The 57,671-nt window shown below is 52.1% G+C and carries 31 protein-coding genes and 1 tRNA gene (1 of these 32 running past the window's edge); 12 read left to right on the top strand and 20 right to left on the bottom strand.

Features of this window, described 5'->3' with window-relative positions; translation table 11 throughout:
- Window positions 1–268 precede the first annotated feature (268 nt).
- Together KK078_RS18480 and KK078_RS18485 are read left to right on the top strand one after the other, a co-directional pair.
- Window positions 269–982, top strand: coding sequence for a flavin reductase family protein (locus tag KK078_RS18480; protein WP_254091789.1), 714 nt, complete (start codon window positions 269–271; stop codon window positions 980–982).
- 77 nt (window positions 983–1,059) lie between these two features.
- Complete coding sequence (locus KK078_RS18485) at window positions 1,060–2,862, top strand: ABC transporter ATP-binding protein (protein ID WP_254091790.1); 1,803 nt, start codon at window positions 1,060–1,062, stop codon at window positions 2,860–2,862.
- A gap of 6 nt (window positions 2,863–2,868) precedes the next feature.
- Here KK078_RS18485 and KK078_RS18490 read toward each other — a convergent pair whose 3' ends face one another.
- Window positions 2,869–5,241, bottom strand: a complete 2,373-nt coding sequence (locus KK078_RS18490; RefSeq protein WP_254091791.1) for an ABC transporter permease — start codon at window positions 5,239–5,241, stop codon at window positions 2,869–2,871.
- Between the two features lie 194 nt (window positions 5,242–5,435).
- Complete coding sequence (locus KK078_RS18495) at window positions 5,436–6,524, bottom strand: hypothetical protein (RefSeq protein WP_254091792.1); 1,089 nt, start codon at window positions 6,522–6,524, stop codon at window positions 5,436–5,438.
- Between the two features lie 170 nt (window positions 6,525–6,694).
- Here KK078_RS18495 and KK078_RS18500 point away from each other — a divergent pair, with 170 nt between their 5' ends.
- On the top strand, window positions 6,695–7,141 hold the full coding sequence (locus KK078_RS18500; RefSeq protein WP_254091793.1) for a hypothetical protein: 447 nt from the start codon (window positions 6,695–6,697) through the stop codon (window positions 7,139–7,141).
- Between the two features lie 87 nt (window positions 7,142–7,228).
- On the opposite strand, the gene KK078_RS30510 is transcribed toward KK078_RS18500, so the two are convergent.
- The 4 genes from KK078_RS30510 to KK078_RS18525 form a co-directional block, all read right to left on the bottom strand.
- Window positions 7,229–14,896 (bottom strand): HYR domain-containing protein, encoded by a 7,668-nt coding sequence (locus KK078_RS30510; protein ID WP_262898725.1) that lies wholly within the window; start codon window positions 14,894–14,896, stop codon window positions 7,229–7,231.
- 124 nt (window positions 14,897–15,020) lie between these two features.
- Window positions 15,021–15,650: a response regulator transcription factor gene (locus KK078_RS18515; protein ID WP_254091794.1), complete on the bottom strand. Its 630-nt coding sequence runs from the start codon at window positions 15,648–15,650 to the stop codon at window positions 15,021–15,023.
- Window positions 15,631–17,466, bottom strand: a complete 1,836-nt coding sequence (locus KK078_RS18520) for a sensor histidine kinase (RefSeq protein WP_254091795.1) — start codon at window positions 17,464–17,466, stop codon at window positions 15,631–15,633. Before KK078_RS18520 ends, KK078_RS18515 begins: the two co-directional genes overlap by 20 nt.
- A 185-nt stretch (window positions 17,467–17,651) precedes the next feature.
- Window positions 17,652–17,723 (bottom strand) — tRNA-Arg (locus KK078_RS18525).
- 315 nt (window positions 17,724–18,038) lie between these two features.
- Between KK078_RS18525 and KK078_RS30835 the strand changes: the two genes are divergently transcribed.
- Entirely contained in the window at window positions 18,039–18,113 is a 75-nt protein-coding gene (locus KK078_RS30835; protein WP_394370575.1) for an IS3 family transposase, read from the top strand.
- A gap of 58 nt (window positions 18,114–18,171) precedes the next feature.
- Here KK078_RS30835 and KK078_RS18530 read toward each other — a convergent pair whose 3' ends face one another.
- The 3 genes from KK078_RS18530 to KK078_RS18540 all read right to left on the bottom strand — a co-directional run bounded on the left by KK078_RS18530 (window position 18,172) and on the right by KK078_RS18540 (window position 21,178).
- Window positions 18,172–19,317 (bottom strand): hypothetical protein, encoded by a 1,146-nt coding sequence (locus tag KK078_RS18530; protein WP_254091796.1) that lies wholly within the window; start codon window positions 19,315–19,317, stop codon window positions 18,172–18,174.
- A 531-nt stretch (window positions 19,318–19,848) separates the two neighbouring features.
- The gene (locus tag KK078_RS18535) at window positions 19,849–20,481 is read right to left on the bottom strand and encodes a hypothetical protein (RefSeq protein ID WP_254091797.1); all 633 of its coding nucleotides are present in this window, start codon (window positions 20,479–20,481) and stop codon (window positions 19,849–19,851) included.
- Window positions 20,482–20,695: 214 nt separating this feature from the next.
- Window positions 20,696–21,178: a hypothetical protein gene (locus KK078_RS18540; RefSeq protein WP_254091798.1), complete on the bottom strand. Its 483-nt coding sequence runs from the start codon at window positions 21,176–21,178 to the stop codon at window positions 20,696–20,698.
- A 203-nt stretch (window positions 21,179–21,381) separates the two neighbouring features.
- Between KK078_RS18540 and KK078_RS18545 the strand changes: the two genes are divergently transcribed.
- On the top strand, window positions 21,382–22,227 hold the full coding sequence (locus KK078_RS18545; protein ID WP_254091799.1) for an alpha/beta fold hydrolase: 846 nt from the start codon (window positions 21,382–21,384) through the stop codon (window positions 22,225–22,227).
- A 56-nt stretch (window positions 22,228–22,283) separates the two neighbouring features.
- On the opposite strand, the gene KK078_RS18550 is transcribed toward KK078_RS18545, so the two are convergent.
- Window positions 22,284–23,087, bottom strand: coding sequence for a hypothetical protein (locus KK078_RS18550; protein WP_254091800.1), 804 nt, complete (start codon window positions 23,085–23,087; stop codon window positions 22,284–22,286).
- A gap of 298 nt (window positions 23,088–23,385) precedes the next feature.
- Window positions 23,386–25,830, bottom strand: a complete 2,445-nt coding sequence (locus KK078_RS18555; RefSeq protein WP_254091801.1) for a TonB-dependent receptor — start codon at window positions 25,828–25,830, stop codon at window positions 23,386–23,388.
- A 252-nt stretch (window positions 25,831–26,082) separates the two neighbouring features.
- Between KK078_RS18555 and KK078_RS18560 the strand changes: the two genes are divergently transcribed.
- The gene (locus KK078_RS18560) at window positions 26,083–26,385 is read left to right on the top strand and encodes a hypothetical protein (protein WP_254091802.1); all 303 of its coding nucleotides are present in this window, start codon (window positions 26,083–26,085) and stop codon (window positions 26,383–26,385) included.
- 33 nt (window positions 26,386–26,418) lie between these two features.
- On the opposite strand, the gene KK078_RS18565 is transcribed toward KK078_RS18560, so the two are convergent.
- Complete coding sequence (locus KK078_RS18565) at window positions 26,419–26,985, bottom strand: hypothetical protein (protein WP_254091803.1); 567 nt, start codon at window positions 26,983–26,985, stop codon at window positions 26,419–26,421.
- Window positions 26,986–27,100: 115 nt separating this feature from the next.
- Window positions 27,101–30,535 (bottom strand): HEAT repeat domain-containing protein, encoded by a 3,435-nt coding sequence (locus KK078_RS18570; RefSeq protein WP_254091804.1) that lies wholly within the window; start codon window positions 30,533–30,535, stop codon window positions 27,101–27,103.
- A gap of 281 nt (window positions 30,536–30,816) precedes the next feature.
- Here KK078_RS18570 and KK078_RS18575 point away from each other — a divergent pair, with 281 nt between their 5' ends.
- Entirely contained in the window at window positions 30,817–32,064 is a 1,248-nt protein-coding gene (locus tag KK078_RS18575; protein ID WP_254091805.1) for a hypothetical protein, read from the top strand.
- A 58-nt stretch (window positions 32,065–32,122) separates the two neighbouring features.
- Here the strand turns inward: KK078_RS18575 and KK078_RS18580 are convergent, their stop codons facing one another.
- Window positions 32,123–34,282 (bottom strand): GH92 family glycosyl hydrolase, encoded by a 2,160-nt coding sequence (locus tag KK078_RS18580; protein WP_254091806.1) that lies wholly within the window; start codon window positions 34,280–34,282, stop codon window positions 32,123–32,125.
- A 258-nt stretch (window positions 34,283–34,540) separates the two neighbouring features.
- Between KK078_RS18580 and KK078_RS18585 the strand changes: the two genes are divergently transcribed.
- Window positions 34,541–37,900, top strand: a complete 3,360-nt coding sequence (locus KK078_RS18585; protein WP_254091807.1) for a sensor histidine kinase — start codon at window positions 34,541–34,543, stop codon at window positions 37,898–37,900.
- Window positions 37,901–37,958: 58 nt separating this feature from the next.
- On the opposite strand, the gene KK078_RS18590 is transcribed toward KK078_RS18585, so the two are convergent.
- From KK078_RS18590 to KK078_RS18615, 6 genes are all read right to left on the bottom strand, one after another.
- On the bottom strand, window positions 37,959–41,543 hold the full coding sequence (locus KK078_RS18590) for a family 16 glycoside hydrolase (RefSeq protein WP_254091808.1): 3,585 nt from the start codon (window positions 41,541–41,543) through the stop codon (window positions 37,959–37,961).
- A 580-nt stretch (window positions 41,544–42,123) separates the two neighbouring features.
- Entirely contained in the window at window positions 42,124–43,617 is a 1,494-nt protein-coding gene (locus KK078_RS18595) for a SusE domain-containing protein (RefSeq protein WP_254091809.1), read from the bottom strand.
- A gap of 99 nt (window positions 43,618–43,716) precedes the next feature.
- Window positions 43,717–45,552 carry a RagB/SusD family nutrient uptake outer membrane protein gene (locus tag KK078_RS18600; RefSeq protein ID WP_254091810.1) on the bottom strand — a complete coding sequence of 612 codons (1,836 nt, stop codon included), beginning with the start codon at window positions 45,550–45,552 and terminating at the stop codon, window positions 43,717–43,719.
- 24 nt (window positions 45,553–45,576) lie between these two features.
- Entirely contained in the window at window positions 45,577–48,930 is a 3,354-nt protein-coding gene (locus tag KK078_RS18605; RefSeq protein ID WP_254091811.1) for a SusC/RagA family TonB-linked outer membrane protein, read from the bottom strand.
- Window positions 48,931–49,151: 221 nt separating this feature from the next.
- On the bottom strand, window positions 49,152–50,240 hold the full coding sequence (locus KK078_RS18610; protein WP_254091812.1) for a FecR family protein: 1,089 nt from the start codon (window positions 50,238–50,240) through the stop codon (window positions 49,152–49,154).
- 78 nt (window positions 50,241–50,318) lie between these two features.
- The gene (locus tag KK078_RS18615; RefSeq protein ID WP_254091813.1) at window positions 50,319–50,909 is read right to left on the bottom strand and encodes an RNA polymerase sigma factor; all 591 of its coding nucleotides are present in this window, start codon (window positions 50,907–50,909) and stop codon (window positions 50,319–50,321) included.
- A 164-nt stretch (window positions 50,910–51,073) separates the two neighbouring features.
- Here KK078_RS18615 and KK078_RS18620 point away from each other — a divergent pair, with 164 nt between their 5' ends.
- From KK078_RS18620 to KK078_RS18635, 4 genes are all read left to right on the top strand, one after another.
- On the top strand, window positions 51,074–51,955 hold the full coding sequence (locus KK078_RS18620) for a hypothetical protein (protein ID WP_254091814.1): 882 nt from the start codon (window positions 51,074–51,076) through the stop codon (window positions 51,953–51,955).
- Window positions 51,956–52,117: 162 nt separating this feature from the next.
- Window positions 52,118–54,895: a hybrid sensor histidine kinase/response regulator transcription factor gene (locus KK078_RS18625; protein ID WP_254091815.1), complete on the top strand. Its 2,778-nt coding sequence runs from the start codon at window positions 52,118–52,120 to the stop codon at window positions 54,893–54,895.
- Between the two features lie 209 nt (window positions 54,896–55,104).
- Window positions 55,105–56,472 (top strand): sugar porter family MFS transporter, encoded by a 1,368-nt coding sequence (locus KK078_RS18630; RefSeq protein ID WP_254091816.1) that lies wholly within the window; start codon window positions 55,105–55,107, stop codon window positions 56,470–56,472.
- 25 nt (window positions 56,473–56,497) lie between these two features.
- On the top strand, window positions 56,498–57,671 hold the 5' portion of the coding sequence (locus KK078_RS18635) for a glycoside hydrolase family 32 protein (RefSeq protein ID WP_254091817.1). The gene runs 560 nt beyond the window's last position; 1,174 of the gene's 1,734 nt are visible here — the first part of the coding sequence; its start codon is at window positions 56,498–56,500; its stop codon lies beyond the right edge, outside the window.

A 57,671-nucleotide genomic window follows, 5' to 3' on the forward strand; every position in this document is an offset into this window, starting at 1 on the left:
CCCCCCCCCCCCTTTTTTTTTTATATTCCGCCGCCCCCCCCGTCCTAAACACACCCCCCCGGGGGGCCGCGGCTTTTTTTTTTATAATGAGTTTTTTTTTTGGGGGGCCCCCCCCCCAACGACCCCAGGCATTTTTTGCTCGCTCCGACCGCCTTCCACACCCATCCCTATACCCACACGCATCACCCAATCGCACGGATGTACGAATAGCAAGAAACAGGTTTTATCCTTGTTGTGAGGGCGCCAGCTTTGTATCAAAAAAACAGCTATGCATCACGTCAGCAGTCCTTCCATTTTATACTTCGGTACGCCGGTTGTATTGGTCAGTACGCTCAATGAAGATGGTACTTCGAACCTGGCTCCGATCTCGTCGGTATTCTGGCTTGGGTATCGTTGTATGATTGGTTTGTCGGCGGTGTCGAAGACCACCGAGAACCTTTTGCGTACGCGCGAATGTGTATTGAATCTTCCCTCCGTCGAGCAGGCCGCGGGTGTGGACCGGCTGGCCCTGACGACCGGCTCGGATCCTGTGCCGCCGGGGAAGGCGAAGCGGGGTTATCGGCATGAGCCCGATAAATGGCGCCGGTCGGGTTTTACGCCGTTGCCGTCCAACGTAGTGGATACTCCGCGCATATACGAGTGTCCCGTGCAGCTGGAGGCGTCGCTGGCGGCGATCCATCCGATCGGTGCGGATGCGGGCGCGGCCCATATTCGTATCCTGTCGTTCGAGCTGAAGATCCTGCGGGTTCACCTCCACGAGTCCATCCTCGCCGAGGGTCGACCCGACCACGTCGACCCCGACAAGTGGCGGCCGCTGATCATGAGCTTTCAGCAGTTCTACGGTTTGGGAGAGCGTGTACATTCCTCTACGTTGGCGCAGGTGCCCGAACATTTGTATCGCACAGCAGATACCGAATCGGCCGCTGTTCAACAGGCAGGCGCCGGAAATTTTTCATACCGGGTGAAATCCGCTTCCATGTAATATTCCGGCGCAATAGAAGCGGCTCACGGGGAACGTTTCTCCTGACCTTTGTGTCAACACGCCCAGGAGAAACAACCATGAAAAACCCCTACTTTTCCCTGCTTGCCAAAGCATGGAAATATGCCCGCCAGGAGAAAGGACGCTTCGCGCTGATCTACGGGCTCTTTGTCCTCGCTAACATTACCATTGCCATGAATCCGCTCTTCTACGGCTGGTTCATCGACTCGCTGCAGCAGCAGGGCGCCGACATCCTGAAGCAAGGCTGGATCTATGCCCTGGGCTTTCTCGGCCTGCGGTTGCTGGAGTGGGCTTTTCACGGTCCGGCGCGTGTCATGGAGCGAAAGCTGGCGTTTAACCTGAGCCGTAACTTCATCGACGAGCTTTACCACAAGGTGCTGCACCTGCCCGTGAAGTGGCACCAGGACAACCACAGCGGCTCGACGATCAGCCGGCTGCGCAAGGCGCACGAAGGCCTGCGCGACTTTTTCCAGCACGGCTTTATTTATTTCTATTCCTTCGGAAAGTTCTTCTTTTCGTTTGCCGCCATGTTGTATTTCTCGCCGCTGTTCGGCACCATCGGTGTGCTGATCGGCGTCCTGACGGTCTTTATCATTGTAAAGTTCGACAAACCTTACCTGCACAGCCTGCGCGAAACCAACAGTCGCGAGCACGAGGTGTCTTCCACACTTTTTGACAGCCTCTCCAACATCGTGACGGTGATCACGCTGCGCCTGGAGAAGAGCATGCAGAACAGCTTTATGCAGAAGGTGGCGGCGGTGTTCCCGCCCTTCCGCCGCAATGTGGTCATCAACGAGTGGAAATGGTTCGTGGCGCAGATGATGGTGGGACTGATCTATGCCACCATCACCGTAGGCTACCTGTACCAGCATTGGACTGCCGGCCAGCCGTTCCTCATCGGCGGCCTTGTCGTGCTGCTCGGCTATGTGAACCAGTTCACCAGTGTCTTTAACGACATTGCGGCCCAATACACGCAGATCATCAAATACAACACCGACGTACAGAACGTTGCCGACATCGAGCGCGCGTGGGACGAGAAGCATACACCGGAAGAAAGCACGCTGCCGGCACAATGGAACGAGATCACGATCCGGCAGCTGACTTTCACCCGCGCCAACGACCTGACACTGGGCCGCGCCACGGGGCTGGACAACGTACACCTGCGCATCCCGCGCGGCAAACGCATTGCCCTGATCGGCGAAAGCGGCAGTGGCAAGAGCACCTTGCTGGCTACGTTGCGGGGGCTCTATACACCGGCGCCCGGCGTGCAGACGGTGATCGATCAGACAGAGGCGGTACCGTTCACCAGCCTGGGCGGCACGGTAACGTTGTTCCCGCAAGACCCGGAGATCTTCGAAAACACGATCCGCTATAATATCACGCTGGGGCTACCCTTTAGCGAAGAAGATGTGATGGCGGCCTGCGAGGCGGCCCAGTTTGCCGACGTTGTGCGCACCCTGCCGCACGGGTTGGAAACGAACATCCAGGAAAAAGGTGTGAACCTTTCCGGTGGTCAGAAGCAACGGCTGGCGTTGGCCCGCGGCATCCTGGCCGCCCGTTCCAGCAGCATCATTCTGATGGACGAGCCCACCAGCAGTGTGGACCCTCGCACGGAGAAACGCATCTATAGCGCCCTGTTCCATACCATGCAGGACAAGGCCGTGATCTCGTCGCTGCACCGCTTGCACCTGCTTACGGAGTTTGATTACATCTATATTCTGCGCAATGGCGCCGTGATCGAAGAAGGAACTTTTGAAGAGCTCAAGCGAAGTAGCCTCGTGTTCAACGAGCTGTGGGCGCACCAGGCTACGACGGCCGAGCTGACATCGCCTGCTGTCGATGAAATATCGGCGGCCGGGTAGCTTGTGCTATTCGTCCTTCAATGACTTGGCCGGGTTCGTGAGCGCGGCTTTGATCGACTCATAGCTTACGGTGAACCAGGCGATGAACAGCGCCACGACGAAGGCAAAGGCGAAGATGGTCCAGTCCAGCGAGATGTGGAAGGCAAATCCTTCCAGCCAGCGGGTCATGGCATACCAGCCTATCGGGGCGGCTACGAGCATGGCGATCAGCACCGGTTTGGTGAAGGTGGACAGCAGCAAGTAGACCAGGTGCGAGAGTGACGCGCCCAATACTTTCCGGACACCCAGCTCTTTGGTACGGCGCTCGGCCAGGAAGGCCGACAGGCCGTACAACCCCAGGCACGAGATGAAGATCGCCAGCACGGCAAAGATGTTGAACAACCCACCCAGGCGTTGCTCGGCCCGGTACATGTTGTCGAGGTCCTGGTCGATAAATTTATAGGAGAACGGATACTCCGGGTTCAACGTCTGGCAGATCCGCTCCAGCGCTTTGATGGTATTCTCGGTTTCGCCGGGTGCTGTGCGCACGACGGCGGCGCCGCCCCAGGTGTTCAGCCGAAGGATCAGCGGCTCGATGGGTTGCTGGATCGGTTTGAAATTAAAGTTCTTGACCACGCCGATGATCACACCTTTGTTGCCCCACAGGGTCAACGGCTTGCCTACCGCTGTTTCGACGTCCATGCCCATCGTGCGAAGGGCGGACTCGTTGACCAGGTAGTTGGACGTATCGGCTTTCGCCTCTTTGGAAAACCCGCGGCCGTCGAGCAGGGTGACTTTAAAAACATCGAGGAAGTTTTCGTCGATGGCCATGTTGCAAAAGAGTGGCTGCGAGCTTTTGTCTTTTCCCTCCCACTCTACCGACACGGTACCGTTCACCACGTTCGTGGGCAGGTCCTGCACGACGGTATAATGCTGCGTCAGCGGTTCCTGCTCCAGCGACGTGCGCAGGGTTTGATACTTGGACCACAGGTCGCCCGTCATCGGTACGTAAACCAGGTTCTCTTTATCGTAGCCCAGGTTGCGGCTTTGAATAAACTTCAGCTGCTTATATACTGCCGCCGTGCCCACCAGCAGAATGATCGACACCGAGAACTGCAGCACCACCATGGTGTTCCGGAAAAAGCTGCTGGCTGCGCCTGTCTTCAGATTTCCTTTTAGCACCGTTGCCGGCATAAACGACGACAGGAAGAGCGCGGGATAACTGCCGGCCAGCAGGCCCGTCAGGAAAGTAATGCCCAGCAGGCCGGCCACCAGTTTGACGTTGAGCAGGTCGATGCTCAGTTGTTTTCCCGCCAGGGTATTAAAACCCGGCAGCGACACAAACACGATGAGTACGGCCAGGATCAACGAGACGACCGAGATCAGCGAGGACTCTGCCAGGAACTGCCGGATGAGCTGCGCGCGCATGGCGCCGGCTACTTTGCGCAAGCCCACTTCCTTTGCGCGGCGGGCCGAGCGGGCGGTCGCCAGGTTCATGAAGTTGATACACGCCACCACCAGAATGAAGACGGCCACTACAATGAAGATATATACATACTGTATGTTGCCGTGGCCGGGCAGGTCGGCCAGGAAGCTGGAGCGCAGGTGAATGTCCTTGACCGGCTGGAGGTGAAAGTCTACCTTCAGCTCCTTTTCGTTGGTGCGATAGAGCGTGGTGATCTGTGCTTCCAGTTTCGCCAGCCCTTCGGGGGAGGTGTCGGCCTTGTCGTTCAGTTTGATATAGTTATAGAAATTAAAATTGTCCCAGACCCGTTCTTTCAGGTCGCGGTCTGTGCGGGCCAGGAAGGACATGGGAATGACAAAGTCGAACTGGAGGTGTGAGTTTGACGGAACGTCCGCCAGCACGCCCGCCACGGTAAAGTCGTCTTTATGATTTTGGCGGATGGTCTTGCCCAGGGGCTCTTCGTTTCCAAAGTATTTCCTGGCCATCGACTCGGTAATTAAAATGCTTTCGGGATTCTTAAATGCATCGGCCGGGTCGCCAGCCACGAGCTTAAAAGAAAACATCCGGAGGAAGGTGGAGTCGGCAAAAAAGATCCGCTCTTCTTCAAACATCTTGTCGCCCACCTGCATGAGCTCTTTTCGAAGGCCGTTCAAACGCACCGTTTGCTCGACCACGGGCACCTGCGCCTGCAGGGCTTCGGGAAGGGGCGCAGGCGTCACGGCAGCGTGAACGTCCATTTCCGACAGGCTGGCCGTGAGGCGGTAGAGCCGGTGTACGTCTGTGTGAAACCGGTCGTAGCTCAGCTCATCCCGAACCCACAGCAGGATCAGGATGCTGCATGCCATACCGATCGCAAGACCGGCAATGTTGATCAGCGAGAAGCCCTTGTGCCGACGCAGGCTTCGGAAGGCAATTTTTAGATAGTTATACAGCATAGGTACTCGTATTGTGATTCGACGCCTCAGACGCCGGGAAGGTTACAGGCCTACCCCGGACCCAAAAACCGGGCCGGACGCAGTCTATGCTGTTGAGATGCGAAATTAACGATCAGGGTTGCACGGCCGGTAACATTTCGTACAGGGGCATGTTCGGAAACGAACAACCCGATCAACGCTGGAGGTCCGCTCCGCTAGTTACAACCGGTGTATTCGTAGGTAACGGTTGATGTGCTCTCCACTCCCCCCAGGCTGTTGGTGGTCGTGAGCGTGTAGCCGGTGGGAAAGCCTTTTGCATTATAATCATAGACGTAAAGACTGGAGGACCTGTTTTGAAAGGCTGTTATTTCCGCATTCGGTTCGAGATATGTTGCCCGGGTGATATTGTGCACGTAGATAAAATTCGGCCGGGTACCGGGAATATCGGGGTGGCCCTTCGGTTGCGGATAGGTGTACCGGTTCGGGTTCTCGCGGGTGTCATATTCGTAGATCGTTCCGGACGAAGGCTTGCTGTTGATGTAACGCTCTTCCCTGGCCAGCTGGCCGTCGGAAGTATATTCATAGCGGAACTCGTCGGTGCCTCCACCCCAGGTCTCGATCGATTTGGTCAGCCACCCTTTGTCATTATATTGTAAGAAGGGTGACGAGACGTTTCCGGCGCCATCAGTCTCTGTTATTTTCTGGATGATGTTGCCGTTATAGGTAATGGTCGTCGAGCTGTTGTTATAGGTATTGGAAAATTTGATCAGTTTTCCGGCGGCGTCGTATTCATATTGAAACTGGTAGTTGGTAGGCTTGCCATTATCGATGCTGGCCGTCACTTGTTTGATGAGGCGGCCATTCTCATAGGTGCATTCCTGGTTGGTCGACGAATTCGAAGTCACCCCGTTCTTGTCCTTCGAATTATACTGCCGCACCGTGCGGAGCAGAAAGCCGTCGGCGTCGTACTGCATGCTGGTGCTCGATGTGCTGGTGGGTTTTGCGCCGTCGTTATACGTGTAGTTGTATTGAACGGTGTTCTCTATTTGATTGCCTTTGTCGTCGTACTCATAGGTGAACACCGCCGTGTATGTGTATCCGTCCGGGGACCCGATATTCGCCTGCGTTGTGTTCGTTTCCTTCACAACCCGGCAGGCGGGCTCCTCCACCGAAGGCTCCGCGCCATCATCGTCGCTACACGATGTCGCGACGCCCAGCCCCATGATCAAAAGAACCGAAAAGAACCGCGCAAGGCCTGCGCCAGCGTGGCCCCGAAGAGCCTGTGTAACACCTGCTGTTTTCATAACTCCGTATTTTCCAGCAAAGGTAGCGGGGGGCCGGACGTGGGGCTATAACCTTTTTGGGTAGTGCGGCACAAGTTCCCAACCGACGGTATTACAACTTCTTTTTACTTCCAGGTGTCTAAGGGCAATAAGATCCTGTATTATATTCAACATCCAATCACTATTTTCCTATGAAAAGAATTCTTGTATTCCTCCTTCCCGCCATGGTTGCGATTGCTTGTGAGGAAAAGGCCGGTGGCTATGAAGTTGACAATGGCTGTGGCCTGGAGCTAAAGCTGGTAAAAATGACCTCTTCCTGGACCGGCGACGAGAGCATCGGCGCTAAACTGGAGTGGCAGGAGACGATCGTCCTGTCAAACGACAGCACGTTTTTAAAACGCCGCAACCATGACGGCACGACCTACGAGGCAGCAGGCCGCTATGCCTATGTGACCTATGACGACAGACGATATGTCGAGCTGACCTACGACCCACGCGAAAATAATATCCGCACAAGCTGCCTCCCGAACGAGCTCATCGAGGTGACGTCGTCCAGGCAATACAAAAACATTTCCTGGCAGGCCTGTGATGGGCCGGTGCTGGAATATGAGGCCCATGCTGCCCGTTGCGGTGAGTAAATGACAAGAATCTGTTCGCTTTTAAATCCGTCAATAGTTATCTGTTGATAGTACGATTACTATCAACAGATAACTATTGACGGATACCTACTCCACCTTCACCAGCTTAACGACCGTTGTCCTGTCCTTCTGCTTGATGAGCGCCCAGTATACACCGGCGGGTTGCGCTTCGAGGTGAGCAATATAGACGGACTGATCGGAACGGCTGTTTATCTGTAGTTGCTGCACCGGCTGGCCGAGGGCGTTGATGAAGACGATATCGAGGTCGTAAGACGGTTTGGCGGTGAATTCAAATTGATATTTTCCGGTGCTGGGATTGGGATAGATCCGACATTTCCAGTCTTTACCTTCGCCATCGGTCGAGGTCACGACGACCTGGAGCACGTCGGAGGCTGAAAGGCAACCATTGTTATCCGTGAGCTCCACATAATAACTTCCCGACTCCGGGAACGGGAGCATCTGGCCGGATGCACCGTCGATGGGGAGTCCATCCTTATACCAGGTATACGAGGTCGACGCGACTGCTTCGAGGTAGGTGCCTTTATTGGTAAGCTGGTTATTTTCCATGCGCGGATAGTCCTCTACCCGGATGCTGTCCGCCAGCTCGCAGCCTACACTGTCGGTTACATAAACCTTATATTCCCCGGGTGAGCTTACGGTAATGGTCCGGCCTTGCTCGCCGGTGGACCATACCTGGCTTACATAGTTTCCACTGGCGGTAAGCGTGGCCATGGCGTCTATACATTTGTACAACTGGTCTGTATCGTTGATCAACGCCGGAAGGTTGGCCTGCTTGCTCTCGACGCGGAAGGTATCGACCTTCACACACCCGGATGTATTGCGGAGCTCGACGATATAGCTTCCGCTATCATACACGGTTTTAGTATAGCCGGTGGTGGTATCAAACCACGTAGCGGATGCCAGCTTGCTGTCTACGCTCAGCAGGGCGGGGTCTCCTTTTTTGCAGATCAGCTTAAGCGGGTCGATGATCTCCGGTTTCAATACGGCCATGGCCCGCCATACGGTGTCGATACAGCCTACGGCATTGACCGTCGATACGCCAAACAGCGCGGTGGTGGTAGTATCGTACGCGGCCGGGTTGAACATGTTCTTGTCAATGCCGAATCCGAAATAGTTTTTGCCGTCCGAAACATCCAGGGGTACCAACCCCTGGTCGTAACAGTAGGCGTCGAACGTGAACGGCAAATTATATTCCGAATCGACAACATCCACGGTGGCGCTATCGGTGGATACGCAAATGCCGTCGACCATCTCGTGATATACTTTATGCTCTCCCAGATCGGCGGCGTTCACATTGAAATAGGGTATGTTGTTTTCCACATACACCTTCTCTCCCGACCAGGTACCGCCGGTGGTAACGGCTTCCAGCCTGACGCGTCCTTTGTTGGAACAGATCGCGCCGCCGGTCTGGATGGTGGCATCGGGCACGTTGCCTTGGATGCGTACGGTTTGCGCCGCGGAGTTCACGCAGCCGTCGACGGTAACCGTACGGGTGATGGTATGTGTGCCGGCCTGCGCGAGGGCGGCGTTGAATGTGGCACCGCTTATGCCGGGGCCGGTATACACGCTATGGGTAGCGTCGAGCTTCAGAACAGGGTTGTTGATGCAATAGGCGGTGTCGATAAACGCTTCCACGATCGGCGTTGCGTAAACTTCCGTCGTCAGTGATGCTTTGGCGGGACAGCCGAGCGCATCATCATGATAGACATACGAAAGGGTATGCGCGCCGAGCCCGGCTTTTGAGGGATAAAATTTCCCATCCACAAGCCCATCGCCTACCAACACGCCGCCGGCGGGTGAAAACGTCAAGGGCTTTCCGGAAAGATCATATTCACAATACCCGGCATTCAACCCGGCAAACGTGACCTTGGGTGATGGATTGACCTGGAGGAAAAACTCCCGGCGGAAGATGTCGTTGTTGCAGGGGCTCTTCACGGCATACATGTATTGCCGCTCATCACTCTCCTTTACATGGGGAATCCTGAAAATACTATCCGTCGACAAAACGATCATTTCAAAAGTCGTAGGATCAAAATACGACCATTCATACACATACGGCCCGGTGCCGCTCATGCGTGGGTTGATCTCCACATCCGATCCTTCACAGAATTCCACGCGGTGGCTGAAGCCGTTCAAAGGGCTTTCTTCTTTTCCAACGGTAACCTGGCTGATGCAATAGCCGCGGTTGCCGGAATTATCGATGGCGGTCCACGTGATCTGGGAATATCCTACCGGCAGGAATACTTCGCTGTCTACGGGGCCGATGTCATTGAAGATGGTCTGCAGACCGCTTCCGCCCCAGTCATCCACCTCGGGCACAGGCAGCTTTACCCTGGCGCCACAGATGGCGTCTTCCAGGTCGAACTTGTACGGCTGGCACATCACGTTGGGAGGCATCTTCTCTGCCACAAACACATTGAACCGACAGGTATCTGTTTTTCCGGATGCATCGGTGATCAGGTAGGTCTCCGTCGTTTTTCCTGCGGGGAACGTAGCGCCGCTTCCTTTTCCGGAAATGAGCACGGCGGTTACTCCGGCGCACGATGTACGACCCGGCACGTCGTACCACACTACTTTGGTGAGGTCGTTATCCGACATGACCACCACATCGGGCGGGCAGCTGTAAAACTGTGTTTGCGGGCTGGAGTTTACCACGATATTGAAACGGGTGGTATCGGTGTTGCCGGCGCCGTCTTTGGCGACATATATCTGGGTGGTGATGCCTACGGGAAAGAGATCGCCGCTGTTCAATCCTTTCAGACGGGTAATGGTAAAACACGTGCTGTTGTCTGTAGCGACGGGTGTGGCGAAGCTGATTACCTTACCGCAGATGTCACTGGTCGTTTCGGTGATGTCGGGGACGTCGGTAAATGCCGGGGCCGTATCATCCTGTACGGTGACCGTAAAGGTAACGGCGTCGGTATGGGTGTTATCAAAGGCGATATACTTTTGCACGGTGGTGCCGACCGGAAAAACCGAGCCGCTAGGCAAACCGGCCGTTCGTTGCAAAAAGAAGTTGGTGCAATTATCCATGACGACCGGCTCGGGAAAGGTGACCTCCTTGCCGCAGGCGCCATCGTCCAGGGAAACGACGATGTTGTCGGGCTGGACAATTTTCGGGCCGACGACATCGATGACATTTACGTTGAAGGAGCAGGTGGCGCTTTGGCCCGACACTGTAGCCCGGTAGGTAACGGTGTGGGGACCGGGCACGAATGTATCACCTATGCCTTTGGCCGACTCCAGCGTCCATTGCAGACAGCCATAGAAGTTATTTGCTTCGGGCAGCCGGGTGCTCAGTACCGCGCCGCAAAGCCCGGGTGTGGTATAGATCTCTACATTCGGCGGGCATGTAACGGTAAGCGTGGTATTGTCGATCACGGTTACGTCGAACTCGCAGGTGGCGGTGTTGCCATACGCATCGCGGGTCCTGTATACCTGGTGGGTTACGCCCACGGGGAAGAAGCCGCCGGCGGAGCCGGATACAAATCCCGTTGTAGGTGAAAAGCAACTGTTATCGGTGGCGGCGGGTACCGACAGGGTGATCATCGTGCCGCAGATGGCGGGGTTGATAAACTCGGTACGGCTGGGCGGGCACGCGGTAAACTGCGGCGCTTCGGTATCGGTAACGGTGACATTGAAGCCGCAGGTGGCGATGTTTCCATTGGCGTCTGCGACCTTGAATACCTGCAGCGTCGTTCCCATGGGGAATACTGCGCCGCTGGCCAGGCCCATGACGCGGTACGGTGTATAATAAGAACCGTCGTTGTCATGCGCATCGGCCATGGCAAAATTCACGACGGCGCCGCAAAGCCCCGGATCATTGGCCACGGTTATGTCGGGCGGACAAACGATGGAGGGCGCTTCAAAATCAGAGACGGCTACCGTGATGACGCACGACGCCGAGTTTCCGGATGGATCTTTGGCGACATAGGTCAACGGATAGGTGCCCAGTTTAAAATAGGACCCGCTGCCCTTACCCTCGGCGGCTACGGTTACGCTGCCGCTATTGTCGAGCGCCACGGGGGTTGCAAACGTTACGAGCGCTGAATCCGTGCCGGGCACGGCATAGGCGGCGGGGCGGATGTTCCGGCAATCGATGGTGGGCGAGATGGTATCCAGCACGGTGAGCTTGAACGATGCGAAGCCTGTATTGTCGCTTTCATCCGTGGCCTTCCAGACCTCGGTGGTGGTGCCGATGGGGTGCTCGCCGGACTGGCCGAATCCCGATACAAAGGTGCTGGTGAGGACGGTGGTGCAATTGTCGGTCGCCAACGGTGCGTTATAGCCTGTAAAGACGGTGCTCTTGTCCCGCGCTACGTAATAGGTGATGTCGGCTGCCTGCAATTTTGGCGTCTCGGCATCTTTCACGACAATGTTCTGCTCGAAGGTGGTGGTATTGCCGGCGGCGTCTGTCCAGGTTTGCCGGATCACGTTGTTACCTACCTGGAAAATGCTGTCGGTTTGCGAACCGCTGATCATGAATACATCGGCGTATCCCTGGCCCTGGAGGGTGATCATCTCCGGTATGGCACCGGTCAGCACAGGCATGGTGGTACATTTATCCAACGCCTGGGCGAGGGTAAAAGCATAGTACGCGCCGCACGCTCCCGGCTCGCTGGTGAGCTCCTTGTAGTTGGCGGGTCTGCTGGCGATGATAGGAGGCGCTACATCGTGAACGGTGATCGCTATGGGGTAATCCAGGAAATTGCCGGACACATCGGTATACCGCAAGGTGTCGACGGTTGTGCCGACGGGGTAGTAATGGTTTGCGGGCATGTGTCTGACCTTGACGGAGACATACGGATTACAATTGTCTATCGCCTTGGGATAGTCGTATAGATAAAATGCATTGCAGCTACCGTTGTCCGCGGCCAGATCGCGTTTGACGTTGTCGCTGATGATCACCGGGGGGTCTGTCTCCCTATAAAGCCTGACTTCCTGCACGTCGTCAGAAACGCAATAGATGGGGTGACCATTCTGGTAGTTGGTGCTCACCTTTCTGACATAATACGAGGCCGACGCGGCCCCAAACGGGATGGCCGGTTTGAACGTAAAAGATTGCCGGGGAGAACCGTCGTTTAAAAATCCACCGGTCTTGGACGTGCCCTGATAATAAAATCCATAGAGCATGCCGGCTTCATAATCGGGCGTAAGGGTAGTTTCTGTTCCATTGCAGATGCCGGTTATATCCGGGATGGCAGGTCTGCCCTGGGGCAATGAAAAAACATAATTCCGGATGGAATCCGATTTCGCCGAGCAGCCGTCGGCATTGGTACGGGTTACAGAGTACCACCCGGCCGCTTTGATATACGTCACTTTGGACGTGCTGCCGTTGGACCAGCGAAACTGGTCTGTCTCGTTCACGGGGCTGGTTATGGCGTATTTACTGGAATCGCTTCCGTAGCAATACCACAAGCCATTGTTGGTCTTTTCGATGGCGGGTTTGCTTACCGCCGATACGCGCACCGTTTTATACTGCGGGGCGCTATAGCCGCAACACAGGTCGTACGCCTGAAATCCAACGGTGTAGGTTCCCACGCCGGTCGGAAGAAACGCTATGTTTTTCTTATCGGAACTGTACACTACGGTTTCATTGGCATCAAACACCTTCCACAAATAAAAAGCGCTGGTCTCAGTTGTAGAAGCCTTCAGGGTATCGCCCTGGCAAAGCACCGCGGGAACATGGAACGCGGGCAGCGGCCGGATGGTTTTAATGTGTACATCCGGTTGAGGGTAGGGATACGTTGCCGGGGTTACATAGTATACTTCCAAACGGCCGGTGTCGGGCTCTGCGATCTGCACCTCGCTCATGTATTGTGTAAAGGTGGTGCCGGAAGGTTTGTCGTTTATAAAATTGACCTTGTTGTATTGCGTCCCTACGTGCTTGCCGATGAGAAAGCCATCTTTATCACCCGATGTATACAGGGTAATCACGGAGTTGGTACACGCGGTAGACACATCGGCCATTACGAATGCGCTGGGTTTGTTCGTCACACCGATCTTGACGATGCTTCTGCCGTTGCTGCCGTGCTGTCCGCGGCTGCCGTCGCCACCTTTACCGCCCTTGCCGCCTTTGGCACCCTGGTGGCTCCATCCGCCGTCGCTTACCGGTCGTCCCATCATGCCGAGGCCGCCGTCGCCGCCCTTGCCGCCAAAACCTCCAAATCCGCCGCCGCCACCTTCGCCGATGGTATAAACACAATTTTTGTCGACCACATTTTTACACATGGGCATAAAGATGCCGATGGAAGCTCCGCCGCCATGACCGCCGCCGCCGCCTTCTCCCCCTTCGCCACCGGCGCCGCCACGGCCGCCTTCGGTCGAGCCGTTTACGACCTCGGCGTGGCACACGTCATCGCCACCGATCAGTGTAATGGCCTTGTTGAACACGCCCAATGCTTTCGCCGGGAGGTTGTAATCACCCATGCCGGGTATGGGTATTTGCGGTATTACACCGAGGGTGCGAATTCCCCCGGCGCCACCGCCGCCGCCACCGCTACCGCCCGCACCATCGCCACCATTCGCGCCATAGCCGGGGATATAGTAGTAGTTGATGTCGTCGTACGGATAGATCGTCTGATCGGAGTAGTCGATACCGTTGTAGCTATTGGTGCCGTCCTGTCCATCCTCACCCGGGTCGGGCGTGGGGTCTTTCTGCTCACCGCCAACGGAGGGCAACGAAAGCAGGGATAAAAGCTCGCCGGCTAAATTCACTTTGCTTTTGTAGTACTCATAGTAGCAATCCATCTCGCAGTTATCACCGGCTTCACCGCCGAGGCCGCCATTTTTTCCGCCGCGGCCTCCTTTGGGCAACGGGTATTCTGCCGCGCAATAGGTGGTGGCAGACGTGACGGTGCTGGGGCAGTCGAGACAGCGGTAATAATCCTGAATGCGTCCGCCCGCGCCGCCGTCGCCGCCGGCCCTGAACTCGTACGATTGTTTGAGCTCTTCACTGGGTCGTTGCTGGTAAACGGGAAGGTTGGGGTCATACACCGTCTTGCCGGGTACGTAGTAATAAGCCTCCGCACCATTCCGCCCCTGGTATCCATAAAGACCTTCGCCGCCGCTATCGGTAACAATCTGGAGATTGATCAGGTATATGTTTTCACTGCCCCTGCCGAAAATGGCGTAGACGCTTTTTCCATCGCCGTATCGTTCGCCGTAGGAGACCATGTCTTCCCAAAAGCTGTTACGCTTGTGGACCTCCAGGGTAAAATCTTTCAGGGTGATGTTCGACACGGTATCGAGCCTGATGCCGATGTAGTGCCCTACCACTACGGGCTTGTTGTCGGAAGTCGTGGTTTTCACTTCTTCACCGGGAGGCGAGATCGACAGCACGCAGTTACCGGTCTTGCTTTTTTTCCAGATGCCGTTGGTCACATCAAAGTTTCCGTCGACAGTCACGCCGGAAGGAATGTACAATGTCCGGTTGATGGCGTAGGTGCCGGTGCTGAGCTTGATGAGGTGTCTGCTGGTATCGCTTTCACAAATGGCGAGCGCGGTCAATAAACCGGCAGGCGACAACCTGGTACCCATGCCGACGCCCTCGGGCGTGACGTAAAGCGCATCGTCATCCAGGCAGTCTTGCGCCTGGAGCCACTGCGCCGATAAGGTCATCAGAAAAATGACGAGGATGAGCGGCTTGCGCAGCGATGGATGATCGGCAGCATGGGAAAGCCGGAAGGTGTGTTTTTGCTCTTGCCGCGAGCGTGTACTTGTAGAAGCCAGCATAGGTTGACAAAAATGTATTAAAGCCAACCTAAAGGTACTGGAGATCGCTAACGGCATCAATACCTGACGTCAGGTATCGGCGCATAACCGACTATCGGTCAGGTGATTATCATTCGATCCAGCGCTATATTTCGAAGATAAATTTGATGAACTCCGCTTCTCCTTTCAATCCCACTTTGAGCTTGATGTTTTTGCGGTGAGTTTCGACGGTGTAGAACGAGATGTTCAGCTTTTCCGCAATCTCTTTTGTTTTCATGCCGGCCTTGATGAGCTGGATCACCTCGAGCTCGCGGTTGGAGAGCTTCAGCTTTTTCAGAAAATTGTCGTCAGCATGATTACTTTCGGCATGGGGCGCCGGAAAATGAGCGCCGCCGGCATACACGTCACGGATGGCCTGCACGACCTCTTCGGACGAAGCTGTTTTGAACACATAGCCCCTGGCGCCAATGCTTTTAAACGAATCGATGTGCCGCTCTTCGTTGTACATGCTCAGGATCAGGATCTTCAAATCGGGATTTACGCCGAGCAATAACCGGGTGAGCTCGATGCCATCGAGGTGGGGCATGTTGAAGTCCATCAATACGACATCGGGCGCTAATTTCCGCACCTGGTCCTTTGCTTCGCGGCTGTCATATACCTGGGCGAGCACGTCAATCGTCTGCTCGGGGGCGAGCATGGCCTTGAGGCCGTCGTTAAACAAGCGGTGGTCGTCGATGATCACGACCGTTACTACTTCAGTATGCTTCTTTTCCATACGGGATCTCGATGATGACCAATGTGCCTTTGTGATCGCTTTCAATGGTGAGCGTGGCCTGGATATAGGCCACACGGTGGCGGATGTTCTTGAGGCCGATGCCTTTTTCGTGCGTGCCGCTGCCGTTCTTCATGCCGGTGCCGTTGTCTTCCACCATCACTACGAGGCTTTCTTCCTGATAGATGAGCTGGATCATCATGTCGGAGGCCTTTGAATGTTTTATACTGTTCGTGATAAGCTCGTTGATAATGCGGTATACCACGAGCTCGGTTACGGGACTGAGCTTTACGGCGGCACCGGTCTGGCTATACTCAAAGCGGATGGCGGGATGGCCTTTGAACTTGTTGACGGTCTGTCGCACGATATCGGTCAATGCGTAGGTTTCAAAGTCCACGGGCATGAGGTCGTGACTGATGTTGCGGATGTTTTTGATGATGTCATCTACTTCTCTTTCAATCAGCTGCGGATCGCCCTGCTGGCTGAGCATACTCTTTACGGCGGCCAGCGAATTGCCCACGTCGTCATGAAGGTCCTGGGCAATGCGTTTGCGTTCGGCCTCCTGCACGGTAATGATCTGGATCTGCGCATTGAGCTTGTCTTTGACGTGCCGGGAGGAATTGATACCGAGCCCGATGACCATACACAATATTTCAACGACGGGGGCGATGAAAAATATATCGGTTCGCTGATTCACGCCCTCGATGATCTGAAGGTCGGCGAGCATGAGGATGGATGCTGCTACCAGCGTAAACAGAAATCCGGCCATGTAAAAATAGATGACGACCTGCCGCTGTGCTACCTGGATGAACATGGTGTATAAAATGTAGGCATCGATAAAAAACAAAATATAGTAAGACCAAAGGCTGATGGCCTGCCGCAGGGCATCGGGTATGGGAAGCAGCAGCGTAACGGAGGCTGCGCAGCACAACATGCCGCTGCCGAGCCCGAGCCAGTAAACCCAGCGCTGCCGGTGCTTTTTAAGCGCCAGCAACTCGACGGTAAACAGGATGTGCCAGCCTGCGATCCAATAATAAAAAACCATGCTCAGGTTGTTGACGAGCTTTTGATATGCGGCAGCGTGTTTGAAAAAGGCATATAAAAACCCGGTGTCGGCCGAGATGAGCAGCAGAAAGCTGAGGCAATAAATGCTGTAGTAGATATAGATCTTTTCATGGAGAAAAATAAACATGACAATGCCGGTAAGGCCGGCCAGCACACAGATGCCTGTTAGGGCGCTGATAAAAATAATGAACAGGGTCTCGTAATTCCGGTAATGGTTTTCCTGCTCGAGACTCAGCACGGCGGCGTGTCGTGCAAACTTGCGCATCGTGAATAAATAAAAGGCGACGGTTTCGTTCTTGGCGATGGAAACGGGGTGCGCAAAATACAGGGAATAAAATGTGCGGTCTTTGATGTTTTGAAAATGGCCGGTGAGCGGATATTTTATGAGCTCGCCGTTTTGCCGCTGCATATACAACTGTACGGTGTCCACCCGCGATTGGTGCACTTTGAGGATCCAGTTTGCGTGATCCGACGTATTCCGAATCCTGAACTTACACCATCCCGAGGGACGCGAAAAACCGTATTTGACTTCCTGGTAATAGGCATTTTTCGTAAAAGCTCCGTCGGGAGCAGCCATCACCCGGGCGATATCATCGATGCCGGCGCGCGGATCGTTGAAAATATAAACATGGGGATTGACAACGACCTGTTCTTTGTCGTTCTCCACCGAAATCACCTCCTGGCTATAGGTGGAGCCATACGATAGCAACAGAAGCAGCACGATCCCTGCCAGCACGCAACGGCTGTTTTTCATTACAGCAAGATATTATTATTGAACAAATAGTGCCAGTCTACCGGTTATATTGGATCTCCCCTTAGAAAGCTAATAGCCCCATTAAGTCCTGGTATTAACAAACCGGCAACCACCGCCACTTCGGGAAAAGCCGAGAGGTCCGGACATAAAAAAACCTGACTTCATTTCGAAATCAGGTTCTTTTGTAGTCCCGGCAGGAATCGAACCTGCATCTTCAGAATCGGAATCTGAAATACTATCCATTGTACTACGGAACCAAAAACACCGGAAAATAGCGAAAAATCCGATGATGGGGTGCAAAAATAGAAAAAGCTGGCAATCCATCACAAAAAATCACACTTTTTATGGCCTCCGGCGCCTTAAATGGGCTCATACGTCCTACCTGGAATACCCGGACATGCAAAGCAAGGGCTACCGCCGAGGAGCTATCAATGCGCCCAACCCCTGTCCGAGCCAACGGCCTTGACTCCATACAGACACTGGGGCATCCTTGCAGCATCTGCCTCCTGATCCAGCACCCGGCTGCCCAAACAGATGATATATGATTATTTGTAGCAGGTACGAGGTGGACTATGTATAATAACGAACGAGTAAATAAAACAAAAAACGGCCTGAGCCCGGTACAGTACCGAAATCAAGCCGCTTAATCATTCGAAATCAGTCTCACCTCTGGGGTCACTCAGACTGAGTATCCTCTTCTTACGGTTAAAACGTGTAGTTCGGAATGAATGCCAGGGAGTTATACTGGTTTTCATTGTTTTCGCCTAACGTAGCCACATAGGTAATAGTAGCGGAAGCAATATTGATCTTCACGAAGTAGGTCTTCTTAAACTCCTGGCTATACAATGTGCCATACACCTCGCCCGCCGGGCTTTTCGCCATCGTTCTCAAATAAATGTAGCCGCCGGAAAGATCGTCGGAAAAACCTACCAGGTCCATCATCACCGATTCGCCTACAAACACACCTGCGTTTGTTACCCGATCAATGATCACTTCACCCTCGTTAGCATTCTCGCCGTTGGCAATCTGGAATTCGCCAGCAGCGGCATCGTAGAGCATACCCAAAGCACAGCAAATGTCGGCTTGTGCGGTTTTTGCAGAGCGGCCGCCGTCGGTGCCAAATTTCACTACACCATTTCCGTCTCCATTGAAATCACCAATGGCAATCAGGCTATCGTCCGCAGCAACAGCCCAGTTCACGACAGCGTCCCAAACGTCTGCGCCGTTTGCACCATTGTTCTCGTTGATTCGCGTCGCGACTTTCGTCGACGGGTTGATCGTGTACAGGTATCCACCCATGTCGGTGTTAAGGCTGGCATAATACAGGCCTTTTTTATAGTGGTAGACAAATCCTCTTACACTTGTAAGGGCTGCGTCAGCGTACATCGGCGTAAACGCCTCAGTCAATTCACCGGTGCTCGGATTTACGGCGAAAAATTTGCCATTCGCACGGTGGCTGGTGACCAGTGTCATCTTGTCGGTTACGGTTACCTGCACCGCGATGTTCGCACTGACAACAAATTCGGCTACACCGTTTTCAATGGCCGTCGGGGCTGGAGAAGATCCTGTCCAATCGATGTCAAAATCATCTGTTGTCAAATCCGTCGTACCGTTGTTCAGTTTCACGAACACGTGGACGTTCTCCCCGATGTTGGCAGGCACGGTAGCGCTGTAATTTGCTCCATTGTCTACAGAGTACAGCAAACGCAAATTACCGCCCATGGTGTACGCATCGCCATCGATGTCTGTCGTCGGAATGTTAAAGGTGGGCTTGTCGTCATCGCTGCAGGAAGAAAAACTAAATGCCGTGGTAGCAAGGGCTGCAAAAAACAGTAGTCTGGTTTTTTTCATAAATAAAATTGTTTATAGTCTCTAGGTTAAAGTGTCTAATATCTACTTACTAAATTTTCTAAAAACGATTGATCCGACGCGCCGATGAAATCCTCTGGAGGCATCGTTGTGCTGTTTCGTTATCTCCTTTTGTAGCTTATCATCCATGAAAATACGTTACTTGCAGCTCCCTACGAAGCGCCATCATTAAAAAAGTAGGATTGAGCGCATCGGTACTGCGATGTGCAGTTGCGCATATGCTTCGTGGGCAAGGACACAAGGTCACCGAAGCGGAAACGATCGTTCATTCGACCTTCCCGACAGAAGTAACCACCAGCTATGCCGTGGGCCGGTGCAGTGGCGGGCCTTCAGAGCGATGTGAGAGGGCTCGTTCAATTGTGCCAAGGCGACTTAATACGATAAAAGCGCCATTTCAGGCAATTTTTGGCATTGTCGAAGCGCTGGCTCGATGTTCCAGGCATTCGGAAATTCCGGGCACGAATACCTTGGGAGCAATCGAGATGTACTCCGCATCGAATAAGGTGCAATAACTCACGATAAATCTCCCAACTCACTTCCTTTTATTTGTGGCACATAGCCTGCGCGAAAAGCGTTTACGATTGAATCTGGTGTCAGGACTGTCAGCATGGAAGCTTCAGGCACAGCGATGCCATTTTCGTAACCAAAGGGGGTCCACCGATGCAGTTTCCCTTTGTTGAAAAGATACGGATCGCCATTCATTAGTATAAATGTTCCGTCCGGAATGTCAGAAGACAGACGTTGGTGCATTACCTTTTTCTTCTCATGCGTGATCCGCTCTCCGTGTATGATCGCGTCAATTTCATTTATGGACGTCGACATGATAAAATTATACCGCGGGTTTCCCCGTATCCAACAGGACTTAAAGTTTTTTGCATCGTCTCTCCTGCATTCGAAACAAGGTCGATGACCGGCAGCAAAGGCGGTGGCCTCATCCAGGAAAAAAAGCTCTGTCCATCGACCAGCCGTCATTACCGTTCTTTTTCTTCCTTTAAACTCCAACACACACGTGATCCAAGCCTTATGTTTAAACGTGTGAGTAATTTCTTTTTGTTCATTATGTATCACACCACGATTGCCCATGAAGGCCCCACGCGCGCTGGTTTTAATGATTCTTCCCAACGGGTCAACACGATTCTGAAGCATGTCCTGAAATTAAAAAAAAGGCCTCAGATCGCGATAATCTGAAGCCTCTTTTCTGCCTGACTGGAAAGGAGTCGAGATGTCCTCGTCGCGGCCGTCGGTTAGTTTACCAGTGCAAGCTGATTGTCCCCCATATAGGCCGACGTGTTTTCCGCCAGGTGAAATTCCACAGTCGGTTCACTTTAGCGCAGACCGTCAGACTTCGTTACCATCCTACCTAGCGTATCTTTCCTTCTCCGTTCGTGTAGTCGATAACCTGTACCCCCAGCTGTGCGGCCAGGCTTTCTACTTGCTTCACAAGCAGACGTTTGCTCTCCCGTGTGACAAGGTGTAGCTTTTCGGTTTCCGAAAAACGTAAATAAGCATCGTACACGTCTTTCTGCAGGGATGTTGTGTAAACCCGTGCATACATATTCTGAACCGTGCGGCTCTTTTTCATGAACAGGTATTCGATTTTCTCGAACGAGGCCATCTTACCGTGCTTAATTCCCATTATCCAAACATAGTCGCGGTACACGCGTCGATCGAGGTCGATCATCAGCCGGTAGTGTGTGGTAAAGATCAGTACACCGCCGATCAACAAGGATAGACCGATCAGAAAATGAAAAAAAATCACCACCACAGCTGAAAACGCCAGCGCGATGCCCATGACATTTAGTGTCCACGGGAAAAAGAGAGACGTCTTAACGTCGATTTTCATTTGAGTCAATACTAAACACCTGAATCCGATGTTCCGAAGCCGGGTAACCGATGTTGAATTTAGTGAAAAATCCATTCGGTCACCGTAATTCCTCCGGCGTGGTTCCAATTTGCATTTGATCGCTCCTTTTGGGTAAATTTAACTTAGGGTGCACGAACGTTATTGTACAACAATAGTAGATACCCGTCTCAACCAGCAATAGAATGATAAAAAAAGGTATCGCATTGGCTTTAATCACGATTCAAATTCTCTTGCCTTGTTGTAATACCGGGACAGATAACATTGAATACGGCTCAAATGATGGCAAGCAGTTGATCATCTTCAATAAAAAGATATACTACGAAGAATATGGTCAGGGCACTCCCCTGATCCTGCTTTCCGGTGGCGGACTTAACAGAAGCATTAAAGACTTTGAGAATTGTATTCCCGGCCTTGCCAAACACTATAGAGTTATCGCGCCAGACACACCTGGGCAAGGGAGATCCGAGCAGGCCGACACCTTGACCTATGGTGTATTGTTAGAATTCTCGTCCCGACTGATTGATTCACTAAAAATTGATAGTGCCTATGTCATGGGTTGGAGTGATGGAGCCATTACGGGAATTCTACTGGCTGAACGGAGGCCCGACAAGATTAGAAAAGTTATTGCCGTAGGGGCTAATAACGGACTAAGGCGCGCTATCCCACCCGATATCCCAATTGACTCCGTCTACCCGATGACCCTGGACTACTTTGAAAGAACCAACAAAGAATTGATCGAGCGATATACGAATACGCCTCCTGGAAAAGATTGGAAAAAATATATGAACGATGCAAATGCCATGGTTTATCAAAAAGAATCATACTTCTCTGACTCGATTTATGGACGAATCAACATTCCGGTTATGATAGTGCTTGGTGACCAGGACGATATAATAGTAGAACATGGATTGGAAATGCATCGCCTTATAAAAGGCAGTCAGTTTTGTATTTTGCCAAATACGACCCATGAAGTTTTTGCCGAGAGGCCTGACCTCATTAACAAGATTGCAATGGACTTTTTTAAGTAATAATTTATGAAAGCCATGCGGTCCAAGCCTGTGTTCCAGGTTGTGGGAGCTTAAACTCACCGTCTCGCAGCCCATTTCGCATACAGGTCCCGCAACGACGATTCATTGCTGTAATAGTGAAAGAATTCCGGCTTGCTCAAAATAGAATTTTCGTAAAGCGCAAAGGCCTGATTTTTCTCGCCCAGCTTCATAAGCAATTCCAGGTGATTTAATAAGGTATTGTAAAAGCCTCCGATGTGACGCATGTTATACGACTCGACTTTCTGATAGCCGATCCAGTCGAAGTCGGGGTAGTTGAACTTCCGGAAGAAATAATAATCCTGTCCGTTAAACTTCGGCAGGCGTTGGAGCGCCGACGCGGGATCGCCTTTACCCGTCATGCGCATAACGGCGAGCCGCTGCAGGCATGCGTTGACGACGAACATCACGAACATAGCTTTTTCGGTCTCGTCCCGTAGGCCCAGCGTTTCCAGGTCGAAATTGCGGTTGCTTAAATCTATCGTATTATATAGCATGCCGAGACCGGAAGCTGCCCGATAATAATAATTATCCACCAGCCAGCGGCGGTCGATCTTTTCCTGCGACAGCCAATCGATTATCTGCTCGTTCGTCTTACGGGATGAGTCAGGCGCAATTTTGTTGTAGTGAAATTCCCGGACTACATACCAATACTCCAGTTCTTCGTCACTGGGTACGGTAAGATGCTCGGTGTTTAAAATTCCTTCGGTGCCCTCCTGGACGACGATGAGGTGATCAACAAAATGTTGAAACCTGGCAGGGATCGTATTTCGCAACTCCTTTAAGCCTCCCGCCCCGGCTTGGGGTGAACCTGCGTTGTAGTTCGAGACAATAAGGATCAAGGCGTCTTTTTCCTCATTTGTCAAACGTAATTGGCCGAAGACGTTAATCGAAAACAAGACACAGAGAACGGCGAACAAGGACTTCATAACATTTTTTTTAATTTATATCAATGCTTTATAATCAAGTGAGTTGCGATATTCCTCTTTTGACTTTTTCCGTTATCGGCATGCCTGTAAGAAGCGGAACATCGATCTATTTTTCTTGAAGGAACTAAGATTATAGTATAAGAATTTGGAAAGGCAAAACAAAGAAGGCGGTCTCGAAAAGTGAGCCAGCCTTCCTTGTGAGGAGAATACCCTAAAACTTGTAAGCAACAGTTGCCGTAAAGTTGCGTTGTTTTTGCGGGTTTACAGACCAGTAACCGATGTAGTACTGCTCATCTGTAATATTGTTTACGCTAACGTTAACGCGGTATTTTGTGGCATTGTAGAATACGCTACCGTTCAGCAGCGTGTAGCTTGGCAGGTCAAACGTACCTGTTACGCTGTTGTCGACAACGCGGTATTTGCTTGCATAATTGCCGCCGATACCCACGCCGAGGTTTTTGAGGATGCCACTGCTAAACCGGTATGTGGCCCAAAGGTTGACCTGGTCGGACGGCCCTTGTCCGCCGGATGCACGACCGACCTCGTTGTAGAAATCTGTCGAATTTTCCGGGTTGGGTTCTACCACCTTGTTGGAATTATGGCTAAAGCCGGCGATCAGCTCAAGCCCCTGAACCAGTCGTGCATTCAGATCGATCTCAAAGCCCTTGCTGCGGATGGCGCCGGTTTGCAGTCCGTTACCGGCGGGGCTATCCACAACCCGGTCGGATACTTTGATCGTGTAATAGGAGGCCGTGGCAGAAAATCTCTCTGAGAGATTTGTTTTTACTCCGAATTCAAATTGATTGGCATGTTCCGGTTTATATGATCTCACTTCGCCTGTAGGCTCGAGTGTTTCTTCATCGTAAACGGCCCTTGGTTCAACATTCACAAATGCATTCATGTAATTCGCAAATACCGATACTTTGTTTAAGACGGGTTGGTATTGCAAACCCAGTTTGGGTGATATGGAAAACTGCGTATTGTCGTCATCCGGGTTCGATCTATCGCCGTTCGAATCGAAATGGTCGGCACGCAGGCTTACCATTGCCGAAAATTGCGGCATAAAACTGATCACATCGGATACATACACGCTCGCGGTGCTATTGACAATGTCTGAAAGTACTTCGCCTGTTGGACCGACCAATGCGTCGACTGCGCTACGCGTCAGCGGTATAGGCGCTTCCTCACGCACAAAATTGCCATCCTCATCGACGATCACGTCTCCGCCTATTTCGCCTTGTGGCGTTACCCTACGGCCTACACCGTAGCCGCTACCTTTATCCACTGCGTTACGATGGTAATAATCAAGTCCTATCAACAAACGGTTACGCAATCCACCTATCTTAAAATCGCCGTTAAAATTTTGCTGGATGTCGATCGTTTTCATGTTGTAATCAGCCACATGAAAGCTCAGATCAAAGTATTCATCGCTCGGGTTTTCATCGTCATAGATGTAGCTGTAAATACCTTCCGATTTAGTACTTCCGCCGGATAGTATCGTTTGCGACTGCCACTGATCCGATATTTTGTAAACGGCCTGCGCCTGGAAATTCAGCCTCGGGTTTTTCGTGGTCAGATCGTCATCGGTAAAGGAGAGTTTGGGATTGAGGTTAAGCGATTCGATGCTGGTAAAAGGAAGCGGATTTGCCCTGTCTGTATGAAAAAATACAGGCGCTACCGCGCGTTTCTCGCTTAGTATCTCAGCCATTACGGTAAAGCTGAGCCTGTCGTTAACTTCCCATGCCAATGATGGTGCAATGAAAAAGGATTTCTTAAAGCCCGCATCCTGAAAACTTTCCTCGGTATGATATGCCGTATTCAATCGGAACGCTATCTTTTCGGTTTTGCTCAGGGGGGTATTTACATCAACGCTCACCCGGTGCAGGTTGAAGCTGCCGATGTTATAGGCTAGCTCGCCGCTAAAGTTGTCAAATATGGGTTTCTTCGTGATCGTGTTTATCAGCCCCCCGTACGAGTAGGTTGTACCACCAAACAGTGTTGCCGACGGGCCTTTTATTACCTGAATTTCCTCCACATTGGCGATGTCCAGGTTGCCATTGGTTAAGCCCGGCACACCGTTGGTTAAGGACGGCTGGGCGTCAAATCCACGCAACGCGAAATAGGCTCCGCCGTCACCTTCGCGGCCGGTTGATTCCCACGTACGCGAGATGCCCGGTACGTTGCGAAAGGCATCATCATAATTTACAATGCCCTGTTCCTTTATCAGCTCGGCTGGCACCGAGTTGTATACCTGGGGGTTCTCCAGATCGGCTAGCGGCATTTTTGCTACAATGGTCGTATTCTTTGTCTTGAACGCCGATACGTTGACCTCTTGCAGTAGGGCCGAGCTTTCTGACAGTACAAAATCTATGGTGGCGACGCTACCGGCGGTAACTGTTACGCTTTGCTCCCTCTTCTCCACCCCCACACCGCTTGCGACGATTACGTAGCTCCCGGCTTTAATGGATTTAATGAGATAACTGCCCTTTTCATCGGTAGTAGTGCCGATGGTAGTACCTTTTACGATTATAGACGCCTGGGTAACGGGGGTATTGTCCGACATTTTTACGTTACCGCTAATGGATCCGTTTTGGGCAAAGGCACTAAAGGCGGGCAGCATCAGTAATAGCATGTAACAGCGTAATTTTCTTATCATAAGTTGGGGGTTAGCGGGGCCAAAACTATTATTTATAATAATTCTAAACAACATTTTTAACGAACATGGACAAATTTTACGCGAGCTATTTCGCTGAAAGGCGGTTATTTGACAGTTCTGCCATTTTCGGACCCCCGGTACTGCAGGGCGTAGGCGTATGCAGCAACGTTAGCCTATCCATCCTGAAAAGCTAACTCTCTGAGCTCGGCTCCTTTGTATTTGAAAGATTCTCCGTAGTTCTTTGCGGGCAATATGAAAGCAACAGAAGGACAGTTCGACGTCATCGACAGTTTTGCCATTCGGGCCCGGAATGAATCTTATCTGATCGGACTGATAAGAACCGGCACTGTAAAAGAGGGCTGGTTCCTCAATATTCCCTTAAATGGAAGTCTTGCTTTAACGGTTAGGGTCAGTCGAATTGAAGAAATCGAAATAGCCGGTGAGAAAGGGAAGATCTATACGCTTCTTGTCGTTCAGGGGGATGACTCCGATTTGATTCTTGATCTGAACGTTGGCAATGAAACGCTTGCGGTAACGATCGATGGGATGGATTGATTTTGATGTTCGTGCCGTTTCTAAGATAGTTCTTCAACGAAGTTTGTAGAGTTCCTCAACCTCTTCCCGAGAGAAGTATTTACTAAAGAGATCACAATAGGAAAAGTAAGCTATACACTCGCCAAATTTTAGAATTTGTGATTGCGGTATCTTCCTCTTTTGAAGACATTTCTTCAAAATCCCAAGTCGGGTGATTTCGTCTTTTTCTATTATCTCCTCGATGAGCAACAATTCGCGTTCGGAGAATCGTCGTTTCACTGTGTCTAAATCCTTCATGAACGCCCAATCTTTTCTTGCAGCCATTCCAATATCTACCCTTCGAAATCGACCTTTCGACAAGGCGAATTGCAGCTCATCCCTTCTTTCAAAATCGATATTGTTACATCTCAGTTCCGCCCAGAACTTTTCGACATCGACCCCGATACATTCTCTCCAGTATGTTAGGATGCCATTGGTCAGAGATTTCATCTGCGCAAGGGTCAATTTGCTTTCAAGTTGTTGACAACAACCTCTCGAAAAGTTCAAGAACGCTTCCTTCTGTGAATTGTCAAGGCGGTTGGAATCCGTCAGGATACGATCTTGAATTTTAATCATTTCCATGATTTTGTCCTTGTATTGTAGTCTGTCGTCCATCCTCAATTAAACAACGGCACGCAGCTTTTGATATTTCCAATGAGCGGATCCATCTCAATCATTTTATGGCCAGGTCCGCCTTTTATTTCTCCTCTTTCAAGGTGGCCAGAAAACTGATGACATCCCGGATCTCCCGCTTTGTCAGGAGCGATCCCATGGGAGGCATGCTGGATGCCGCATTGGTGCGTTTTACGATCTGATCTTTGCGGATCACCGTATCGGGTTTATTACCCACCTTCACCATAATATCTTCTTCCTTTTCGCCTTGTAAAATACCGCTTACTTTTTTACCGTCTTTCAGCTCGAGCATCACGGTGGCGAAGCCGGGCGCCAGGCGGGCGTTGGGCATGACAAGCGCTTCCAGGAGCTGCTGGCGCGTAAGGCGTGTGGCGACACCGTTCAGACGGGGACCTGCTGTGCCGCCCATATCGTCGTACGAATGGCAGCGAATGCACTGGGCGGTCTGATGACTGAAGAAAATGCGCGACCCGCGTTCCGGATCTCCGCCGAGCAGGCTGCCGGCAAACAGGGCTTTTACGGTATCAGACGATGACGCGGCGGCGATCTTTTTCAGCTGTGCGATGAGCGGCTGCGAATGTGTACTGTCAATCGCTTCTTCCAGCTCCAGGTATACTTCGGGCGGAAGTTTTCCCTCCGCACGTTTCACGAGCAGCCCGTCGAAGACGCTTTGTGTATGCTTCAATGGCAGCGTGGCCAGGGTAACGAGGGCGGCCTGTTTTTCTTCCGGTGTTTTAGTATTGATCACATCGCTGAGCAGCGACACCATCAATTCCTGCGGTATATTCATTTTCGGCAATACGTCCAGTCCCGTTACCCGCACGCTCTTGTCTTTGTCGGCCAGCGCGATGCGGATCGCTTCGCCGATCTGTTTATCGCCAAGGGCTGTCAGCGCCAGCAGCGCTTCTACGCGCACATTGGCCTGGTTGTCCGTTTTCAGCCTGGCCAGCAATTGGGCCGAGGCGCTTTCGATGTGAAGCTTGCCGATGGTTTTGACGGCCGCCTGGCGTACACCGGCGTCTTTGTCCGATGTCAATCGCGCGAGTGCTTCGGCTGCTTTCGCTTTTACAGGGGCAGGGGCGCGTTTTACCTCGCCGCGATACCGACCGTCTACCCGGTCAAGCACCGAAGGCTTGGCCCAGGTGCCGAGCGCTGCCAGCGCTTCGGCGCGCATGGCTGCCGGCGCACCTTGTCTGCCTGCGTAGGCGATCAGGTTCTGCAGGCTTTTGTCTGTGCCCACGCGCAGGTTCGCGCCGATCGCGCGGCGCAGCAATGCCTCGCTGGTAAAGACTGTAGTGGCCAGCACGTCGCCCAGCGCGGGCAACGCCGGTTCGATGGAAAGATCGTCGTTGATGGCCCGGGCGGCTTCGGTAACAATAAACTCGTCGCGGTCTGTGAGGAATCTGGCGATCGAAGGGTCGCGCATCCGGCGCAATGCTACCACGGCTGCGATACGCACCGCGCGTGAAGCATCGGTCGAGAGCCCCGCCACAGGCTCAGCCTGTCCGATGCGCGCCAGCGCGAGGCTCCCGGCGTGGCGCAGGTATGCATCTTCGTCGTTGTTGGTCCGTAAGAGCTCGATGATCGGGTTGATGGCCGGCGCGTAGGCAATCCTGCCAAGCGCTTCGGCGGCAAAGAACCGGGCACGGCTGTAGTCGTCTTTTAGCAGGGGCAACAGGGCTTCACCGGCCTCTTTGTATTTAACATCTCCCAGCCACTTGGCCGCTTGCGCGCGGATCTCAGGGTCACTGTCTTTCAGCAGCGGTAACAGCAGTCTGGCGTGTTGTATATCTTTTCTCGCAAACTGGCTGATGCCCCAGATGGCGTTTACCCGTGCCAGCTGACTGGCTGTCTGCGTGATGTTTGCCTGGAAGACGCGGATTCCGGCGTCACCGCGTGTAGCCAGCTCGAACTGGGCCTTCTGGCGAACGCGCATGTCTTCGCTTTTCAACAGGGTGGAGAGACGCTCGTCATCGTACTTCGCAAAATCGTCGCCCAGCAATCGCTTGACCTCCTGTCGCGCCGGAGTATCTCCCCCTTCGGCGTCGAGCTTCCATACCCGGCCATAGTCTTTCGTTCCCCAGCCGTCTATCCAGTCGGCCAGGTACATGGCGCCGTCCGGGCCGAAGTCTATTCCTGTTGCCAGGATACCGCCGAGGATCATCTTGCTTTCCGCCAGCTCGAATGTTGCGCCCTTCGGTTTCAGCTTGAAGGCGTGGATGCCCGAGCGCGCCGGGTTGCCGACAAACTCGCCGACAAAAAATGTATTCTTCCAGGCGGGGCTCAACGCCAGGCCCGGGTTGTATAACATGCCCGTGGGGCCGTTCACGAAGTTCTGAATGGGAGGCAACATATAGGCCGCCTGTCCTTCGAACCTCGGCACATACATTTTCTCGTCCATCCATACCTTGTACGTATTGTTGTCGGGGTCCCGGTACTTGCCAAACTGCCAGTTGATGCGCCAGCCGGTATCCGAGCCGTCGACGATATATACCAGGCGCTCGCTTTCGCCGGGATGATCGCCGTCGTTGTCGACACTGATGAGGTTGCCGTATTCGTCGAAGACAAATTCGTGGGTATTCCGGTTGCCGTAGGCAAACACTTCGAAATCGCTGCCATCGGGGTTGGACCGTACGATCACACCACTGTTGGGATGCTCCCATTTCTTCCCGTCGGCGCCTTTACCACTAAAGCCGATGTCGCCGATCTGCCAGTATATCTTTCCTTCCGGGCCCACTTCCAGACCCGACATACCGTGGCCTGAGAACCCGGGATGAATGCCATACCCGTGCGAAATCGACGTCTTCTCGTCCGCCAGCCCGTCGCCATCGTTGTCTTTGATCCGCCAGAGGTCAGGGCCTATGCCGACGAACAGGTCGTCGCCATGCTTCAGCACGCCGCCGGCCGCATCCGTCACGACTTCGTTGAAATCTTCTACCATCCGCTGTGAAAGGTCGGCCACACCGTCGCCCGATACATCCTCGAGCCGGTAAACATGCTCTTTTTCCACTGTCATGTCGCGCCAGTCGTGTGATCCGTCGCCGTTGAGATCGGCGAGCCATTCGTTGTTCTTGCTGTTTTCCGGAGCCAGCACGCGTTTAAAGAACGCGAGCTTATCATCGACGCTTTGCAGCTGGATCGACCCGATCTCCCAATCGCGGTGCGCGCGGATATCGAATTCCGAGTTTTTCTGCCGGTTGGTGCGGGTATAATACAGGTGGCCCTGATCGTCGACATCGATCGACACCGGGTCTGCTACCAACGAGTCTACGCCCCATAGGTGCAGCGTGAGGCCGTCGGCGATCTGCGGGGTCACCTGCGCCTCGATGGCCTTTGCCAGCCGGGCCGTCTCCTGCGGTTCCATTCGGTGGATCCGTTTATCGGCGTCTCCGCCCTGCTGTTTACCCTGACAACCCGCCAATAACAGCACGATGGTTACCCACAGAACAGGCGCGTATGCGGTTTGCCGGCGGGCCGCCGGCGAGAGAGGTAATTTCATATTTCAGCTTGAGTATAGTTGTTCGCAACGACCAAGATAATAAAATAAATCCCACAAGACCTTCGGGAACAATCCTGATTCCGCCAGATTGTTAATTATTATCTTGTAACCAGACAATGAAGACCAGCGCCGTATGTGAATTGCCCCGGCCTCGGACGCCTTGAATTGCCGGCGAGTTTTATTGAAAGGGGTCACATAGGGGATGAACGGCAGATTGTCCGTATATTCGTTAAAACAGGTTGGCATCAACAATTCATCAGCTCAGGAGGAGTTAAATAGCTATGAAGACTCACGCAGAAAAAGCAACGGAAAATAAAGGTCAATTGCATCGCGCTTCCGATAGATCAAATCCAAAAGGCTTTCAATTTCCAGACAATCGACCGATCGCGTTTGTTCAAAGACGGCTTCAGCAGACAGCGAATAACAGCGCCCGGTCAAATTATATCAATCAGTTTCGGTTAATGAAAGAAAACAGCGAAGGCTGTAACCCGCGGAGTCCTGCAGAAAAAGTTACGCAGTTTAAATTGTATACCCGGAAAACGACTGGAGAAACGAATCCGGCTTCGCTGGAAATCCTGAAAGAAAAAATAGATAACGACTTGTTTTCGCTTTATGAAAACAAGCTACTTGATTTTGCTATGGATAATGAGGATCATATATTCAATCTAAACAGTTCCGACACGATCGATCGGAAAGACGTGCAGGCTGTAATGAATGCGTGGCCTGTAAAAAATGATCACCCCATCGTTTCGGATTCGCTTGTCAAGGACATTATCTCAAAAAAGCAGCAGCTGAAACAGGATCCCAATAAAGCAGCTATCCCCTGGAAACCGATGACCGAGTTGGGTCCGATCATGTTGCATACAAGAAAGAATTTAATCCCCGCATTAGAAACGTCTGACGAGGCCAAAAAACAGATTATGGCCGGGTACGAGAATTTATGCCAGAAGATCGGAATGCAGTATAATGGAAAAGTAACCTCGTCCAATGCCACTTTCCTGGAACAATGGGCTTTAACTTCTGCGTATTTGAAAATGGGTATACCCGTATGGGAAAGCGACTTAAAGTCAACCAAACAAACCAGGGAAAATCTGGGACCCCACAAACTGCGAGGGTCTAACAGTGTGTTTAAAGAAGAGGCTGCCAATAAAGTCTTAGATGGTAAGGAGCCCGGCTTTTATGCTTTTGTGGTACCCCTCAGCTTTCCCTTTAAAAAGAAAATTATGATCGGTCCAAAGCCGAACATAGCCACTACGCATCTTCCGACTGAATCGGAGGGCCATAGTGCCTTGTCGACTAAAGACAATCGAAAACAAACAAATGCAGGAGTAATAAAAGGCGTCCTCTTTGCCGGTCAGGTAACACTCGGAAAAGGAGGCCAGGTGATAGCTTGGACCAACGATTCCGGCCACTATAAAATCTCCCGAAAAGGCGACTCAGGTAAGGGTGATAACGCCGGCGTCCTGACCGGAAAAGCTCTCGATGCCATGGGCTTCCCGTTCCCTATTGAAAAATACAAAGACATATAGATTCAAGTTCCATTGATCCAGTCACGCCGGCGGTCCTAAGGCTTCCTCAAATAATTTTTTATTTCGTCTCCACCCTTACACGGCCGCCGTTCCTGAACACGTCATGTGGTACAAAGTACCCTTTAACGGTCTTTCCGTCTACCTGGATCTTGCTGATACCCCGACCCTTGCCTTTTCGTTCAATCATCAGCGTTTTACCATTGGGCTGTCGCCACGCTACCTTTTCGAAGATGGGCACTGTTACAATGTATTCCGGGTCGGTTGCCGAGAAGGGATATACTCCAAGCGCGCAGAACACATACCACGACGACATCTCGCCGGCGTCATCCATTCCGCACAATGCAAGACCATCGTCGCCGATACCATAGAGGTCATTCATGATCTGATCGATCCTTTTCTGCGATTTTTCGGGTTTGCCGATGAAATGATAGGCGAATGGTGCTTCGTGGTCCGGTTGGTTGCCATGACAATATTGCCCAATCATAGATTCCACGTTCCTGGCGATGTGTTTGGGATTCCACGGCAATGTGAAAAGAGAATCCAGCTTCGACTCGAAGGCAGCGTTCCCTCCGTACAGAGCGATCAGGCCAGGCATGTCGTGCGGCGCATAGAATGAGACCTGCCATGCGTTTGCCTCCCGGTACATATACTCATAGTACGGATATTGAGGATTGAAATTCTTAACCCATTCACCGCTTTCCAGCCGGCCACGCATGAACCGCGTAGCGGGGTCGAATACATTTTTGTAGTTTTTCGACCTGCGCATCATTACCTTATAGTTTGCTGTGTCTCCCAGTGCCCGGGCGAGCTGTGCAACGGAGTAGTCGTCATACGCATACTCAAGGGTTTTGGAAACACCGGCCTTTGCTTTCGTTTCAACGTGCGGCTTCGCGATGTCAGGATCGGATATGTAACCCTTCTCGATGTATTCGGTAATGTGAGGCCGCGTGCCGCCTTCCTCGTTGGCGTTCCGCAGCAGTAATTGATACGTACCTTTCACATCAAAGTCTGTAATACCGCGCAGGTATGCCCCTGTGATGGAGGATGCCGCATGATCTCCGTGGAAGAATGTCGGTATAAAACCTGTCTTGTCACCTTTGTCTTTGAGCGATTTGATCACATCCAGCGCGACGCGGGGCGATACTATTTCCAGCAGGACATCTTTGTTGCGATAGGTATCCCACAAGGACGGCTCTGTGTAGTAATTAAAGTCGGCCCGTACAACATTGCGTTTCACGTCCATGTATTCTCCGTTGACATCGCTTCGCAGGGCCGGCCAGAGCAGGGAGCGATAGAAGCAGGAATAGAACATCGTTCTTTGCTTTTGCGTGCCTCCGGTCACCTGTATGGTGGAGAGCATGGTCTCCCAGGTCTGTTCTCCTTTCTTATGGATCTGGTCGAATGATTGACTGCCGATCTCCTGCTCAAGGTTCTTTTTTGCGTTCTCCACACTTACAAAAGATAAAGCGATTCTCATCTCCACGGGTCCGGCTGTTCCATTTTTTAGGTGCAGCATCGAATAACCATCCGGCCCCGGGTTGTTCTGCACGTCCAGTTTTTCAACTTCTGTATTGAGCACGGCATAAAAAAAGATCTTCTCTCCGTGTGTGGTCTGATGCCCCTTGACGGCTGTAGGACCATCCTGTTCAATCTTCCAGTCGACCACCTTGTTGTTCGCGCGTGCCAGGTCGAAAACGATCTTCCGATCGGTGTTGGTTTTATAGATATACCGGTGGTAGCCGCACCGCAGCGTGGACGTTAGCGCGACGTTGATGTTATAGTCATCGAGGTAGACTTCATAGTATGCGGGCGATGCTTTTTCGCGCTGATGATTGAAGTGCGATCCGGATTTGTATGAAAGACTGCGGTCTCCCGAGACCGGCAGTACCGGGATGTTACACAAGTTCCAATGGCCCTTGTTGGTGTGCGTGAATCCATAAATGATGTTGTCCTCATATTCATATCCCGCACCCGAGCCGTATTCTGTCATAGGGCTCAGCTGAACCATAGCGTTGGGCAACGAGGCGCCCGGGAACACCAATCCGGCCCACGACCGCCATCCTTCCGGCAACTTGTAGCTCAGAACAGCCGGGTCGGTCAGGGGTGCCGTTCCAATGAAAGGGTTTACATAGGTAACATAACGGTCTGTATTCTGGCTGAAACACGTAGCGCCAGAGAGTAAGAGGCAAACTGCCACGGATAAAAATCGATTGAGCATAGTGAGCAAAATTCTGGGTTGTTCTTCCGTTCAAAGAAGTGTAATTTCGAAATTAATGTGAAATTGTTTTAGATGCAACCTATGCCAGGCGATCCTGAATCTTCGTGTCGTCACCAAGCTCGATTTGTTTCAAAAAAGTCTGCATTGTCGCGTTACATCCGGGAGAAAGTCGTCGTAGCAGCAATGGCTAACTTGCTCGCCACACGTTATCTTAAATCTTTTCATTATATTAAATTAGCTAAACAAGTGAACGGAAAAATGCCGAGAAAAGCCCTGGGGATCTTTTGTCTGTTGGTAGCCGCCCTTATCGGCCTCCCCGCGGAGGCGCAGGAACCTGTCTCGCAACTTTTCTTCAAGCGGCTATCGGTCGACAAGGGGCTGTCCCAGGCCACCATCAACGGTGTCTGCCGGGATCAGAAGGGGTTTGTCTGGTTCGCTACCGAAGACGGGCTTGACCGGTATGACGGCAACGAGTTCCGGGTTTACCGGCATGTGCCCGGCGATACGACGTCGCTCAGCCACAATGTTGTTCATTTCGTACAGGAAGACCCGCTCGGAAATCTTTGGATCGGAACCGTCGATGGCCTGAACTACTTCGACCGCTATACCGAAACATTTAAAACGTACAACCTCCCCAACCGGCCCGGCACCATATACCTCGATGCCATTAACGACGGCAACAGAAACCGCCTCTGGCTGGCCGCGGGAGTCGGGGGCGTACGCTATTTCGATCTCGCCACGCACACCATTCACGACATGGAGCACCCTGCGCTGAGCAAGATGACGGTTTGGACGATCGAACAGCTTGGTGACAGCCTGCTCCTGGGTACCTTGGGCAACGGCCTTCAGTTGTTCAACCTTAAAACGAACGTTCTCTCTACGCTCGCGGACTCGGCCTACAACGTACGTGCCATAACCGTGACGGACGAGGCGATCTGGTTTGGGACAGAAGGTAACGGGCTTGGCAAAATAGACCGGCGCACGCATGCGCGGTGGAGCTTTAAACGCGACAATGGGGCTCTCAACAACAATGACGTATGGGCCATTGAAGAAACGAAGCAGCATGCGTTGTGGATTGGAACCGATGGTGGCGGCCTCAACATCGTTGACGCCACAGGCAAAAGCTTACAAACCTGCGTCTACTCCGAATTTGACGAGCGCAGCATCGGCGCCAACACGATACGATCGATATACACCGACGCGGAAGGCAACACGTGGCTTGGAACCTACAACGGCGGCGTGAGTTATCATGCACACATGCCGATACAATTCCGCTGGTATAAAAAGGAATTCGACAGCGCCAACTCCCTCCGCAACAACTCCGTCACAGCCTTTGCCGAAAGCGCCGACAGCACGGTATGGATCGGAACGGACGGCGGCGGCTTGCACAGCTTTAAGAACGGTATCGTTAACCGGATAACGCTTCCCCCTCCCTTCGAGCATGTAAAGGTCGTAATCTCCATTCTCGCAGATGAAACGGGTTTGTGGCTGGGAACATTTCAGCATGGGCTCCTGCACCGGGACGCGCACGGAAACTGGGAACAGTATCGCCACATCCGCGGAGACAATACGTCGTTGTCGAACGACATCATTTGGACCCTCGTCCGGGACCCGTGGGGCGACTTGTGGATCGGAACCGACCGTGGCATCAACAAGTTCGATGCCCGCCAAAAGATCTTCTACAGCCTAGACAACTATCCTCCCGGAAATATCCGGAAACTATTCAATAACAGCCAGGTACAAACCATCCTGAGCGGCGTCGACTCTACGCTCTGGGTGGGCTCCTACGGAAACCTTACCGGATACCGGCCCGCGACGGACAGTGTGTTTGAAGTACAGGCCCACCTGCCGGGTGTACGAAATCTGCGTGTAAAGGCACTGCAACAGGACGGCAACAGTCTTTGGATCGGAACCTATGGCAATGGGCTGCTTCGTTATGATCTAAAAGACCGGCGGTTATCCGTGCTGGATGAACCCGACGGGCTTCCGAACAATGTGATCCTCGCGATAGAAAAAGAAGCCAATCACAACCTCTGGTTAAGCACAAACAAAGGGCTTGTACATCTCGATCTACCCGACACGATCTTTACCGCATTTGACGCAAACTATGGCGTGCAGGGCATCGTGTTCAATCGCGGAGCATCGATCAGGCTGCGGGACGGCCGGTACATGTTTGGTGGCTCCAATGGCTTCAACATCTTTACGGCGCAGCCGTTCGATTTCAACCACGCCGATCTGCATGTCGCCTTTACCGACTTGCTGCTGGCAAACACCCGTGTGAGGCCCGGCTACAGGCTTCTGCCCAAAAGCATTACGGAGACAGAGGCGATCACGCTGCCCTATAGCGAGTCGCACTTTATCTCGTTCACCTATTCTGCCCTCAACTATATCGCTCCCGAGCGCATCCGCTACAGTTACAAGCTTGACGGCTTCGATACCACGTGGATATCTACCATGGGGCATAATCTCACGTTCACGAACCTGGACCCCGGCCACTATACATTGCGCGTGCGCGCGTCGTACAATGGCCATACCTGGGGCCCGGCGGCAAGCATCACGATCCATGTGCAAACCCCCTGGTGGCGCAGCCTGTACTTCAGACTGTTGGTGCTGGGTACGATCGTGCTGCTTACCTATGGTGCTTACCGATACCGTGTGCGTTGGCTCCAGGCACGTAAACGAGAGCTTGAGCAGCTCGTACATGCCCAGAGTCGTGAAATATCGGAGCAGAACCACCACCTGGCCGCTCAAAACGAAGAGCTTCTACAGCAGAATGAAGAGGTCTCGGCGCAAAAAGAAATGATTGCGGCACAATACGTCCTGCTGGAAGAGACGCAGCAGGAATTGCAGCACATCAACGAGTCGCTGGAAAGCCAGGTACACCAGCGTACAGAAAAACTGAACGAGACGATCGTACAGCTCAACAAAACGATAAAGGAGCTCGATGCCTTTGTCTATAGCGCATCGCACGACCTGGTCGCCCCGCTCAAATCCGTACTCGGTCTTGTAGGCCTCGCGCGGCTTGAGCACCCGAGTGATGAGCTGTCGCTATACCTGACGCAAATCGAGACCAGCGTTGAAAAGCTCGAGAATCTGATACAGAGCATGATCCAGTACTCGCGCAATACAAGGTTCCAGATCGCGCAGGAAGCTGTTAATCTTTACGACCTGATCCAGGAATGCATCGCCGGCGTCAGGTTTATGCCCGGTGCAGCATCTGTTATTTTCCAGGTAGACATTTCTCCGCAGCAAATCGTGACCAGTGATCCGCGGCGTCTTAAGATCATCTTTGATAACCTGATCACCAACGCCATTAAATACCAGGACCCGGACAAGGAAATGCACATAGTGCAGCTCCGTTTTGAAAGCGGGAAGACCTCGTGGTCGCTGGAAGTCCGCGATAATGGCATCGGCATAAAAGACAAGCACCTGAGCCGGATATTCGAAATGTTCTTTCGCGCGACCGAACGTGCACAAGGCTCAGGACTTGGCCTGTACATTGTGCACGAAACGGTAAACAGGCTCTACGGCAACATCCACGTCTCCTCGGAGTTTGGAGCGTGGACGCGCTTTGTCGTTACGATACCCTATAGCGACGACTATGTAAAACAGGAATGATTCAGCCTTCTGCTTCAGGAGCGTTGCTTGCGGCATTCTTCCATAACACGGCATTCCCTTACTTCAGCTCTTTGATCTTGACATTCCTAAAAGACACCTCGTTACCGTGATCTTGCAGCGCGATATGTCCCTTACGGGCTTTACCAAACCCGGGCATATCTTTGAATTTGCTTTTCAATACCATCTCGTCCCACTGCTTTGTATGCATATCGAAGTGAGCGATCTGATAGCCGTTCAGCCAAAACTGACAGTTGCCGTTGTTTACGATCAGGCGCGCGCTATTCCACTCCCCCGCCGGGTTTACCGCTACAAATTTGCTTTCTATCAGATCATACAGGTCGCCGGCGCGGTGCTTTTTAATCCGGGCATCGGGGTGACAGAGATTGTCCAGCAGTTGCATCTCGGGCCCGGTCTCCCAGGGGTGTTCAAAGTCTTTTGAGTTTACGACATTGAACAGGATCCCGCTATTACCGCATTTCCCGATTTTCCAATCCAGCGCCAGCTCAAAGTTCTCGTACTCGCGGGCAGTGGTGATGTCGCCACCTTCAAGCTCACCTGCCTTACCGGATCTATTCAAGGTCAGGACACCGTTGCGCACCTGCCACGCGCGCCCTGCGCTTCCTCCTTTGAATGACTGCCAGCCGGCTGTCGTCGCGCCGTCGAAGAGCAGCTTCCATCCTTCTTTTTGCTCTTGCTCGGTCAAGGTATTCGGCAAAGGAGCTTTCGCCGGATTTTTAAACCCGGGTGCTCCTGCAGGAATGCTGTTGAGTGTATACCATCCTTCTGTTGCCCACAAGTTCCTACCCGTAGTACTTCTGAAAATCCCTTTCAGGCGGATATACACGACGTGCCCCGGTTGCATGCCCTCGATCTCCAGGAATACTTTCTTCCGGTCGGGGGAAATATTGACCGATTTCACGGCCAGGGATTTTTCGTCCAGCTTCGGACCACCATAATCTGCCGTAGGCTTGTAGTACCATTGTTTGACCTCATAGTCTGTCGCCGAGGCGCCATCGGCCGCTGCGATCGGCTCGGTCATTTCAATTTCCATTCCGTTTGACCGGGCCCTGACCGCCAGCATTTCGAAGGCAGGATCACCGGTCCAGATCAACTTCTGAAGTCCGAACCACTTGCCGCCCGCATGCGCCCAGTTGCCGGGGTTGCCGATCATACCGGCGTATAGCGCGCCGTCGGGTCCCCACACAGCGCGGTTTACGCCGCCCTCCAACCCTTGCGTAAACCGGAATACAACGCCCTGCATATTGCCGTTTACGTTTTCCATAAACACGCGCTTGAATCCGCCATGTGTCACTTCCCCATGGAGCATCTGCCCTTTATAAGGACCTACGCTGATCGGAACGGGCTGACTGGGCGAATTGCCTATCTCGTCCTGCGGAAGCCACACGACGGGCAGCTTCTCCGTTAATGAAGCCGTGCCTGCCGGATCAACCGAACGCGATCCATACCAGGAGCCGGGAGTGATATGCAATACCTTGCTGGATGGAAGCCAATCGCCCTGATTATCGGTAACAAACAACTCCCCGTCGGCATTGAAATTGATCCCGTTCGGCGTGCGAAGGCCACTGGCGATGAATTCGTGACGGCCGTCTTTCTTGGAGATCTTGATCACTTTTCCGCGGTCGGGAATCTGAGGCTGTGTACTGGCCCCACCGGGATTGATCGCCGTCGCCAGCGCGGCATAGAAATATCCGTCCTTATACGCCAGCCCAAAAGCGAACTCGTGAAAGTTAGCGGACACCTTCCACCCGTTGCATACAGCCTCGTATCGATCTATTATTCCGTCACCATCCGTATCGAGCAACCGGGTCAGCTCGTGTTTCTGCAACACGTAGATGGTATCGTTTATCACTTTTATCCCCAGGGGTTCGGCCAGGCCGGACGCGATGCGGGTCACTTTGATCTTCTCGGGAGCGTGGCGCGTAACGCCTTCGAGCTTGTATACCGGCCCCGTCGAATCCCAGGTACAGAGGATCAGGCTGCTGTCGGACAAGAAATCCATTCCCCCCACCTTCGGCTCGAAGGAAGACGGACGTGCCTGTTCCAGTGTAAAGGATGGGTGCACGCCGGCTTCGTCGCGCTGGTCGCCGGGAACGCTGCGTACCAGCTCACGGATCGGCACGTAAGGGATGGAGCGTTTGAAATGGGATGTCGTATGACCAAGGTTCTTTTCGTCGATGACGGCAAACTTACCGGTATCGTGCATAGCCCATTGCAGCGACAATGCCAGGCCACCACCGCCCTGGTAAAAGATGATCTCCACAGGGTGCTTTCCTTTCTTCAGCACGATCTCGGCTTCCCGGGCCTGCGTGGCGTGAAAACCGTCATTGTCGATCAACAGCTCGTTGTCGAGCCACATGCGCGATCCGTCATCACTGACCAGGCGAAACACGAAATTGTCATCTTTTTCTATGGTAATAAACCCTTTTATATGCAAAAGCATATTCTCCCGCGATTTCGGGGCATTCTGAAAGCTCTCTTCGTTGAAATGAATGGACGGCGCCACCGCTGTATAAATGGGATCGGCGTGCTGGGGCAAGTCGTATAAATTACCTGTTGCCGACTCGATCGAATAGAGCGATACCGCCAGGCCGGAGTAATCCTTATTCTTCTCTCCTTTTTCAAACTCGTTCTTTTCATCCAGGCCAACCTGGATAAAGGGCGCCGCCACGCCGATACCATTGTCGGACGCCGGCTCATTTCCCATGGTTTCACCATCCAGGGATAACACATACGAGACCATCTTGACGGCGTCCGGCTCCATCAGGTCCGGGTGCGGAGACATCGGAACGGCACCCCAATTGCCCGAACCGCCCGTAATCACTTTATCGGCCAGCATTTTAACGTTTGCCTCGGTAAAAGCATATTTTTTAGAAATGTCCACATAGGCCGGCCCCACGGTCTTGACCTTTTCGTTGTGACAGGTTTTGCAATCGGACGTTTCGATGAGTGCTGCTCCTTGCGTCAGGAGGTCGCCAGGCTGAGCTTCTTCCTTTTTATCGGTCCGCTCTTCAAATCCAGGATGGAAAAATACCTGGAGGTCCGTGTTATCATTTTCCTTCAGGAGCACCTCTACCTCGGCCTGGTATGTTGTGCCGTCCTGGCTCTTTATCTCTCCCGAGCGGATAACGCTTACATCACCGCTGCACGTGTAATCATCGGCCCCCTGCATATTGGAAAGCAACGTCCTAATCTTGACACGTGTACCGGCCGGTGCGCTCACCACGCGGAATGTCCGGGCCAGTCCCGGCTGATCCGCTTTCGGGTCATACTCCGGGCTTTCATCCACCAGGATCTCACCGCCCCCTTCATTTTCCAACTGGAAATGAAAGGTGACTTTGTTGCCTTTTATACTATAACCACGAAACTGTGGCACAGCCGGGAAATCCTTGCCGTCGCGCACCAGATACCAGAATGTGCTCCTGGCAGACTGCGTAAAATACGCGTATCCTTTCGTAGAGGGTTGCGGGCCGTGATGGGTGGTATAAACTGCACCATCAAATACTACGCCGCCTTTCCACGCCTTGTATAACTGACACGATTGTGCATCGTAGCTCACATACAGATTGTCGTGTAACGCCACCGTGATCATTCTCGGCCGGTCGTCCAATACAGATCGAAACACCCAAGGATCGCGTGGTCGCTCGACCCTATTTCCAGATTCACAGCCAGCCATTACCGAAAACAGCAATGCGACCCATACGCCAGTTTGAACTTTGCTAATTTTTGCCATTGATTGATAAAAGAATGATACACAGATCACAAGGAAAAATCACCCCTTGATGTCTCCGATGTTTTTTTTAAATTTGATTGGTTTTAGTTCATGAAAATGGACATAACTGTCCTGACGGTTTGGATACGAGCGGCAATTCATAGTCAAACCCAGGGATCTTAATGCAAGTCGGTGATGTTCCAACATCACCGATTTTTTTTTGTATCTATCTACCTCATAGGAAGTTAGCATCAAATGAACATACGTTGCCGCCCCTTTACCCATAAGCGCCGGTGTCAGCATACTTTACTATCCATATAGTACACGAACCGGCAGATTTTTACTCTTTCCCATCAAAAAAAAGTAGCGGCCACAGGTATGAGCCCCTCGATAGGATATACCCACTACGACAAGTGGGCGCCCGGTCAGGCGCCCACTTATACAGATCAACGTTTCAGCAGCTGTTCTGGCTCACGGCTCCCGCCCTGAGAGATCACTGCTTCACAATGGAAATCGTTTCTTTCAACTGGTTGACGGTGATGGTATAGGTGCCTTCTTCACCTGCCTTCAATTTGAACTTATTAACCGACGTACCGGTAGACGTAAACGACAACTGCGTCGCCGTTATGCCTGCACCGGACGTTGGTGCGGCAAAGAACGTGGTATTCGAGGCCTCTGACGACACCGGGAACGTAAACTGGCCCCGTCCGGCTGCGTTGAGCTCGCCGGTCCATGTAAATACGTACGGATCGTCCGGATCTGCGGTCATCGCGATAGCATTGGCCGGATCCCATCCCGCGGACGTTGCGTCGCCAAGGATATAAAGCTGGTCGAACGGCACATACTTCATGATCCGTATGGAACGGTTCGCGCCGATATTGAGAATGATCTTATAGGGCCCCGCATCGACAACGTCCCATTTATTATCCGGCGTTGCTTTTGCATGGAGATTGACATCGGTGCTGGTGACGGCTCCGTTATCTACGGGAGGCATGTAACTATCTACGCTCCAGTTACCGGTACCCGTCATGATTTTGAATTTGCCGTTTGTCAGAACCTCGTTATACTTAAACTGGTAGATATTGGTGGGATCGGCCGCCATTTCATTGGGGTTGTCTTTGTTCCATCCATTGGGTGTTGCATCTCCCACGATCCACATTTTTGTGTATGCCGCAGGTGTGACATCCTTCGAGGTCGGCGTGGCCTTAAACATAACCGGATTGGATTTAACCACTTTATCACTGATGATCACACTCGCGGTGACCTGTGCGGTAACATCGGCGGTTTTACCGGCCTCTATTCTCAATTTATCGATGAGGAGGTTATTCAGGTCAACATGGGTAAACTCTTTGCTGACATCGGTCAATACATCGACTGTTGTAGTCCACGTACCCGCTGTCAGAACAATCTTGTACTCAATAAACAAGCTCTTGGCCGTGGCCCACGCCAGAGTAACCGCTTCGCCGGCAGGGTTCGCCAGGTCGGTGTATACTTCCGTCTTCGAAACCGACAGCGTTACATCGTCGAGGGCCGGCTCGGGTACTTTGGGCGAGGGTGTCACAACGACCGTAATCACATTGGACAAGCTACTTTTAGTACCATCCGTAACGTTCGCAACAACAACGACATCCACGCTTGCCGGTTTTCCGATTTCAAGCCCTAGGTCATCCACCATTATTTTATTAAAGGCTGCATGGATGAACTTCCGGCTGACCTCGGATAAAACGTCTACCGTATCAGACTTTCCATTCGCAGTAAAAACCAACTTATACTGAACAAGAGAGCTCTTTTCAGCGTGCCATGAAAACGTAATTACTTCGTCTGTCGGTTTGTCGTAATCAACGACGACCTCAGCTTTCGAAGCTGATAAAACGCCGACGTCTATCGGCACCTGGCGTGGATCATCATCACTGCAGGAAAACAATGTCACTAACAACAGTAGCGTCGCCGCATAATAAAAGCGGTTTATATAGTTATTATTTTTCATACATGATTCTTTATAGGTCAGGTATAGTGAGTTCTAATTGACGTCTGAAGACTACCCTGGCTTGGCAGCAAACCCGGGTAGTCTCTCATCGGTCGTTCATTACCAATAGGGGTTTTGAACCAGGTTGGGATTCTTATCAATTTCGGATTGAGGGACGGGAAACCAGTAGTTCTTCTTGGTAAACACGCGTTTCTGATACACCGTGCGCTTATAGAAGGCGTTGGCGTTGTTGGGATCATCCGATTTTTCCTTGCCGAAGAAATTCATGCCGGTAAAATCTCCGGCCAAAACCTCTTCTCCGATCTTCCATCGGCGTATATCACTGTAGCGAATGCCCTCACAGTTGAGCTCTACGCGTCTTTCGCGACGGATAACCTCCCGCATGGCCGCCTGACCCGGGTCGGCCGCCAGGGCCGGTACGCCGGCGCGCTCGCGGACCAGGTTTAAATACGTCAGAACATCGGGGTGGCCTGGATCGGTCTCATTCAGGGCTTCTGCGTAATTGAGGTACGCCTCCCCCAGTCGGTAGAGAATTCCCGGCCGGTACGGATTTGTTCCATTCCGTGGATCATAGTCCGGGTGAACCTTCTTACGAACCAGGTAGCCATTCTGCGGCGCATCCCATGTCGGCCCGCCATCCGGCTGATCTAAGAAGAAGTTCGTTTTCCGGTTCTCGCGACGGTGCCACTCCTCATTAAACATGACCGAGATATAAAAGCGGGGCTCGCGGTTACAATACATATTATAGGTACCTGCCAACGTCACCTTGCCCACGCCGTTAACTTCGTCCCATTTTGTGTTGCGTACTTCGTCTGCTGCCGAAAAACCGTTTTCAACATATCCGGACGCCGGATCTGTGATCGGCAGACCGTTCTTCATATAAAAGGCATCGACCAGCGACTGGGTGACACCCAACCCGCCGTTACCACCGGTGCCGCGGGGCTGAGCATGCTTGTCATACTCCGACGAATTCACATCCGGCCGGGCAAACAGGATCTCTTTATTGCCATCGATCGATTTCTTAAACATCATGTTCTGGTACGAGAGGAATGGGTCGATGCTGGCATCGTCGTTATACTCGTAATAAAGCTTGTGGCCCGCATCATGTGCCTTCTCGATCAGTAGTCTGCAAGCATCGGTTGCACGCGTCCATTTACCGGCGTCATAGCTGGAATTGTATAGTGCCACACCTTTGTCGTTTATGAAGTCTGCATAGTCGGGATTACCGTTGACGAGTGGACTGGCTGCAAACAGCAGCATGCGCGCGCGCACGGCCAGGCACATGATAGAAGTGGCCCTGCCAAATTTGCTATTATTGGTATACGCCGCCGGCAGCTTTGTAGACAGGTCTAAAAGCTCGGCATCGATCCAGCTGATCACGTCATCAAAAGGAGTCTGGCCCAGGAACAATTCTTCCGGCGGGGCATCGGTCTCTGTCAGGCCTGTATTAAAGGGGATAACGCCGTACATTTCTGTCATGAGCCAGTAGTAGTAGGCGATAAGGAATCGTGCTTCATATTTCATGAGGTCGACTTCCTCCTGTGTGACCTTCTGTGCATCGTTGGGCTTGACGTTATCCAGAAAGATATACGCCGATCGGATACGCTTCGGTAATACGTCCCAGTAATTGGGCTCGGTGTTGCCGGGCGTCCAATTCCCTTGTTGCCGGTCCACTACCCACCAGCCGAATTGCGCCCACCGGTAAGAAGGGTTCAGGTCGTCAGACAATGGGTCGTAGCCTATATGCCGGGTAAATCCCCAGTAAGGGTCGGGAATACTGGAATAAATGCCGGCCAGCCAGTCCTCCGTGCGCACCTTGTCGTTAAACACCATTTCCAGTGTAAGCTGGTCGTCAGGTTCCTTGTCCAGGAAATCCGAACACGACACAGCCGCCACAAGCAAAACAGCCAGTAATATATTCTTCAGGAAGTTCATACGCATTCTGTTAAGATGTTTAGCTTAAAATTCCAGGTTGATTCCAGCGGAGAAGGATTTCATGATCGGATACCGGAAACCATTGCCTGTATTGATTTCCGGGTCCCAGAGATCAAATTTTGAAAAGGTCAGGAGGTTGTTGCCAGAGATGAAGATCCGCGCACTCTTCGCACGCGCCTTCTCGGCAAATTCCCGTGGCAGGCTGATCCCGATTTCAACATGTTTCAGCCGCAGCATACTCATGTCGCGGAGCCACCAGGTAGACGGCCGGTTGTTATTGCCGGCACTCTGAAAGGATGCCCGGGGCCAGAATGCACTCGGATTCGGGTTGTCTACTGTCCAACGATCGGTCAGCACGGTTTCATACACGTTGCCCGCAGCACCGCCGCCCGAGCCCGGCAGAAAGAAGTCGCCTCCTAATACCCTATACGTTCTGGCATTCCCCTGGAAGAAAAATCCGAAATCGATGTTCTTGTATCGGGCGTTAAGACCGAATCCGTATACGATCTGCGGGTCGACGGTTCCCGTTAATGTAGTCTGATCGATGTTCGTAATGGCACCGTCACCGTTGAGGTCGGCATATTTGATATCCCCGGGACGGACCGGACCGAGCTCGGCTCGCGGCAACGTGCTGACCAGTACACCATTTTCAATGTCGGCAAAATCAGCATTGGTATATAAACGCTCTGCTACATAGCCAAAATTCTGATCGACCGATTTACCGGTCCTTGAACGATAGGTTCCGATCACCGCCGGAGCCTCATCTTGCTCAACAATTTCATTTTTGGCGTAGGTGAATGTGCCTTGTCCGGAAATAAACCAGTCTGATGTCAACTGTTTATCGGCGCTCAGCGAAAGATCAACACCGTGATTCTTCACTTTGCCATAATTGGCATTCGGTTTTTCTACAAAGCCCGCCGAGCTGGGTATTGTCTGGCGCTGCATAAAAATGTCTTTGCGCTCTTCTTTAAAAAAGTCCACTTGAAGCAATACACTGTTCCAGAATCCCAGCTCTACCCCGAGATTTGCTTTGGTCACCGTTTCCCACGTAAGATTCGATACGCCCTTGATCCCTTCCTGCCGGCCGGCTCTGTGGAAGTCGTTGTTAACACCCCAGCGATAGTCGTCGGTCTCGCCGATGGTGGAGATGTAAGCATAGCGTATGAATCGATCGTTTCCCACCTGACCGAGGGAGGCGCGGATCTTCAGGCGCGACACAACGTCTTTGATAGCTGACATAAATTCCTCCTCTGTCGCGACCCAGCCCAGGGCCATGGAAGGAAAAAAGCCGAAGCGGTTGTTCTTTGATAAATTTTCAGATCCATTGTATCCGAAGTTCGCTTCCGCAATATATTTACGCTTGAACGAGTAGGAGGCACGCGCAGCCATGCCCTGAAAGCGAAACGGCAATCTGTCGCCATTGTCATAATTCCGCTGGTTGTACAACAACAGACCGTCCAGATAATGGTTACCGATGTTGTGGCTATAGTTGAGGCTACCCTCGATATAAACGCTTTTATCGCCAAACTCCGCCTTCGTCTCACTATTCAAAAATACCTGGCCGAACCGGTCGATATCCAGCATCAATTCCCCGTTTTCATCGCGGCCGGTGGTCGGCTTGTAATAATCCGGATCCTTTTTGCGCACCACGCTGTTGGCGGTATAGCGATCAAAAGAAAATAGCACACGGCCGCTCAAGCCGGGAACAATCGCATCCATAGCTTGCTGAACAGAAAAAAGCGACTCGATCTTGCTGGTATTGCCGCGTTCATATCCGGTTTGTGTCGCCACGGACCAGGGATTAGTCCGATCCGCATTCACCCGCGGGATCTCACCACTGGAGTATTGGGTCGGGTGGACATGCGGCGCTGTTTGAAACGCCTGATCAAATAAAAAGTCCATGGATTGCGGCGGGCGGTTCGTCTCCTGCAAATAACCGCCGATGTTCACCCGCAGCAAAGTGGTAGGGGTAACATCGAGATCTACGTTGGAGCGGATGTTATAGCGTTTTAATTTCATCGACGAATCCCATTCCTGGTTGGGATCGCGTGCGACAATGCCGCTCTCGGCATAATGTGAGCCCGTAATGGCATAGCGCAGGAAATTGGTACCGCCGGAAGCCGTTAAATTGATCCGGCTGTTTGACGCGTTCTCCTTCGTGATCGCATCCAGCCAGTTCACGTCCGGATACAGGTCCGGATCGACTTTGTTGCGTGTGTTGTTGATCCGGTCTTCCGAATAGTTGGGCAGCTGGCCCTGATCCTGCGATATCTCGTTCATCAGCTCCATGTAATCGGCCGCCCCGATGAACTTGGGCAGTTTTACCGGGCTCGTAACACCCTGCTCATACCGCAACACAATAGAGGGCTTGCCTACATCGCCCCGCTTGGTATTGATGAGCACCACACCGTTGGCACCACGCACGCCATATACGGCGCTGGCGGATGCATCTTTTAAAACCGACACCGACTCTATTTCTGCCGGATCGATGGTATTCAGCGAGCGCTCAACACCATCCACCAGCACCAGTGGCGTACGGGAGCCGGCAAACGTAGAGATGCCACGGATCCAAAAATTCGAATCGTCATAGCCGGGTTCGCCCGAGCGTTGTACACCGATAATGCCCGCAACCTGCCCGGCAAGATTATTACTCATCGACCGCGTGGTACCATACTGAAGTTGTTTTTGAACATTGACCGACGAGATCGCTCCCGCACTGGTATATTCCTTCTGCGTACCATAGCCGACGATCACCACCTCGTTCAGGGCAGCCACGTCGGTCGTCATCTTCAAATCCACAGAGGCCTGATCACCCACCGAGAGCTCTTCCGTCTTATAACCGATAAAAGAAAAAACAAGAATGTTCCCCTTGTCTGCCCCGGCGAGGGAATACCGGCCATCGGCATCCGTGACGGTACCGATCAATGTGCCCTTGATCGTAACGCTCACGCCGGGAAGCCCCATCCCTTCTTCATCGGTAACGGTCCCTGTGATCGTTTGGACCAGATTGATCGTGGGGGCTACCTCGGCCGTTTTTTCCCCAGTGCTTTTAACACTTTGCTTCGTTAAGATGATGTAGTCTCCCAGCAGCCGGAACTGTACATCCTTGGGAAATATACCTCTGAGTACATCCGACAGTTTTTCGTCGGTGTAGTCATCCGAAACTCTTTCGTCAACAGAAATCGTTTGCGGGTTATAGGTAAATTTTATGGCGACCGATTTTTCGATCTCCAATAAAATCTGCTTAATCTTTTTACCTTGAGTATTAACGGATATGATCTCATCCAACACGCTCTGTCCGTATGCCTTGGTGGGCCTCGCAGTCACCACACCCGATACTAAAACTATGAGCAATACCTGTAATACTGTAAGTCTCATAATTGTCAAAATCAAACCACGCTGTGTCTGACGTGTTTTCATAAATAATAGGTTTTAGGTCATGAAAATGAACTTAACTATCGCGGAAGGATTGGATACGAGCGGCAATTCATAGTCAATCCCCGTGATTGTAATGCAAGTCGATGGTGTTCTGACATCACCGATTTTTTTCCGAGTATTTATTATTTCATAGGCAATTCATTTTTTAAGTGGGTTGAAGTTTATTGACAGCCAGCACTATTGATGACAACATTCGCATCAATGATCTCATAGCTGGCGCCAATTGTTTCGCATATTATTTTGAGCTTGTCCCGCAAGGATTCCGATCCCAGCGGGGCGGTTATATAGCAATTCTTCATAACCTCCTCGTTGAAGATTATTTCCACGCCATAGGCAGATTCAATCGTCTGAAACGCTTCCGCGATCGGCGCATTGTCAAATGCAAAATCGCTGGGTGCAATCTCGGTCGAGCCCAAAAACTCAGGAGATTCGATCAACGTCTTTTCAAACTGATGATTCTTTCTTTCGTATGTAACCTGCTGATTCGGCAGGAGTATGACCCCGCCCAGTTTATCATTATGTTTGACAACCTCTGTCGGCGCCGAGACCGACACCTTACCCGTCTTCACCGATACGAGAACCTTCTCGCCATTTTCCGGAGACTCCACGTGAAAGCTCGTTCCCAATACTTTGACCACGACTTCATTGGAATGAACAATGAAAGGTTTGTAGGGATTCTTCGTCACATTAAAAAAAGCTTTGCCCAGCATGTATACCTGGCGCAAAGAATCTTTTGAAAATCCTTTCTTATACTTCAGCTTGCTTTTGCTTTCCAGCACGACCGTGCTTCCGTCTTCCAGTCGGATCTCAAGCGGTTCATCGGTATCGTTCATCCGCTCGACAAAGTCGTCGCCCTGTTGATTATATGCAGACAGCGGCTGATCAATCCGGATCAACCGTGGCTGGAACCAAAACACCGCCGCGGCTGAAAGGAAAAGAACAGACGCCAGGGCTACCGCCCAGATCTTTTTTGAGACCGTCTGTTCAGGAGAACGCCCCGCATTTGCCTCTACCCGGTCCTGGATGTTGGCCCACATAGCATCGACCTGCGCGCTGTCGTACGCTGTCTCTTCTGCTGCTTTCAGGTTAAGGACCAACGCCCGGGCCTTTTCAGCTTTTTCCTTTATTTCCGGGTGCGTGGAGATATATAGATCCCAATACTTTACAGCTTCGGGATCTGATTGTTTGACCCAATCTATAAAGCTTTCATTTGAAGCAAGATCTTCAACGGTTAAGTTTTTGTGGTCCATTCGGGCGTATTGTAGTTCTACTTGCTAAGCGCTTTCAAACTTATAGTGCACGAAATGGGTCGGTTTTACTCCCCTAACTCAAAAAAAATTTAGGAAAATGAAAAAACTGGTAACAGATACCTTGAGATTAACCTTGAGCTTGCGGATGGCCTGAAATATGAAGTTAGCGGCCGACTGGTAGTTTACGCCCATGATCTTCGCAATTTCCTCGTTTGAAAAGTCATGGTAATAGCGAAGATTGATCGCTTCCTGCTGTCTTTTAGGCAGCTGGCTGATCAGCGCGCGGAGGTTTTCCATTTGTTGCGATTGCACCTCAAAGCGGATCAATTTGCTTTCATGCGACGGCGAAGCGAGATTTTCAAACAGATCAAGATCGAGCGTATTGGTAAAATCGTTTGACTTTGTGTTCCGTTGAATTTTGTAGCGAAGCGCTTTGAATAAATAGAATTTGATGGAATTGGGCTCAGTAATGCGCTCCCGGGTATTCCACAATTCAAAAAACAGATCCTGAATGCTGTCTTCTACCAGCGTACGGTCGCCTGAGATCTTGCTGCCATAGTTAAGCAACGCACCGACATAAAAACGGTACAGTGCAGCAAATGCAGCCTTGTCTCCGTCTTTAAAAGAGCGCCAGATGTTATCGTCGAGCTGCGTATCGCCTTTGGACATGCTACACAGGTTAGGGGTACTTCTACGCAATTTAGAATAAAGATCCGTTTCCGCAAACGTTTTTTGCCGACAATCACCCAAAGCATCGGCATCAAATAATATAATGAGCGGGTATCATACTTCCGCTCGCTTCCACTATTTTTAATTATTATCTAAGCTTACACATGAAATCCCTTCATCTCCTGGGTGCTCTCATCCTGGCAATCACGTCGTGCCAGGCGCCACCTCCCAAAGACAATATACCGCCGATGATCGGTTATATAGAAGTGGCCGATATTATCCGCGGCCTCGCGGGTCCTCTTGTGCTCGATCTCAAAAATCCTGTATCGGGCAAACAGGTTGTTGTCGTAGGTTGTCCTCATTCAACAGATACTACGGGCAAAGAATTTGATTTGATGGAGATCTATTTTAGACACCTCCGTCCGGATATTGCTTTCAATGAAGGCGGCCCTGTATCCGACAGTGTTCATTTTTCTTCGCGAAGCGAAGCGATCTTACGCGACGGTGAAACCGGGTATCTCAAATTCCTCTGTGATCAGGCCGGGGTCAAAATGGTCGATGGTGATCTGGCAGCGAAAGACGAGTTCGCAGCAATGCTCCAGGATTATCCCCGGGAGGATTTGTTCCTCTATTATACTATTGAACGATTTATGTGGCCCGCTAAATTTGGCGCAAACGGCAATCAATCGTTCGAGTCTGCATACGACGGCTTCATAAATGACTATTTAATAAAGAATGGATTTCCAGTAGAGGCGTCGCAAAAAAGCCTGATGTATTTTCAAAAGCTGTACAGCGAAAAAACAGGCCAACCGTTCGATCGTGATACATTTGATATTTCATGCTTCAATTTTTTGAGTGACAATGGCAAGTACTGCGAACTCGGAAGAGCCTCCAAGGTTATCCGCGATAAAGCCCTTTTAAAAAAGATCGAAAATGCACTGGAACACTACGACCGGATCTTCGTTGCTTTTGGCGGTGCTCATGTGATTGCGTTTGAGCCGGCCCTCAAGCAACTTGTGTGGCAAACAAACGCGGTCACAAACTGATAGGATGCCGGGCGATCCATCCCAGGAATCGCACATCAGAGGTTGCCGTTAACACCACTGAGCACGCGGTTCAGAGGTCTATGCCATTCCCGCGCACGCAATTCAATCGAATGAACTGCTCGTATTCGCATTTTTCGTAGCTTTAGAGCATAACGACGCCCCATGCTCAACGCTACACTCACCCGGACCTTTGCACTCCTGCTGTGGTCACTCAGTCTCCTCTCCTGCCACCAGGACCCGGAGGATCGGCAGTACACGATTGGTTTTTCGCAATGTACCGGCGGTGACGCCTGGCGACGGCAGATGCTGTCGGCCATGAAGGGTGAGCTTCTCTTTCATCCGGAGATCGACCTGCAATACCGGGACGCGCGCGGCGACAACGCCAAACAGATCAGCGATATCCGCGACCTCGTCAAGAATGGAATCGACCTGTTGATCGTGTCCCCTAACGAGGCCAGCCCCATCACGCCCGTGGTGGAAGAAGTTTTTAAAATGGGCATTCCCGTCATTGTTGTCGACAGAAAGATCAGCTCCAGTTTTTATACCGCCTATATCGGCGCGGATAACTACGAGATCGGTAAGCTGGCAGGGTCCTATGTTTCCGAGCTGCTGGGAGGAAAGGGCAAACTCATAGAGATCTGGGGTTTGCGTGGATCAACACCGGCCGTAGAAAGACACAAAGGATTCATGAGCGCATTGTCAGGTTTTCCGGACATCGATATTGTACACGAGTTCGATGGCGCTTGGGAGATCGACACTGTCAAACATGGCCTGGGGGCAACGATCACACAAGCACCTGCGGTAGACCTGGTGTTTGCACACAACGATGTAATGGCGTATGGCGCCTATGAGGTGTTTAAAGAAAGTCGACCGGACAACGATACAAAGTTCATTGGTATAGATGGTTTGCCGGGGCCGGCGGCGGGTATCCAGCTCGTGGATGACAAGATCTTATCCGCCACGTTCCTCTACCCCACCGGCGGTGAAGAGGCCATTCGCACGGCCGGCAGGATCCTGAAGAAGGAGCACTTTGATAAAGACAATATGCTGCTCAGCACGGTCATCGATCCGAAAAATGTGCGCGTCATGAAACTGCAAACCGACAAGATCTCGAGTCAGCAGGCGGATATTCTGCGGCAGCAGGAAAAAATCAATGAGCAGGTCAATGCCTATACCAAGCAGTCTGTACTCATTTATATATTGCTGGCCAGCCTGGTGGCAACCATCATCGGCGGTGCTGCCGCCATCCTGGCCTGGCGTGAAAAGAACGAGATAAACCGGCAGCTCGAAGCGAAGCGAAACCTGATCCTCGAGCAGAAGAACGAGATTGCGGAAATGGCCGAGAAGGCAGAGTTGGCCACACAGGAAAAGCTGAAGTTCTTCACCAATATCTCGCACGAATTCAAAACGCCGCTGACATTGATCCTCGGCTCGATCGACGAGATCATTTCCAAAAACACCCCCGACAGAATAACGTCCACCGACAACCTTCGCCTCATCCGCAAAAATGCTGTCCGGTTGTTGCGGCTCGTCAACCAGCTGATGGATTTCCGGAAGATCGAAGACCGGAAAATGCTGCTGCGGGCCAGTGAGCTGGATCTCGTGGCGTTCATCGAAGACGTCATGGCGGCATTCCAAAAGACAGCTTCCCGACGGAACATCCGGTATACATTGCTTGGCCATGCCGACCGGCTTCCGGTATGGTTTGACCCTGATAAGCTCGACAAGGTCATCTTTAACCTCCTGTCGAACGCATTTAAGTTCACCCATGACAATGGAAAAATAACATTGACCATTTCAGTGGACGAGCCCGCCAGGAATGCGATCATTTTTGTGGAAGACAACGGCGTGGGCATGTCCAGGGAAGATGCCGATCACGCTTTCGACCGTTTCCACACCGGTGAGCATTCCGCCGGAACAGGCATAGGACTGTCGTTATCAAAAGAGTTTATGGAGCTGCACCACGGCAGCCTCCTGTTGACCAGCGAGCCGGGAAAAGGCACGCGCTTCTGTATTGTGCTGCCACTGGGCAAAGCGCATTTGTCGGACAACGAAATTGCCACCCGCGACCGCGCGTTTGTACACGACGTCGACCACGAGGCCATTGCCGAGGATATACATCTGTCCACTGCCGACAACGACAGTGAAAACGATCTTACTATTAAGGAGCACACCGTTCTTATTATAGACGACAACCAGGAAATGCGTTTCTTCATCCGGAAGAAGCTGCAGCCGCACTATAATATCCAGGAAGCACAGGACGGCGTTTCGGCTCTTGAAAAAGCGTTCAGCACCGTCCCAGACCTGGTCATTTGCGACGTCATGCTGCCCGGCAAGAGCGGCATTGACGTGACCACCACCTTGAAAAATGACCTGCGGACTTCCCACATTCCGGTGATCATGTTGACGGCGCGAGGCTCTATCGAGCACAAAATTGAAGGTGTAAAGACAGGCGCCGATGAATACCTCACCAAGCCGTTCGTGTTTGAATACCTCAGCGAACGCATTAAGGCCCTGCTCAGGAATCGCAAGCTACTGCGCGAGCACTACATCCACGGCCTGAATGTCAGCACCGTCACCACCGCCCCCGGCAACCTCGATCGCAAATTCATCAACGACTTTACCGCCCTGATCGAAAAGAACGTGGCCAATGCCGACCTGGGCGCCAACGAGATTGCCCACGAGCTCGGCATGTCCCGTGTGCAGGTATACCGCAAGGTCAAGGCCCTGCTGGGATTCAGCATCAACGACTACCTGGTGAACGTCCGGCTTCAGAAAGCAAAATACCTGCTGCTGAACACAGACAAAAGCGTTGCGGAGATAGCCCAGGAGGTTGGGTTCTCATCGCCGGCCTATTTCTCCACCATCTTTAAGAACAAAGTAAAACAGCCCCCTACCGAGTTCAGGTCCAATAAGATGAGCCTGCACACCCCGAATTGAAACGATTTTAGAAGGATGTAACAATAGTAGAAGCCGCCGACGGCATTTCTCTGTTCGAATTTGTATCGACAACCAGCAAGGGGCCGGTGCTGCATACGTTTGTAACGGTTTCTTTTCCAGCGAGCGAATGATCCAATTTTGAAAAAGGTTGGTACTTCATCGCAAACCGGATTGCGGCCGCGCCGATACTTTGCGTGAAACTTCTCGCAATGAAAAAGGTTCTTACTTGGTCAGTGATCGCTGCATTTGGCGGTTTTCTTTTTGGGCTCGACACAGCCGTTATTTCGGGTGCCGAGCAAAGTGTGCAGCGGTTGTGGGACCTGAGTGCATTTGAGCACGGGTTCACCGTGTCCATTGCGCTTATCGGCACCGTGATCGGCGCGATGTTCGGAGGATATCCCTCCGACCGGATCGGGCGGCGTAAAACATTGTTTTGGATCGCCGTGCTCTTCCTTATCTCCTCGCTGGGCTCTGCGCTGGCCATCGATTGGTCCACCTTCCTGATTTTCCGTTTTATCGGCGGCATTGCCGTAGGGTGCTCGTCCGTAACCGCTCCCATGTACATCAGCGAGATCTCGCCGGCTTCACACCGCGGACGGCTCGTTGCCATGTTCCAGTTCAACGTAGTGCTGGGCATCCTCATCGCCTTTGTTTCCAACTACCTCTTACAAGATGTCAACGCCAACGCCTGGCGATGGATGCTGGGCATCCAGGCTTTCCCGTCGGCTGCATTTTTGGTGGCGGTCCTGTTCATACCCGAAAGCCCCCGCTGGCTGATCTTCAAGAAAGGCGCAATCGAGGAGGCAAAAAACATTCTGCAGCAGATCAATCCGGCGCAGGCCACGGCCGAGCTGCAGGCTATTCAGCAATCCGCCGGCCGGACCGCTACCGGCGAGCGGCTGTTCTCCCGCAAATATGCATTCCCGATCGCGCTGGCATTTCTCATCGCATTCTTCAACCAGGTGTCGGGCATCAACGCCATCATATACTATGCGCCCCGCATCTTTGAAATGACCGGCATGGGCGCCAGCGCAGCGTTCCTGTCAAGTGCCGGCACCGGCCTGGTCAACTTCGTTTTTACCCTCGTCGCCATTAACGTGATCGACCGGTTTGGAAGAAGGCGACTGATGCTGATCGGCTCTGTCGGGTTGATCATCACACTGGCCATCGTGGCAAGGGCTTTCTATCTTTCTGACTTCGGCGGGTTTATCGTGCCCCTGAGCTTGTTCCTCTACATTGCCTTCTTTGCCTTTTCACAAGGAGCTGTTATCTGGGTCTTTATTTCCGAGATCTTTCCCAATGAAGTACGTGCTCAAGGCCAGGCACTGGGCAGCTTCGTACACTGGTTCATGGCGGCGGTGATCGCGTTCAGCTTTCCCTATATTGCCGGAACACTGGGCGGCGGCAATACATTTCTCTTCTTTGCTGTCATGATGGTTCTGCAGCTGGTATTCGTGATCAGGCTTATGCCCGAAACACGCGGCAAGACGCTGGAACAGGAAGTAGTGCCGAACGAACGAAGCGCGCACGACGAGACGCCACAACTTGCACAAAAAGGCTCCGGAACGGGCAACTAAAAAACAGAAGCAAAAAACTAAACACATGAGACATATACTTTATACCGTGTGCTGCATGGCCTTCTTCTACGGAGCGATTGCGCAAGCACCCTCCGAGGTTAAAAAGATCAAGATCAGGAAAGGCGACCTGTACCTGAACTTGCCCGTCAACGCAGCCGACCCTTCCGTGGAAGCTACCATTACCCTGGATGGAAAGCCGCTCGACAGGTTCACGATCCACCTCGCCAAAGGAACACCCCAGTTCTGGACATACTTTGACGTATCGGCCTACCAGGGCAAGACACTCCAGATCGCGCTCAAGGAAGGCGATGGTAAAGCCATCGCAAGCGGCCGATTGAACAATGTAGTGGCTGCACCTGCCTATCCCGGTCAGGACAGTGTCTACCACGAGAAGGGCCGCCCGCAAGTGCATTTCTCTTCGCAACGCGGGTGGATCAACGACCCCAACGGGCTGCTGTATCACGACGGCGAATACCACCTGTTCTTCCAGCATAACCCCTATGGGTGGCCCTGGGGGAATATGCACTGGGGCCATGCTGTCAGCACCGATCTTCTCCATTGGAAGCAACTGAAAGAAGCGATCTTTCCCGTGGTGAAAGACGGCGTTGTGAACGACGCTGCATTCTCGGGTACTGCTACCGTTGACCCCGACAATACCGCCGGCTTCCGCAAGAACGGCGTCGATCCGATCATTGCCGCATACACCAGCACCGGGCGCGGCGAGTGCCTGCAGGTGAGTTATGACAAAGGCCGGACGTTCGAAGATTATGCCGGCAACCCCGTCGTAAAGCACCGCGGCGAAGGCCGTGATCCGAAAGTATTTTGGTATGCACCCGGCAAACATTGGGTAATGGTGGTGTGGGACGCGAGCGTTCCCAAAAAAATGAGCCAGGGACCGGAGGTCATGGTGCGCGAGCATTCCATCTATACTTCGCCCGATTTAAAACAGTGGACGTACCAGTCGGGAGTGGAAGGGTTCTTTGAATGTCCCGATCTTTTCGAGCTGCCCGTAGAAGGTAAGCCCGGTGTAAAAAAATGGATTATGTACGACGCAAACGGCCGCTACGTAGTGGGCTCCTTCAATGGCAAGGCATTCACCGTAGAGCAGCACTTCACAAAATACGAGCACGGTGGCGGCTACTTCTACGCAGCACAAACGTTCAACAATGCCCCAAACAACCGAAGGATTCAAATCGGCT

It is taken from the genome of Dawidia soli, assembly GCF_018598185.1.
Classification (GTDB): Bacteria; Bacteroidota; Bacteroidia; order Cytophagales; family Cyclobacteriaceae; genus Ohtaekwangia; species Ohtaekwangia soli.

Coding starts and splice junctions, on each gene's coding strand:
- KK078_RS18480 (WP_254091789.1), top strand. CDS start 269: ATGCATCACGTCAGCAGTCCTTCCATTTTATACTTCGGTACGCCGGTT.
- KK078_RS18485 (WP_254091790.1), top strand. CDS start 1,060: ATGAAAAACCCCTACTTTTCCCTGCTTGCCAAAGCATGGAAATATGCC.
- KK078_RS18490 (WP_254091791.1), bottom strand. CDS start 5,241: ATGCTGTATAACTATCTAAAAATTGCCTTCCGAAGCCTGCGTCGGCAC.
- KK078_RS18495 (WP_254091792.1), bottom strand. CDS start 6,524: ATGAAAACAGCAGGTGTTACACAGGCTCTTCGGGGCCACGCTGGCGCA.
- KK078_RS18500 (WP_254091793.1), top strand. CDS start 6,695: ATGAAAAGAATTCTTGTATTCCTCCTTCCCGCCATGGTTGCGATTGCT.
- KK078_RS30510 (WP_262898725.1), bottom strand. CDS start 14,896: ATGCTGGCTTCTACAAGTACACGCTCGCGGCAAGAGCAAAAACACACC.
- KK078_RS18515 (WP_254091794.1), bottom strand. CDS start 15,650: ATGGAAAAGAAGCATACTGAAGTAGTAACGGTCGTGATCATCGACGAC.
- KK078_RS18520 (WP_254091795.1), bottom strand. CDS start 17,466: ATGAAAAACAGCCGTTGCGTGCTGGCAGGGATCGTGCTGCTTCTGTTG.
- KK078_RS18530 (WP_254091796.1), bottom strand. CDS start 19,317: ATGAAAAAAACCAGACTACTGTTTTTTGCAGCCCTTGCTACCACGGCA.
- KK078_RS18535 (WP_254091797.1), bottom strand. CDS start 20,481: ATGCTTCAGAATCGTGTTGACCCGTTGGGAAGAATCATTAAAACCAGC.
- KK078_RS18540 (WP_254091798.1), bottom strand. CDS start 21,178: ATGAAAATCGACGTTAAGACGTCTCTCTTTTTCCCGTGGACACTAAAT.
- KK078_RS18545 (WP_254091799.1), top strand. CDS start 21,382: ATGATAAAAAAAGGTATCGCATTGGCTTTAATCACGATTCAAATTCTC.
- KK078_RS18555 (WP_254091801.1), bottom strand. CDS start 25,830: ATGATAAGAAAATTACGCTGTTACATGCTATTACTGATGCTGCCCGCC.
- KK078_RS18560 (WP_254091802.1), top strand. CDS start 26,083: ATGAAAGCAACAGAAGGACAGTTCGACGTCATCGACAGTTTTGCCATT.
- KK078_RS18565 (WP_254091803.1), bottom strand. CDS start 26,985: ATGGAAATGATTAAAATTCAAGATCGTATCCTGACGGATTCCAACCGC.
- KK078_RS18570 (WP_254091804.1), bottom strand. CDS start 30,535: ATGAAATTACCTCTCTCGCCGGCGGCCCGCCGGCAAACCGCATACGCG.
- KK078_RS18575 (WP_254091805.1), top strand. CDS start 30,817: ATGAAGACTCACGCAGAAAAAGCAACGGAAAATAAAGGTCAATTGCAT.
- KK078_RS18580 (WP_254091806.1), bottom strand. CDS start 34,282: ATGCTCAATCGATTTTTATCCGTGGCAGTTTGCCTCTTACTCTCTGGC.
- KK078_RS18585 (WP_254091807.1), top strand. CDS start 34,541: ATGCCGAGAAAAGCCCTGGGGATCTTTTGTCTGTTGGTAGCCGCCCTT.
- KK078_RS18595 (WP_254091809.1), bottom strand. CDS start 43,617: ATGAAAAATAATAACTATATAAACCGCTTTTATTATGCGGCGACGCTA.
- KK078_RS18600 (WP_254091810.1), bottom strand. CDS start 45,552: ATGAACTTCCTGAAGAATATATTACTGGCTGTTTTGCTTGTGGCGGCT.
- KK078_RS18605 (WP_254091811.1), bottom strand. CDS start 48,930: ATGAGACTTACAGTATTACAGGTATTGCTCATAGTTTTAGTATCGGGT.
- KK078_RS18610 (WP_254091812.1), bottom strand. CDS start 50,240: ATGGACCACAAAAACTTAACCGTTGAAGATCTTGCTTCAAATGAAAGC.
- KK078_RS18615 (WP_254091813.1), bottom strand. CDS start 50,909: ATGTCCAAAGGCGATACGCAGCTCGACGATAACATCTGGCGCTCTTTT.
- KK078_RS18620 (WP_254091814.1), top strand. CDS start 51,074: ATGAAATCCCTTCATCTCCTGGGTGCTCTCATCCTGGCAATCACGTCG.
- KK078_RS18625 (WP_254091815.1), top strand. CDS start 52,118: ATGCTCAACGCTACACTCACCCGGACCTTTGCACTCCTGCTGTGGTCA.
- KK078_RS18630 (WP_254091816.1), top strand. CDS start 55,105: ATGAAAAAGGTTCTTACTTGGTCAGTGATCGCTGCATTTGGCGGTTTT.